Annotated in this window: 48 protein-coding genes and 1 pseudogene (2 of these 49 running past the window's edge); 27 read left to right on the forward strand and 22 right to left on the reverse strand. The window is 71.3% G+C overall.

Annotation, left to right across the window (positions count from 1 at the left end):
• The 5 genes and pseudogenes from ACFP2V_RS38135 to ACFP2V_RS38155 form a co-directional block, all read right to left on the reverse strand.
• A protein-coding gene (locus tag ACFP2V_RS38135) for a GNAT family N-acetyltransferase (RefSeq protein WP_381221166.1) crosses the window boundary here: on the reverse strand, nt 1-96 show its beginning. It extends 477 nt beyond the left edge of the window; only the first 96 of its 573 coding nucleotides appear in the window; the start codon lies at nt 94-96; its stop codon lies beyond the left edge, outside the window.
• Complete coding sequence (locus tag ACFP2V_RS38140; RefSeq protein ID WP_381221169.1) at nt 93-1,388, reverse strand: lysine N(6)-hydroxylase/L-ornithine N(5)-oxygenase family protein; 1,296 nt, start codon at nt 1,386-1,388, stop codon at nt 93-95. The genes ACFP2V_RS38135 and ACFP2V_RS38140 overlap by 4 nt, the downstream gene beginning before the upstream one ends.
• Entirely contained in the window at nt 1,369-2,814 is a 1,446-nt protein-coding gene (gene desA / locus ACFP2V_RS38145; RefSeq protein WP_381221172.1) for a lysine decarboxylase DesA, read from the reverse strand. The genes ACFP2V_RS38140 and desA overlap by 20 nt, the downstream gene beginning before the upstream one ends.
• 171 nt (nt 2,815-2,985) lie before the next feature.
• Nucleotides 2,986-3,767: pseudogene (locus tag ACFP2V_RS38150) on the reverse strand (siderophore-interacting protein); the annotation flags it as partial.
• Nucleotides 3,768-3,779: 12 nt separating this feature from the next.
• Complete coding sequence (locus ACFP2V_RS38155; RefSeq protein WP_381221175.1) at nt 3,780-4,826, reverse strand: ABC transporter substrate-binding protein; 1,047 nt, start codon at nt 4,824-4,826, stop codon at nt 3,780-3,782.
• 186 nt (nt 4,827-5,012) lie between these two features.
• Between ACFP2V_RS38155 and ACFP2V_RS38160 the strand changes: the two genes are divergently transcribed.
• Nucleotides 5,013-5,354: a hypothetical protein gene (locus tag ACFP2V_RS38160; protein ID WP_381221179.1), complete on the forward strand. Its 342-nt coding sequence runs from the start codon at nt 5,013-5,015 to the stop codon at nt 5,352-5,354.
• Nucleotides 5,355-5,504: 150 nt separating this feature from the next.
• Here the strand turns inward: ACFP2V_RS38160 and ACFP2V_RS38165 are convergent, their stop codons facing one another.
• From ACFP2V_RS38165 to ACFP2V_RS38180, 4 genes are read right to left on the reverse strand one after another with little or no spacing between them, the layout of a single operon-like run.
• Nucleotides 5,505-6,668 carry an acyl-CoA dehydrogenase family protein gene (locus tag ACFP2V_RS38165; RefSeq protein ID WP_381221182.1) on the reverse strand — a complete coding sequence of 388 codons (1,164 nt, stop codon included), beginning with the start codon at nt 6,666-6,668 and terminating at the stop codon, nt 5,505-5,507.
• 6 nt (nt 6,669-6,674) lie between these two features.
• Nucleotides 6,675-7,622, reverse strand: a complete 948-nt coding sequence (locus ACFP2V_RS38170) for a hydroxymethylglutaryl-CoA lyase (protein ID WP_381221185.1) — start codon at nt 7,620-7,622, stop codon at nt 6,675-6,677.
• Nucleotides 7,619-9,661, reverse strand: coding sequence for an acetyl/propionyl/methylcrotonyl-CoA carboxylase subunit alpha (locus ACFP2V_RS38175; RefSeq protein WP_381221188.1), 2,043 nt, complete (start codon nt 9,659-9,661; stop codon nt 7,619-7,621). The genes ACFP2V_RS38170 and ACFP2V_RS38175 overlap by 4 nt, the downstream gene beginning before the upstream one ends.
• Before the next feature lie 41 nt (nt 9,662-9,702).
• The gene (locus tag ACFP2V_RS38180) at nt 9,703-11,319 is read right to left on the reverse strand and encodes a carboxyl transferase domain-containing protein (RefSeq protein WP_381221191.1); all 1,617 of its coding nucleotides are present in this window, start codon (nt 11,317-11,319) and stop codon (nt 9,703-9,705) included.
• A gap of 85 nt (nt 11,320-11,404) precedes the next feature.
• Between ACFP2V_RS38180 and ACFP2V_RS38185 the strand changes: the two genes are divergently transcribed.
• From ACFP2V_RS38185 to ACFP2V_RS38195, 3 genes are all read left to right on the forward strand, one after another.
• Nucleotides 11,405-12,001, forward strand: a complete 597-nt coding sequence (locus tag ACFP2V_RS38185) for an SACE_7040 family transcriptional regulator (RefSeq protein WP_381221194.1) — start codon at nt 11,405-11,407, stop codon at nt 11,999-12,001.
• A gap of 261 nt (nt 12,002-12,262) precedes the next feature.
• Nucleotides 12,263-13,420: an acyl-CoA dehydrogenase family protein gene (locus ACFP2V_RS38190; protein ID WP_381221196.1), complete on the forward strand. Its 1,158-nt coding sequence runs from the start codon at nt 12,263-12,265 to the stop codon at nt 13,418-13,420.
• A gap of 47 nt (nt 13,421-13,467) precedes the next feature.
• Nucleotides 13,468-14,337: an acyl-CoA thioesterase gene (locus tag ACFP2V_RS38195; protein ID WP_381221199.1), complete on the forward strand. Its 870-nt coding sequence runs from the start codon at nt 13,468-13,470 to the stop codon at nt 14,335-14,337.
• Here ACFP2V_RS38195 and ACFP2V_RS38200 read toward each other — a convergent pair whose 3' ends face one another.
• Both ACFP2V_RS38200 and ACFP2V_RS38205 read right to left on the reverse strand, forming a co-directional pair.
• Entirely contained in the window at nt 14,338-15,147 is an 810-nt protein-coding gene (locus tag ACFP2V_RS38200) for a phosphatase (RefSeq protein ID WP_381221202.1), read from the reverse strand.
• A 116-nt stretch (nt 15,148-15,263) separates the two neighbouring features.
• Complete coding sequence (locus tag ACFP2V_RS38205; protein ID WP_381221205.1) at nt 15,264-16,835, reverse strand: PucR family transcriptional regulator ligand-binding domain-containing protein; 1,572 nt, start codon at nt 16,833-16,835, stop codon at nt 15,264-15,266.
• 173 nt (nt 16,836-17,008) lie between these two features.
• Between ACFP2V_RS38205 and speB the strand changes: the two genes are divergently transcribed.
• The 12 genes from speB (at nt 17,009) to ACFP2V_RS38265 (ending at nt 30,546) form a co-directional block, all read left to right on the forward strand.
• The gene (gene speB / locus ACFP2V_RS38210; protein WP_381221208.1) at nt 17,009-17,989 is read left to right on the forward strand and encodes an agmatinase; all 981 of its coding nucleotides are present in this window, start codon (nt 17,009-17,011) and stop codon (nt 17,987-17,989) included.
• Nucleotides 17,986-19,671, forward strand: coding sequence for a thiamine pyrophosphate-binding protein (locus ACFP2V_RS38215; protein WP_381221211.1), 1,686 nt, complete (start codon nt 17,986-17,988; stop codon nt 19,669-19,671). Before speB ends, ACFP2V_RS38215 begins: the two co-directional genes overlap by 4 nt.
• Before the next feature lie 73 nt (nt 19,672-19,744).
• Entirely contained in the window at nt 19,745-20,164 is a 420-nt protein-coding gene (locus ACFP2V_RS38220) for a hypothetical protein (protein ID WP_381221214.1), read from the forward strand.
• On the forward strand, nt 20,161-22,404 hold the full coding sequence (locus tag ACFP2V_RS38225) for a tetratricopeptide repeat protein (RefSeq protein ID WP_381221217.1): 2,244 nt from the start codon (nt 20,161-20,163) through the stop codon (nt 22,402-22,404). The genes ACFP2V_RS38220 and ACFP2V_RS38225 overlap by 4 nt, the downstream gene beginning before the upstream one ends.
• A gap of 90 nt (nt 22,405-22,494) precedes the next feature.
• Entirely contained in the window at nt 22,495-23,775 is a 1,281-nt protein-coding gene (locus ACFP2V_RS38230; protein WP_381221220.1) for an MFS transporter, read from the forward strand.
• A gap of 120 nt (nt 23,776-23,895) precedes the next feature.
• Nucleotides 23,896-24,288 (forward strand): helix-turn-helix domain-containing protein, encoded by a 393-nt coding sequence (locus ACFP2V_RS38235; RefSeq protein ID WP_381221224.1) that lies wholly within the window; start codon nt 23,896-23,898, stop codon nt 24,286-24,288.
• A 95-nt stretch (nt 24,289-24,383) separates the two neighbouring features.
• On the forward strand, nt 24,384-24,794 hold the full coding sequence (locus ACFP2V_RS38240) for a VOC family protein (RefSeq protein ID WP_381221227.1): 411 nt from the start codon (nt 24,384-24,386) through the stop codon (nt 24,792-24,794).
• A 152-nt stretch (nt 24,795-24,946) separates the two neighbouring features.
• Entirely contained in the window at nt 24,947-25,501 is a 555-nt protein-coding gene (locus ACFP2V_RS38245; RefSeq protein WP_381221230.1) for a GNAT family N-acetyltransferase, read from the forward strand.
• A gap of 169 nt (nt 25,502-25,670) precedes the next feature.
• Nucleotides 25,671-26,501, forward strand: coding sequence for a phosphotransferase enzyme family protein (locus ACFP2V_RS38250; RefSeq protein ID WP_381221233.1), 831 nt, complete (start codon nt 25,671-25,673; stop codon nt 26,499-26,501).
• 255 nt (nt 26,502-26,756) lie between these two features.
• The gene (locus ACFP2V_RS38255; RefSeq protein ID WP_381221236.1) at nt 26,757-28,010 is read left to right on the forward strand and encodes an AAA family ATPase; all 1,254 of its coding nucleotides are present in this window, start codon (nt 26,757-26,759) and stop codon (nt 28,008-28,010) included.
• Nucleotides 28,010-28,687: an RloB family protein gene (locus tag ACFP2V_RS38260; RefSeq protein ID WP_381221239.1), complete on the forward strand. Its 678-nt coding sequence runs from the start codon at nt 28,010-28,012 to the stop codon at nt 28,685-28,687. Before ACFP2V_RS38255 ends, ACFP2V_RS38260 begins: the two co-directional genes overlap by 1 nt.
• 125 nt (nt 28,688-28,812) lie before the next feature.
• Complete coding sequence (locus ACFP2V_RS38265; RefSeq protein ID WP_381221243.1) at nt 28,813-30,546, forward strand: type I restriction-modification system subunit M; 1,734 nt, start codon at nt 28,813-28,815, stop codon at nt 30,544-30,546.
• Between the two features lie 10 nt (nt 30,547-30,556).
• On the opposite strand, the gene ACFP2V_RS38270 is transcribed toward ACFP2V_RS38265, so the two are convergent.
• Entirely contained in the window at nt 30,557-31,792 is a 1,236-nt protein-coding gene (locus ACFP2V_RS38270) for an IS701 family transposase (protein ID WP_381221364.1), read from the reverse strand.
• A gap of 213 nt (nt 31,793-32,005) precedes the next feature.
• Here ACFP2V_RS38270 and ACFP2V_RS38275 point away from each other — a divergent pair, with 213 nt between their 5' ends.
• Nucleotides 32,006-32,755 (forward strand): maleylpyruvate isomerase family mycothiol-dependent enzyme, encoded by a 750-nt coding sequence (locus ACFP2V_RS38275; RefSeq protein ID WP_381221246.1) that lies wholly within the window; start codon nt 32,006-32,008, stop codon nt 32,753-32,755.
• Between the two features lie 136 nt (nt 32,756-32,891).
• Nucleotides 32,892-34,472, forward strand: a complete 1,581-nt coding sequence (locus tag ACFP2V_RS38280) for a restriction endonuclease subunit S domain-containing protein (protein WP_381221249.1) — start codon at nt 32,892-32,894, stop codon at nt 34,470-34,472.
• A gap of 16 nt (nt 34,473-34,488) precedes the next feature.
• On the opposite strand, the gene ACFP2V_RS38285 is transcribed toward ACFP2V_RS38280, so the two are convergent.
• Together ACFP2V_RS38285 and ACFP2V_RS38290 are read right to left on the reverse strand one after the other, a co-directional pair.
• Complete coding sequence (locus ACFP2V_RS38285) at nt 34,489-34,776, reverse strand: DUF397 domain-containing protein (protein ID WP_381221252.1); 288 nt, start codon at nt 34,774-34,776, stop codon at nt 34,489-34,491.
• Nucleotides 34,703-35,500: a helix-turn-helix domain-containing protein gene (locus ACFP2V_RS38290; RefSeq protein ID WP_381221256.1), complete on the reverse strand. Its 798-nt coding sequence runs from the start codon at nt 35,498-35,500 to the stop codon at nt 34,703-34,705. The genes ACFP2V_RS38285 and ACFP2V_RS38290 overlap by 74 nt, the downstream gene beginning before the upstream one ends.
• Before the next feature lie 161 nt (nt 35,501-35,661).
• Here ACFP2V_RS38290 and ACFP2V_RS38295 point away from each other — a divergent pair, with 161 nt between their 5' ends.
• Nucleotides 35,662-35,985 carry a hypothetical protein gene (locus ACFP2V_RS38295; protein WP_381221259.1) on the forward strand — a complete coding sequence of 108 codons (324 nt, stop codon included), beginning with the start codon at nt 35,662-35,664 and terminating at the stop codon, nt 35,983-35,985.
• A gap of 20 nt (nt 35,986-36,005) precedes the next feature.
• Complete coding sequence (locus ACFP2V_RS38300) at nt 36,006-36,326, forward strand: hypothetical protein (RefSeq protein ID WP_381221367.1); 321 nt, start codon at nt 36,006-36,008, stop codon at nt 36,324-36,326.
• A gap of 333 nt (nt 36,327-36,659) precedes the next feature.
• On the opposite strand, the gene ACFP2V_RS38305 is transcribed toward ACFP2V_RS38300, so the two are convergent.
• Nucleotides 36,660-37,523 (reverse strand): endonuclease I family protein, encoded by an 864-nt coding sequence (locus ACFP2V_RS38305; protein ID WP_381221370.1) that lies wholly within the window; start codon nt 37,521-37,523, stop codon nt 36,660-36,662.
• Nucleotides 37,524-37,764: 241 nt separating this feature from the next.
• Here ACFP2V_RS38305 and ACFP2V_RS38310 point away from each other — a divergent pair, with 241 nt between their 5' ends.
• From ACFP2V_RS38310 to ACFP2V_RS38320, 3 genes are all read left to right on the forward strand, one after another.
• Nucleotides 37,765-41,496: an ABC transporter ATP-binding protein gene (locus ACFP2V_RS38310; RefSeq protein WP_381221262.1), complete on the forward strand. Its 3,732-nt coding sequence runs from the start codon at nt 37,765-37,767 to the stop codon at nt 41,494-41,496.
• A gap of 225 nt (nt 41,497-41,721) precedes the next feature.
• Nucleotides 41,722-42,108 carry a hypothetical protein gene (locus tag ACFP2V_RS38315; protein WP_381221265.1) on the forward strand — a complete coding sequence of 129 codons (387 nt, stop codon included), beginning with the start codon at nt 41,722-41,724 and terminating at the stop codon, nt 42,106-42,108.
• A 146-nt stretch (nt 42,109-42,254) separates the two neighbouring features.
• A complete protein-coding gene (locus ACFP2V_RS38320; RefSeq protein WP_381221268.1) occupies nt 42,255-43,724 on the forward strand; it encodes a S28 family serine protease in 1,470 nt (489 codons plus the stop codon).
• Nucleotides 43,725-43,797: 73 nt separating this feature from the next.
• Here ACFP2V_RS38320 and ACFP2V_RS38325 read toward each other — a convergent pair whose 3' ends face one another.
• The 3 genes from ACFP2V_RS38325 to ACFP2V_RS38335 all read right to left on the reverse strand — a co-directional run bounded on the left by ACFP2V_RS38325 (nt 43,798) and on the right by ACFP2V_RS38335 (nt 47,920).
• Nucleotides 43,798-44,457: a hypothetical protein gene (locus ACFP2V_RS38325; RefSeq protein ID WP_381221373.1), complete on the reverse strand. Its 660-nt coding sequence runs from the start codon at nt 44,455-44,457 to the stop codon at nt 43,798-43,800.
• Between the two features lie 152 nt (nt 44,458-44,609).
• Nucleotides 44,610-46,550, reverse strand: coding sequence for a glycoside hydrolase family 3 protein (locus ACFP2V_RS38330; RefSeq protein ID WP_381221272.1), 1,941 nt, complete (start codon nt 46,548-46,550; stop codon nt 44,610-44,612).
• Between the two features lie 413 nt (nt 46,551-46,963).
• Entirely contained in the window at nt 46,964-47,920 is a 957-nt protein-coding gene (locus ACFP2V_RS38335; protein ID WP_381221275.1) for a LysR family transcriptional regulator, read from the reverse strand.
• Between the two features lie 89 nt (nt 47,921-48,009).
• On the opposite strand from ACFP2V_RS38335, the gene ACFP2V_RS38340 reads away from it, so the two are divergent.
• Entirely contained in the window at nt 48,010-49,047 is a 1,038-nt protein-coding gene (locus tag ACFP2V_RS38340; RefSeq protein WP_381221278.1) for an EamA family transporter, read from the forward strand.
• A 144-nt stretch (nt 49,048-49,191) separates the two neighbouring features.
• Here the strand turns inward: ACFP2V_RS38340 and ACFP2V_RS38345 are convergent, their stop codons facing one another.
• The 3 genes from ACFP2V_RS38345 to ACFP2V_RS38355 form a co-directional block, all read right to left on the reverse strand.
• Nucleotides 49,192-49,992 carry a sugar phosphate isomerase/epimerase family protein gene (locus ACFP2V_RS38345; RefSeq protein WP_381221281.1) on the reverse strand — a complete coding sequence of 267 codons (801 nt, stop codon included), beginning with the start codon at nt 49,990-49,992 and terminating at the stop codon, nt 49,192-49,194.
• A gap of 140 nt (nt 49,993-50,132) precedes the next feature.
• Nucleotides 50,133-50,765 carry a dihydrofolate reductase family protein gene (locus ACFP2V_RS38350; RefSeq protein ID WP_381221284.1) on the reverse strand — a complete coding sequence of 211 codons (633 nt, stop codon included), beginning with the start codon at nt 50,763-50,765 and terminating at the stop codon, nt 50,133-50,135.
• Nucleotides 50,766-51,314: 549 nt separating this feature from the next.
• Nucleotides 51,315-52,361, reverse strand: coding sequence for a LacI family DNA-binding transcriptional regulator (locus ACFP2V_RS38355; protein ID WP_381221287.1), 1,047 nt, complete (start codon nt 52,359-52,361; stop codon nt 51,315-51,317).
• Between the two features lie 345 nt (nt 52,362-52,706).
• On the opposite strand from ACFP2V_RS38355, the gene ACFP2V_RS38360 reads away from it, so the two are divergent.
• From ACFP2V_RS38360 to ACFP2V_RS38370, 3 genes are read left to right on the forward strand one after another with little or no spacing between them, the layout of a single operon-like run.
• Nucleotides 52,707-53,858 (forward strand): Gfo/Idh/MocA family protein, encoded by a 1,152-nt coding sequence (locus ACFP2V_RS38360; RefSeq protein WP_381221290.1) that lies wholly within the window; start codon nt 52,707-52,709, stop codon nt 53,856-53,858.
• On the forward strand, nt 53,855-55,006 hold the full coding sequence (locus tag ACFP2V_RS38365; protein ID WP_381221293.1) for a dihydrodipicolinate synthase family protein: 1,152 nt from the start codon (nt 53,855-53,857) through the stop codon (nt 55,004-55,006). The genes ACFP2V_RS38360 and ACFP2V_RS38365 overlap by 4 nt, the downstream gene beginning before the upstream one ends.
• Nucleotides 55,003-55,836 (forward strand): sugar phosphate isomerase/epimerase family protein, encoded by an 834-nt coding sequence (locus ACFP2V_RS38370; protein WP_381221296.1) that lies wholly within the window; start codon nt 55,003-55,005, stop codon nt 55,834-55,836. The genes ACFP2V_RS38365 and ACFP2V_RS38370 overlap by 4 nt, the downstream gene beginning before the upstream one ends.
• A gap of 352 nt (nt 55,837-56,188) precedes the next feature.
• Here ACFP2V_RS38370 and ACFP2V_RS38375 read toward each other — a convergent pair whose 3' ends face one another.
• A protein-coding gene (locus ACFP2V_RS38375) for a DUF6177 family protein (protein WP_381221299.1) crosses the window boundary here: on the reverse strand, nt 56,189-57,231 show its 3' portion. Its footprint extends 367 nt past the window's final position; the window shows 1,043 of its 1,410 coding nt (coding positions 368-1,410); its start codon lies beyond the right edge, outside the window; it ends in the stop codon at nt 56,189-56,191.

Genomic DNA, 57,231 nt, shown 5'->3' on the forward strand with positions numbered 1-57,231 from the left:
GTGCAGCAGTCCGGCGTCCTTCGGCGGGTCGAGCGGGCGGACACCGAAGGTGCCCAGCGCGGTCCGCAGGCCGGTGCCGCTACCGGTGGCGCTCATACGGTGAACTCCTGGAAGGCGATGGACTTCTCGACGGGGTAGTACTCGGTGCCGAGCAGTTCCCGGATGATGCAGCTGTTGCGGTACGGGCCCATGCCCAGGTCGGGGCTGGTGACGCTGTGCGTGTGGACGCCCGCGTTCTGCAGGAAAACGCCCCGGCCGGTCACGTCGATGGCGTAGTTGCGGGCCACGTCGAACCGGCCGTGGCCGTCGAAGCGGATGCGGCCCCGGACCGGGTCGAGGAAGGCCGGCGGCTCGTAGTGGTAACCGGTGGCCAGCACCAGGCCCTCGGTGCGGATCTCGTAGTCCTTGCCCTGCTCGTCCTGGTGGAAGCCGAGCGTGTACGCGCCGTCCTCGTGACGCGCCCCGGTCAGCGTGGAGTTGCCGATCAGCCGGGTGGGGACGGGGCGGCCGCCGCCGCTGACGTTCTTCTGGTACAGCAGGTCGAAGATCGCGTCGATGAGGTCCGAGTTGATGCCCTTGAACAGGCCCTTCTGCTGCTTCTCCAGCCGGTAGCGGGTCTCCTCGGGCAGCGCCCGGAAATAGTCGATGTAGTCCGGGGACGTCATCTCCAGGGTCAGCTTGGTGTACTCCAGCGGGAAGAACCGCGGGGAGCGCGTGACCCAGTTGAGCTGGTAGCCGTGGGCGTCGATCTCGGAGAGCAGTTCGTAGTAGATCTCGGCGGCGCTCTGCCCGCTGCCGACGATCGTGACCGACTTCTTCCCCTGCAGCTCCGCCTTGCGGTGCATGTACTGCGAGGTGTGGAACAGGCCGCCGTCCAGGCCCCGGCACACCTCGGGCACGAACGGCACGGTCCCGGTCCCGAGCACCAGCCGCCGGGCGCGGTAGGTGCCGCCTGCCTCGGTCCGTACGGCGTACAGTTCCGCCGCCTCGTCGTACGTCACCTCGGTGACGGTGGTGGAGAAGCGGATGCTGCTCAGCCGCGCGGCGGCCCAGCGGCAGTAGTCGTCGTACTCGACGCGCAGCGGGTAGAAGTTCTCCCGGATGTAGAACGGGTACAGCCGACCCTTCTCCTTCAGGTAGTTGAGGAAGGAGTACGGGGACGTCGGGTCGGCGAGGGTGACCAGGTCCGACATGAACGGCGTCTGGAGGTGGGCGCCGTCGAGGAACATCCCGGCGTGCCACTCGAAGTCCGGCTTGGACTCCAGGAAGACGCCGCTGAGTTCGTCGATGGGCTCGGTGAGGCAGGCGAGGCCGAGGTTGAAGGGACCCAGCCCGATACCGACGAAGTCGTAGGTGGTGTCAGGGGCTTCAGGATGCGACGCGGTCAAGGGACTCTCCCAGGTACTGCTCGGCGTGGCCGGCGATCAGGTCGAGGACGGCGGTGATGTCGGCCGTCGTGGTCTCGGGGTTCAGCAGGGTGAACTTCAGGTAGTGGCGCCCCGCGACCTTGGTGCCCGCGACGACCGCGTCACCGGAGGCGAACAGGGCCTTGCGGGCGTAGAGGTTGGCGCGGTCGATGCTCGTGGGGTCGGTGACCGCGGCCGGGACGTACCGGAAGACGAGCGTGGACAGCGACGGCTCGACGACCACGTCGAAGCGCGGATCGGCGGCCAGCAGCCGCCAGCCGTCCCGGGCCAGGTCGCAGACCTCGTCGAAGAGCCGGCCGATGCCGTCGGCGCCCATCACGCGCAGCGTCATCCACAGCTTCAGCGCGTCGAAACGGCGGGTGGTCTGCAGGGACTTGTCGACCTGGTTGGGGATGCGCTCGGTCACCATGCGGCGCGGGTTGAGGTACTCCGCGTGGTAGGTGGCGTGCCGCAGCGTGGCCGCGTCCCGGACCAGTACGGCGGACGAACTCACGGGCTGGAAGAAGGACTTGTGGTAGTCGACGGTGACCGAGTCCGCGTGCTCGATGCCGTCGATGCGGTCCCGGTGCTTCAGCGAGGCGAGGAGTCCGCAGCCGTAGGCGGCGTCCACGTGCATCCAGACGCCGTACTGCGCGCACAGTTCGGCGATCTCGGGCAGCGGGTCGATGGAGCCGAAGTCGGTGCTGCCGGCGGTGGCGACGACGGCCATGGGAACCCGGCCGTCCTCGGCGCAGCGCGCCAGTTCGCGGGCGAGGGCCACGGTCTGCATCCGCTTGTCGTGGTCGACGGGGATCGACACCACGGCGTCCGGTCCGAGGCCGAGCAGCTTCGCGGACTTCTGCACGCTGAAGTGGCTGACCTCGGAGGTGAGGACGCGCAGTGTCGCGAGATCGCGGGTCTTCGCCTCCTCGCGGGCCAGCAGCAGCGCCTGGAGGTTGGACTGGGTACCGCCGGAGGTGAACACCCCGTCGGCGGCGGCGCCGAGACCGATCCGGGCGGCGGTCCAGTCGATCAGTTTGCGCTCGATGAGGGTGCCGCCGGCCGACTGGTCCCAGGTGTCCAGGGAGGAGTTGACGGCGGAGAGCACGGCCTCGCCGAGCACGGCCGGGATGACGACCGGGCAGTTGAGGTGGGCTAGGTAGCGGGGGTGGTGGAAGTAGACCGCGTCCCGGAGGTAGACGTCCTCCAGTTCGTCCAGCGCCGCGGTGGTGTCGTGCAGCGGCCGGTCGAGATCGATCCGCTCGATGACGGGGGCGAGGGCGTCGACCGTGACGCCGGTGAACGGACGTTGTGTGGTGGCGAGTTTGGCTGCCACCCGCTCGACTCCTTCGGTCACGGAACGGCGATAGTGCTCCGCGGTGGTGTCGTTGAGCAGGTGCGAGCGCATGTGGGGGCCTCCGGTGGGGACGGTCCGGTGCGGGGAGGGAGCGGGCACGCCGCGGTGCGGCCCGTTTTACTTAGGGGAGCCTAACCTAAGCCGCTGCGTTTTATTCCCGTCGCCATCGTGACCGTCCTCACTCCGTCGCGAGGTGTGAAGCGGGCTCAAGTGGGTTCGCTGCTACCGCTGTTCGCTCAGCCGCTCCTCCGTCAAGCCGCGGCGCCAGTGGCCCACGAAGGTGACGCGGCGGCGGTCGGGATCGCACTCGCCGACGAAGTACCGCCGCAGATGCTTCACACAGTCGGACTCGCCCGAGAGCCGCGCGGGCGGCCGCTCGGCGGGAGGGAGTCGGGCGCCGGGGCGCGGAGGCTGCCGTCGCGCAGGCCGCCCAGGGCCATGGGGGAGTCCTGGGCGGCGCCGGTGCCGTCCCCGTCCCGTACGAACCAGGTGATCTCGGCCTCGGCGTCGGTCGCCAGGTCCTGGACGTCGCCGGCGTGCGGCACCGCCGGTCAGGCCCGTGCCCGTAGGCCGGTGGGGAGGGGCGCGAGGACGGCGGCGGCCGTCGGCAGCGCGGTCTCGTCGGCCCGGAGCGGGACGAGGTCCTCGTCCCCGGGCGGCAGCACCCGGTCGCCGGCGGCGGCGCGGGCGGCCCAGTGGGAGGCGGGGCCGGCCGCCTCGCCGGCCCCCGGAGCGACGCCGTGCTGCACGAAGTCGACGCCGGCTTCGGCGGTGCGGCCCTCGGCGTCCGTACGCGGGTCCCGCAGGGCGTACGACCGCGTCACCGCGCGTACGTCGTCGGGGAGTTCACGCCGGTCCTGCCGCCACATGTCACCCGGCTCGACCGGTACGACCGGCTCGTGCTGTCCCGGGTGCGGCGGGAAAAGCGTCAGGGACTGGTCCAGCCCGTCGGACCGGAACACGTGCGGGGCGGCCCCGGCGAAGGCGACCCGGACCGGCGGGGGAGGCGGAAACGGTCAGCTGACCTTCTTGGCCTTCTCGATGGCCTCGGCGAGGGCCTCGAGCTGCGGCACGCACTTGTCGTACGACAGGATCGGCTCGGCGGAACGCCCGATGACCTGACCGGCCTTGACCGCCGGCAGCTTCTCCCAGGTCGCCTCGGTGATGTCGGCGGGCTGCATGGCCGAGGAGCGGTCGTCCATGATGATGACGTCGGCCTGATGCTTGTCGACGTTCTCCCAGCTCAGGCTCTCGAACCAGCCGCCGGTGGGCTCCTTGGCCTTCTCCGTCGGCTCGACGAAGTTCACCCCGAGGGCCTTGTAGTACTCCAGGTCGACCGAGAGGTTCGTGCCGGAGACGTAGAACAGCTCCGCGCTCGCGGAACCGGCCATCACCTTGATGTCGGGGTTGGCCTTCGCGGCCTTGCGCAGCCGCTCGGAGGCCTCCTCGAAGCGCTTCTTCGCGTCGGTGACCTTGGCGGCCTTCATGTCGCCGCCCAGCGACTCGGCCAGCTCCCACATGCGCTCCAGCGACGCGGTCAGCTGGCGGTCGTAGACGGAGACGGCGACGCTCGGTGCGAGCTTGGCGATCTTGTCCTTGGACGTCTCGGGGACGTACCAGAGGGTGCCGGCGTCGTCGAACGTGGTGGAGATGAGGAGCTCGGGGGCGAGGGTCGCGTACTTCTCGACGTTGAACTGGTCCCAGGCGTTGCCGAGGACGGTCACCTTGCTGATGTCCATGTCGCCGGCCTGGACGTCGGCTTTGCCGTCCTTGGTCTTCGTCGGGCCGAAGACGCCCTTGACCTGGACGCCGTAGTCGTGGAGCGCGGCGGCGACCCCGGTGAACGCGACGATGTTCGCGGGGACCTTGTCCAGCTTCACCGTCGTGCCGCGGTCGTCCTTGAAGGACCAGGGACCGGACTCCTCGGCGGCCGCCGACGCGTCCGAGCCGCCGCTCTTGGCGTCGCCGTCCCCGCAGGCCGCGAGCACGGCACCGAGTCCGAGGGCGCCACCGGCGGCGAGGATGCCGCGACGGGAGAAGCGGGCGGTTCTGGCGTTCGACATGGGCGGGTCTGCTTTCGTGCGTACGGAGCCGTGGGTGCAGGCTTGCGGCGCCTCGGATCCGAGGCAGAAATTAGGGTAGCCTAACCTCACAGAATGTCCAGAGGGAGCCCGGTGTTCCTCCCCGCCCGGAACAGCGGCGACGCCCGTTCCGTACAGTGATCCCCCTCACGGACAAGGGGGTTGGACGTGCAACCGCTCAGGCGATGGGGCGCTCCGCTGGCCGTCAACCTGATCCTCGGGGTCGTGGCCGTAGTGCCGCTGTGGCTGTCGATGATGTTCGTGGCGGATTACCCCCTGGCGGAGCTGGGCCTCACCTCCAGGGAGCCCACGGACAACGACGGCGTGCTCCCCTGGGTGATGCTCCTGGTTCCGGTGTGGGCGGTCTTCCTCGCCCTGTGGATCCCGCTGAACCTGCTGGTCCGCCCGGCGTCGTGCACCCGGCGACGGCACTACTGGGCGGCGAGCGCGGGACTCGTCCCGGTGCCGATGGTGCTGGTGGTGGTCCTGTCCGTCCTGTTCGACGGGTGAACCGACGGGGAATCGGCTGTTGAACCGACGGAGGAATCGGCGGGCGAGGTGAGCCGGCGGGCGGGCCGGGGGCGCCGGTCCGCCCGCTTCTCGGTCCGCCCGCCTCTCGGTCCGGCCGCCTCTCGGTCCGGCCGTCGAGCCGACGGGCCGTCAGCCCGTCGGCAGCCCCAGCTCCCGGGCGATCAGCATCCGCTGGACCTCGCTCGTGCCCTCGCCGATCTCCAGGATCTTGGAGTCGCGCCACATGCGGGCCACCGGATACTCGTTCATGAAGCCGTAGCCGCCGTGGATCTGGGTGGCGTCACGGGCGTTGTCCACCGCGACCGTGGACGAGTACAGCTTGGCCAGCGCCGCCTCCTTCTTGAACGGCTCCCCGGCGACCAGCCGGCAGGCCGCGTCCCGCCACGCCAGGCGCGAGGTGTGGGCCTTCATCTCCATGTCCGCGATCTTGAACTGGATCGCCTGGTTGGCGCCGATCGGGCGGCCGAAGGCGTGCCGTTCCTTCGCGTACTTCACCGACTCGTCCACACAGCCCTGCGCCAGACCCGTGCCCAGCGCCGCGATGGCGATCCGTCCCTCGTCGAGGATGCGCAGGAACTGGGCGTAGCCCCGGCCCTTTTCGCCCAGCAGGTTCGCCGCCGGAACCCGGACGTCCGCGAAGGACAGCTCCCGCGTGTCCGACGCGTTCCAGCCGACCTTCGAGTACGGGGCTGCCACCGTGAAGCCCGGGGTGCCCGACGGGACGATGATCGACGAGATCAGCGGCCCGCCGTCGGGCTTCCGCCCGGTGACCGCCGTCACCGTGACCAGGCCCGTGATGTCCGTGCCCGAGTTGGTGATGAAGCACTTCGTGCCGTTGATCACCCACTCGCCGGTCGCCTCGTCCAGCCGGGCCGTGGTGCGGGTCGCGCCCGCGTCACTGCCGCCGTCCGGCTCGGTCAGCCCGAACGCGCCCAGGATCTCGCCCGCGCACAGCCGGGGCAGCCACTCGCGCTTCTGCTCCTCCGTGCCGAAGAGATGGACCGGCATCGCGCCCAGCGAGACCCCGGCCTCCAGGGTGATCGCCACCGACGAATCGACCCGGGCCAGTTCCTCCAGGGCCACGCCCAGCGCGAAGTAGTCGCCGCCCATCCCGCCGTACTCCTCCGGGAACGGCAGGCCGAACAGGCCCATGCGGCCCATCTCCCGGACGATCTCGTACGGGAACTCGTGCCGCTCGTAGAAGTCGCCGATCTTCGGTGCCACGACGTCGTGCGCGAACTCCTCGACGGTACGGCGGAGTTCTTCCAGTTCGGGGGAGAGCCTGTGGTCCATGGTCGTTCACTGCTCCTGGTGGGAGAGGGCTCGGACGGTGCGGGACGGGCTGGGCCGGCCCAGATGGGCGGCCATCCAGACGCTTGTGGCGACGAGACGGCCGAGGTCGACTCCGGTGTCGATGCCGAGTCCGCGCAGCATCCACACGAGGTCTTCGGTGGCGAGGTTGCCGGTGGCGGACTTCGCGTACGGGCAGCCGCCCAGTCCGCCGGCGGAGGCGTCGACGGTGGTGACGCCCTGCTGGAGCGCGGCCAGTGTGTTGGACAGGGCCTGGCCGTAGGTGTCGTGGAAGTGCACGCCCAGGGCGTTCACGGGTACGCCCGCCTCGGTGAGAGCGGTGAGCAGGGCCGTCACATGGCCCGGGGTCGCCACCCCGATGGTGTCGCCCAGGCTCAGTTCGTCGCAGCCCATGTCGAGCAGGGCCCTGCAGACCTTCACCACCTGGGGGAGAGGGACCGCGCCCTCCCAGGGGTCGCCGAAGCACATCGACAGGTAGCCCCGGACGTGGACCTCCTGCGCCTTCGCCCGGCTCACCACCGGCTCGAACATCGCCAGTGCCTCGTCCACCGTGCGGTTGAGGTTGGCCTTGGCGAAGGACTCCGTGGCGCTGGCGAAGACGGCGACCCGGCGGGCGCCGAGCGTCAGCGCGCGGTCCAGGCCCCGTGCGTTGGGCACCAGGACCGGCAGCGACACCGGCAGATCGGCGACCGCCGGGTACAGCTCCTCCGCGTCCGCCAGCTGGGGCACCCACTTGGGGTGGACGAAGCTCGTTGCCTCGATCGTAGTCAGGCCGGTGCCGGCCAGGCGGCGGATGAACTCCGCCTTGACGACCGTCGGGACGGTCGTCTTCTCGTTCTGCAGGCCGTCGCGCGCCCCCACCTCGTGGATCCGCACGCGCGCGGGCAGCCCCTCGGCCGGTACGGCCATGGGCAGGCCCGGTTCCGAGGCGTTCATTCCGTCTCCTCCTCGGCGGGCGTCTCCGCGGGCGTCCCCGCGGGCGCGATGACCGCCAGTACCTGGTCCATCGCGACCGTCGTGCCCGGGGCCACGTCCAGCTCGGTGACCGTGCCGGCGTGCGGGGCGGAGATGACGTGCTCCATCTTCATCGCCTCCACCACCAGCAGGCTCTGGCCCGCGCTCACCTCGTCGCCGACGGCGACCTTCACCACCGTCACCGTGCCGGGCATCGGCGCGGTCAGCGAGTCGGCGCCGGAACGCGCCGCGCGGTTCAGGGACGCGGCCACCGGATCGTGGTCGCGCACGTGCCAGGCGTCGCCGTCCCGGCCGAGCCAGGTGCCGTCCGGCAGGGCGGCGAAGGTGTGGGCGACGCCGTCGAGCAGGAACGTGAACCGGTGCTCGCCCCCCGGTCGCGGGGGCACGCCCCCGGACCCCCGCAGAGGCGTGTCCGTCCCCGGCAGCAGCAGTTCCGTGCCTCCGTCCGGGGTGCTGCGCACGCGCACGGTCACCGGGTCGTGGCCCGGCGTGCGCAGGTGATGCGCCGTCCACGCCCGCTCGCCGCCCATGCGCCAGCCGTCGGCGGCGGCGAACGGATCGGCCCAGCCGGAGCCGTCGGCGGGCGCGAGGGAGGCCTGGCGCAGCAGCGCCGCCGCCGCGTACGTCTCCGGGGGCACCTCGTCCGGTACGAGACCGTCCACCTCGCGTTCGACCAGTCCCGTGTCCAACTCGCCCGACATCACCGCCGGGTGCGCGAGCAGCCGCCGCAGGAACCCGGCGTTGGTCGGCACACCCAGCGTGACCGTCTCCGCGAGCGCCGCCCGGAGCTTGCGGAGCGCGGTCGCGCGGTCGGGGCCGTACGCGATCACCTTGGACAGCATCGGGTCGTAGAGGCTGCCGACCTCCGTGCCCTCGGTGAGGCCGGAGTCGGTGCGGACTCCCTCGCCCCGGGGTTCGCGCAGCTTCAGTACCGTGCCGCCGGAGGGGAGGAAGCCGCGGGAGGGGTCTTCGGCGCAGATGCGGGCCTCCACCGCGTGGCCGGTGAGCCGGACGTCCTCCTGCGCGAAGCCGAGCCGCTCGCCGGCCGCGACCCGCAGCTGCCACTCCACCAGGTCGAGACCCGTGATCAGTTCGGTGACCGGGTGCTCCACCTGGAGGCGGGTGTTCATCTCCATGAAGTAGTACGAGGCGGGGTCGTTGCCCGGCACGATGAACTCCACCGTGCCCGCGCCCCGGTAACCGCACGAGCGGGCCGCCTGCACGGCCGCCTCGCCCATCGCCGCGCGCGTGGCCTCGTCCAGCAGGACGCTGGGCGCCTCCTCGATGATCTTCTGGTGGCGGCGCTGGAGGGAGCACTCGCGCTCGCCGAGGTGGACGACGCCCCCGTGGCCGTCGGCCAGCACCTGGATCTCGATGTGCCGGGGGCGGTCGATCCACCGCTCGACGAGCAGCGTGTCGTCGCCGAAGGAGGCGCGGGCCTCGCGGCGGGCGGCGGCGATCTCCTCGGCCAGCCGGTCCGCTTCCCGCACCAGGCGCATGCCCTTGCCGCCGCCGCCCGCGGACGGCTTCAGCAGCACCGGCATGCCGATCCCGCGGGCCGCGTCGGCGAGCTGTTCGTCGGTGAGCCCGCTGCCGCTGGAGCCGGGCACGACCGGGACCCCGGCCGCCTCCACCGTCTCCTTCGCACGGATCTTGTCGCCCATCAGGGAGATCGCGTCGGCGCCCGGCCCGATGAAGACCAGCCCCGCCTCCTCGCAGGCGCGGGCGAACCCGGCGTTCTCGGCGAGGAACCCGTATCCGGGGTGGACCGCCTGCGCGCCGGTGCGGGCGGCGGCCTCCAGCAGCCGCTCCACCGACAGATAGCTCTCGGACGCGGGCGCCGGCCCGATCCGCACCGCGGTGTCGGCCTCGCGGACGTGCCGGGCGTCGGCGTCCGCGTCGGAGAAGACGGCCACCGAGCGCACGCCCATCGACCGCAGGGTGCGGATGACGCGGACGGCGATCTCACCCCGGTTGGCCACCAGCACTGTCTCGAACATCTGACCTGGCATCGTCTGACCTGACATCGTCTGAGGTCCCCTCACATCCGGAAGACGCCGAACTGGGGGTCGCCCAGTGGCGCGTTGGCGCACGCGGTCAGGGCCAGGCCCAGGACCTGCCGGGTCTCCAGCGGGTCGATCACTCCGTCGTCCCACAGGCGGGCCGTCGCGTAGTAGGCGTTGCCCTGCCGCTCGTACTGCGCGCGGACCGGCGCCTTGAAGGCGTCCTCGTCCTCGGCCGGCCAGCTCTCTCCGCGCGCCTCCAACTGGTCGCGTTTGACCGTCGCCAGCACCGAGGCGGCCTGTTCGCCGCCCATGACCGAGATCTTGGCGCCCGGCCACATCCACAGGAAGCGGGGCGAGTACGCCCTGCCGCACATCGAGTAGTTGCCCGCGCCGTACGAACCGCCGACCACCACCGTCAGCTTCGGCACCCGCGTGCACGCCACCGCCGTCACCATCTTGGCGCCGTGCTTGGCGATGCCGCCGGCCTCGTAGTCCTTGCCGACCATGAAGCCGGAGATGTTCTGCAGGAACACCAGCGGGATCCCGCGCTGGTCGCACAGCTCGATGAAGTGGGCGCCCTTCTGGGCCGACTCGGAGAACAGGATGCCGTTGTTGGCGACGATCCCCACCGGATGGCCGTGGATCCGGGCGAAACCGGTGACCAGGGTCTGCCCGAACTCCGCCTTGAACTCGGCGAAACGCGACCCGTCCACCACGCGCGCGATGACCTCCCGCACGTCGTACGGCGTACGGGGGTCGACCGGGACCGCGCCGTACAGCGACAGCGGGTCGACCTTGGGCTCCACGGCCTGCTCGACCCCCCAGGGGAGCGGACCGCGCGCCGGGAGGGTCGAGACGATGTTCCGCACGATCCTGAGCGCGTGCGCGTCGTCCTCGGCGAGATGGTCGGTGACGCCGGAGACCCGCGCGTGCACCTCGCCGCCGCCCAGCTCCTCCGCCGTGACCACCTCGCCGGTGGCCGCCTTCACCAGGGGCGGGCCGCCGAGGAAGATCGTGCCCTGGCCGCGGACGATCACCGCCTCGTCGCTCATCGCCGGGACGTACGCCCCGCCCGCCGTGCACGAACCCAGCACGGCCGCGATCTGCGGGATGCCGGCGCCGGACATCCGGGCCTGGTTGTAGAAGATCCTCCCGAAGTGGTCCCGGTCGGGGAACACCTCGTCCTGCATCGGCAGGAAGGCGCCGCCGGAGTCCACCAGGTAGACACAGGGCAGCCGGTTGTCCAGGGCCACCTCCTGCGCGCGCAGGTGCTTCTTCACCGTCATCGGGTAGTACGTGCCGCCCTTGACGGTCGCGTCGTTGGCGACCACCACGCACTCGCGCCCGGAGACCCGCCCGATCCCGGCGATCACCCCGGCCGCCGGGGCCTGACCCTCGTACATTCCGTCGGCCGCCAGCGGGGCCAGCTCCAGGAAGGGCGAACCGGGGTCGAGGAGGGTGTCCACGCGCTCGCGCGGCAGCAGCTTCCCCCGCGCGGTGTGCCGGGCCCGCGCCCGTTCGCCGCCGCCGAGCGCGGCCGCCGCCAGCTTGGCGCGCAGCTCCTCGACGAGCGCGCGGTGCGCCTCCTCGTTGGCCCGAAAGAACTCCGACGCGGGATCGGCCGCGCTGTGAAGTTCCGGTGCCTCGTGCATCCTGCGGTCCCCTCACTGGTTAATGAGCGTTAACGCGTTCCCTCCAGGTTAACGATCGCTAACCCCGCTGTCTAGAATCGATCCCATGGCCACCAGAACCGATGCCCCGACCCGCCGCGAGCAGATCCTCAAGGAGGCCGCGCGGCTGTTCGCCGAGCGCGGTTTCCACGGAGTCGGGGTCGACGAGATAGGCGCCGCGGTCGGCATCAGCGGACCCGGCCTGTACCGGCACTTCCCGGGCAAGGACGCGATGCTCTCGGAGCTGCTGGTGGGGATCAGCGGCCAGCTGCTCACCGGCGCGAAACAACGCCTGAAGGAGGTCGACGGGGCGGCTCCCGAGGTGGTCCTGGACTCGCTGCTCGAGGGCCACATCGACTTCGCGCTCGACGACCGGCCCCTCATCACCCTGCACGACCGTGAGCTGGACCGCCTCCGGGACAGCGACCGCAAGCTGGTGCGGCAGTTGCAGCGGCAGTACGTCGAACTGTGGGTCGGGGTGGTGCGCGCGCTGTATCCGGACCTGGCCGAACCCGCCGCCCGCTCGGCCGTGCACTCCGTGTTCGGGCTGCTCAACTCCACCCCGCACCTCGCCCGGCCCGGCTCCCTGCCCGGCCGCGCCACGACGGCGGCACTCCTGCACCGGATGGCCCGCGGCGCCTTCGCCGCGGCGAGCTCGGCCTGAACCGGGGGCCCGGCCGGGCCGGGGCCGGGCAGGGGGCTCGGTCCGGCCTCGGGTTCACCCTCTCGGGCCCCTCCCGGGCCCGGCGCACGTGACGAGCGTTACGGGGGGCGTGGTCTGGACGGCTCTGGCTACTCGCCGGTACGGTTGCGGTACTGAGCAAGCGCTTAGGTGCGTGGGGCGGCCAGGTTGTGGGGCACCCCGGCGTCGGGCGACCAGGAACGCGACAGCGGCGCCGGACCAGGCGCGAAGGAGGGTGGCGGCGTGCGCCGTACGGTGTTCAACGAGGACCACGAGGCTTTCCGGGAGACCATCCGCGACTTCATCGAGGCCGAGGTCGTCCCGGTCTACGACGAGTGGTTCGCGGCGGGCCAGGCGCCCCGCGACTTCTACTACAAGCTCGGTGAGCTGGGCATCTTCGGGATCAGCGTGCCCGAGGAGTTCGGCGGCGCGGGCATGGACACCCACAAGTTCGAGGCCGTCCTCTACGAGGAGACCGCTCGCGCCGGCGTGCAGTTCGGCGGCTCCGGCGTGCACGTGCTGCTCGCCCTGCCGTACCTCAAGATGCTCGCCACCGACGAGCAGAAGAAGCGCTACCTGCCCAAGTTCGCCACCGGCGAGGAGATGTGGGCCATCGCGATGACGGAGCCGGGCACCGGCTCCGACCTCGCGGGCATGAAGACCACCGCCAAGCTGAGCGAGGACGGCACCCACTACGTCCTCAACGGCGCCAAGACCTTCATCACCGGCGGCGTCCACGCCGACAAGGTGATCGTCTGCGCCCGCACCGCCGCCCCGACCGCGGAGGACCGCCGGCACGGCATCTCCCTGTTCGCCGTCGACACCACGTCCGAGGGCTACTCCGTCGGCCGCAAGCTCGACAAGCTCGGCCTGAAGACCTCCGACACCGCCGAGCTGGCGTTCGTCGACGTCAAGGTCCCCGTCGAGGACCTCCTCGGTGAGGAGAACATGGGCTTCTCCTACCTCGGCCACAACCTGGCCTCCGAGCGCTGGGGCATCGCCTTCGGCGCCTACGCGCAGGCCAAGGCCGCCGTCCGGTTCGCCAAACAGTACGTGCAGGAGCGCACCGTCTTCGGCAAGCCGGTCGCCCACTTCCAGAACACCAAGTTCGAGCTGGCCGCCTGCCAGGCCGAGGTGGACGCCGCCGAGGCCGTCGCCGACCGCGCCACGGAGGCCCTGGACGCGGGCGAACTCACCCCCGCCGAGGCCGCCTCCGCCAAGCTGTTCTGCACCGAGGTCGCGCACCGCGTCATCGACCGCTGCCTCCAGCTGCACGGCGGCTACGGCTACATGAACGAGTACCCGATCGCCCGCCTGTACGCGGACAACCGGGTCAACCGCATCTACGGCGGCACCAGCGAGATCATGAAGACGATCATCGCCAAGGACATGGGCCTGTAAGGCCGCCGACATCCCTGGCCTCTACACGTACCGGTACAACTGACCCCATGATCCAGGCACTACAGGAACTCCTCGATCTGCTCGACCTCGAGCAGATCGAGGAGAACATCTTCCGCGGCCGGTCCCACCTTGCCGTCGTCCCCCGTGTCTTCGGCGGGCAGGTCGCCGCGCAGGCGTTGGTCGCCGCCGGGCGGACCGTCCCCGCGGACCGGCCCGCCCACTCCCTGCACGCGTACTTCCTGCGCCCCGGCGACGCCGGCGCGCCCATCGTCTACACCGTCGACCGGATCCGTGACGGCCGCTCCTTCACCACCCGCCGGGTCGTCGCGGTCCAGCACGGCAAGCCGATCTTCCACCTCTCGGCGTCCTTCCAGACGTACGAGGAGGGCCTGGAGCACCAGGAGCCGATGCCGTCCGCGCCCGACCCGGACACGCTGCCCACCTCCCCGGCGCGACTGCGCGACTACGGGCATCTCGCCCCCGACGTCGTCGAGCGCTTCCTGGAGGCCCGCGGGGCCGTGGACCTGCGCTACGTCGACGAGCCGCCCTACGGCCGCTTCGGCGAGCCCCGCGAACCCCACTCCCAGGTGTGGTTCCGCACCAACGGCAAACTCGCCGACGATCCCCTGCTGCACGTCGTCCTCGCCACCTACGTCTCCGACATGACGCTGCTGGACTCGGTGCTGCTCGCCCACGGCCGCGGCGGTTGGGCGGTGGGGGACGTGGTCGGGGCCTCCCTCGACCACGCCATGTGGTTCCACCGCCCGTTCCGTGCCGACGCATGGCTGCTGTACGACCAGCACTCCCCGTCCACGCACGGCGGCCGGGGCCTCGGCCAGGCCCGCATCTACACCCAGGACGGCCGCCTCGCGGTCTCGGTCATCCAGGAGGGCCTGGTCCGCGTCCCGCGGGACTGACTACCCGACCGGCTGGGTCGACTGGACCAGCCCCGCCTCCGCCAGCAGGTACGCCGTCATCGGGTCGTAGTGGCGGGGGCTGACCACGTGGTCGTCGAGGGGGACCGTCACCTGGACGGTGCCCTCCGCCTCGGCCAGGAACAGTGCCGGGTCGTTGCAGTCCGCGTAGCCGACGGAGTCGACGCCGTGCTGCCCCGCACAGCCCGCCCAGCCGTGGTCGGCGACGACCAGGTCGGGCAGCGGGCGACCCTCCCGCTCCAGGGCGGTGAGAATGGCCTTCATCGGCTCACCGGAGTGGGTGTGCCACAGCGTGGCACCGTGCTCCAGCACCGCCACGTCCGCGAACTGCATCACGTACCCCTCCTCCGTGGCCAGCCCGTCCGGGATCACCACGATCTCGCAGCCGGCGGCCCGCAGCGCGGCGGCCGTGGCGCGGTGCACGTCGAGCAGGCCGCCGGGGTGGCCGGTGGCCAGCAGCACCCGCTGCCGGCCGTCCGCCGCCTTGCGCAGCCGCCCCGCCATCCGCTCCAGGGCGGCCACGGTCAGCTCCGGGTCGATGGTGTCCTGGCCGTACCGGTGCTCGGCGTCGTCGCTGACCCCGGCCCGCTCCGCCATCACCGCGAGCACGTCCTGCTCGTCGCTCCAGCGGTCGCCGAGCTCCAGGCCGAGCCAGTAGTGGCGGTCGCCGTTCGCCAGCTTGCGGTAGTGGGAGAGGTTGTTCTCGCGTGGGGTGGCGACATCACCCGCGATGCGCGTGGCGGCGAGGTGGGCGAGGAGTTCGGCGCGGCTGGGCGTCCCGGATATCGGCATGCCCCCCATTGTGGAGCAGCCCGGGGCGGGCGTCCCTGGGGTATCGCCCCCTGGGACGTGCGTCACGTACTCGGACGGCCTCCGTACGCGTACTCGGAGTGGCCGTGGTCCGGGGGTCAGGTGCGGCGCAGGGCGAACCACAGGTTCATGCGTACGTCCGGGTCGTCCAGGTCGGCGTCCAGCAGGGCCGCGCACCGTGCGATCCGCTGTCGCACGGTGTTGCGGTGCACGGACAGGGCCACCGCGGTGCGGTCCCAACTGCCGTGCAGGGACAGCCAGGTGCGCAGGGTGTCGGTGAGCGCGGGCGTGTCAGCGATCGGGGCGAGCAGCATGCGGGCGTGGGCCTGGGCATCCGCCGGGGGGACCAGGTCGTCCAGCGCGGGACGGGCGCCGTGCACGACGAGCGGGGCCCGGGTGGCACGGGCGCGGGCCAGCGCGCGGGCCGCCTGGGTGTCGGCCGCCGGCCAGTCGTGCGGGGCGACGGCGGCGCTGACCCCCAGGGTCCAGCCGGGCTGCGCCTCCGGTTCCCGGCCGGCCGGGACGAGCACCCGTACGATCCCGTCCGCCGGATCCACCAGCGCCGACCCGAGCGCGGCACCGAGCGCGGAGGCCGCCAGGGCGTCCGGGGCCTGTACCTCGGAAGGCCGTACGGTCTGGCGCGCGTGCACGACCCGCCACCGTTCACCGCCGAGCAACGGCGCCACGTCCTGGGGCTCGCTCCCCAGCAGCAGCCGTACGAGCGCGGCGGAGCGGGCCGCGCCGGTACCGCTCTGCTGCTCACCGGTCAGCAGGGCGAGCAGCACCGCGGCCACGGACGCGATGGTGTGGTCCCCGGAGTCCCGGGACGGGGCCGCGACGCCCAGGACGAACCCGTGCCCGGCCCCGAGCGCGTAGGCGGCCAGCCGGACCCCGGCGACCGTGTCCGTGGCGGAGGCGGGCGAGGGACGGGGCCGCGTCCGCCCGGCCGGGGACACCGGACCACCGGCCCCGGGTACTGTCCCGGGCCCCGTTCCGCCCGTCGGGGCCGGCCGGTCCTCGTCCGGGCCCGCCGGGCGTACCACCTCGGCCAGTTTCGCCAGGGCCGTATCGGTCTCCTCGCCCAGGGCGCGGCCCGCGGCGGCGATCTCCGTGCCCTCCGGCCCGAAGAGGACCGCCCGGCCGTCCAGGTGCCGGGAGAGGCGGTGCAGGACCGAGGGGACCGGGTTCGGGCGGGCGGCGGCGGAGGCGAGACTGCGGTGGGCCTCCGTCACGCGGCGCAGTTCCGCCAGCCGGGCCTGCGCCATCAGCTGCCACACCGCGCGCGCCACCCCGGAGAACGTGGTCCGCGGCGGCACCTCCAGGAGCGGCAGCCCCTGGAGCTCGCAGGCCGCGACCAGCGCCTGAGGCATGGTGTCGTGCACCGGAGCCAGGCCGAAACCGAGCGCCGCGCCGCCCGCCGCCACGATCCGGGACACATAGGCGTCGAAGTACCCGGGGCCCGCCCCGTCCGGGATGTGCACGCCCGCCGACAGCAGCAGCTCACCGCCGAGCAGATACGGGTACGGGTCGGCCATCTCCGAGGTGTGCGCCCAGCGCACGACGATGCCGGGGTCCGAGGGCCCGGCGACCCGGCGCAGGCCCAGATCCTCCCGTGCCAGGAGCGCGTCCAGGGGAACCGGAGGCGTGGGGGGAACCGTGGGGTCCGGCATGGTGGACGTTTCCTCCATGTCCATTGTTCGACGTGGATGAAACGTACACTTTGCAGCCGCTTTCCGGCCACCTAACGTCGCCGACAGTACGGCCGGGCCAGGTCCCCGGCGCCAGTAAAGTCATGCGGCAGGCAGTGCATACGCGACGAAGCGTAGGAAAGAAGGCAGTACCCATGAGCAGCGACCAGACGCCCCGCGGGCCCGTCGACTCGTCCCGCGTCCCCCGGTACGCGGGCCCCGCGACCTTCGCCCGGCTGCCCCGGCTCGACGAGGTCGGCCGCGCCGACATCGCCGTGGTGGGCGTGCCGTTCGACTCGGGCGTCTCCTACCGGCCGGGCGCCCGCTTCGGCGGCAACGCCATCCGTGAGGCGTCCCGGCTGCTGCGCCCCTACAACCCCGCGCAGGACGCCTCCCCCTTCGCCCTCGCCCAGGTCGCGGACGGCGGCGACATCGCCGTCAACCCGTTCAACATCAACGAGGCCGTCGAGACCGTCGAGGCCGCCGCCGACGACCTGCTCGGCACCGGCGCCCGCCTGATGACCCTCGGCGGCGACCACACCATCGCCCTGCCGCTGCTCCGCTCGGTCGCCAGGAAGCACGGCCCGGTCGCGCTGCTCCACTTCGACGCCCACCTGGACACCTGGGACACCTACTTCGGCGCCGAGTACACGCACGGCACCCCGTTCCGCCGGGCCGTGGAGGAAGGCATCCTCGACACCTCCGCCCTCTCCCACGTCGGCATCCGCGGCCCGCTCTACGGCAGGCAGGACCTCACCGACGACGAGAAGCTGGGCTTCGGCATCGTCACCTCGGCGGACGTCTACCGCCGGGGCGCCGACGAGGTCGCCGACCAGCTGCGGCAGCGCATCGGCGACCGCCCGCTGTACATCTCCATCGACATCGACTGCCTGGACCCGGCGCACGCCCCCGGCACCGGAACCCCCGAGGCCGGCGGCCTGACCTCCCGCGAACTCCTCGAGATCCTGCGCGGGCTGGCCTCCTGCAACCTGGTCTCGGCGGACCTCGTCGAGGTGGCCCCCGCATACGATCACGCGGAGATCACCTCGGTCGCCGCCTCCCACACGGCGTACGAGCTGACCACGATCATGTCCCGCCAGATCGCAGAGGCCCGTAAGGAGAACGAGGGCAAGTGACCCACGACCACGACCTGGTGCTCCGCCCGACCCCGGCCCAGACCGAGGCCGCGCTGAACCCGCCTCCCGGCCGCACGGGCGGCGACCTGGTCGTGGAAACCCTGGCCGGCCTCGGCGCGACCACCGTCTTCGGGCTGCCCGGCCAGCACGCGCTCGGCGTGTTCGACGCCCTGCGACGCTCGGACCTCAGGTACGTCGGCCTGCGGGTGGAGAACAACGCCGGGTTCGCGGCGGACGCGTACGGCCGCGTCACCGGTGAGGCGGCCCCGCTGCTGCTGTCGACCGGGCCGGGCGCGCTGACCTCGCTGCCCGCGCTCCAGGAGGCCGCCGCCGCCTCCGCCCCCGTGCTGGCGATCGGCAGCCAGGTGCCGACCGCCGGGCTGGGCGGCGGCCGGCACGGCTATCTGCACGAACTGCCCGACCAGGCGGCCTCGTTCCGGGGCGTGGTCAAGTCCGTCCACACCGTGCGCACCGCGTCCCAGATCCCGTCGGCGATCACGGCGGCCTGGAAGTCGGCGCTGACGGTGCCGCACGGCCCCGTGTGGGTGGAGATCCCGCAGGACGTGCTGCTCGCGGAGACGACCCTTCCCGTGGTGACGGCCATGGACGCCACCCCCGACGAACTGCCCCCGCGCCCCGAACTGACCGCTCTCGCCGCCCACTGGCTGACGCACGCGGAGCGCCCCGCGGTCATCGCGGGCGGGGGAGTGATCCGTTCCGACGCCTCGGGCAAGCTCCGCAAGCTCGCCGAACGCCTCCGGGCGCCGGTCGTCACCACGCCCGGCGGTAAGGGGGCCTTCCCCTGGACGCATCCACTGTCGTTGCAGTCCTGGCTGGAGGACCGCCACACGACGGACTTCCTGGAGGACGCCGACGTGCTCCTGGTCGTGGGCTCAGGACTGGGCGAACTCTCCTCGAACTACCACACGTTCACGCCGCGCGGCCGGATCGTCCAGATCGAGGCCGACCTCGGCAAGCTGGAGTCCAACCACCCGGCACTCGGCATCCACGCGGACGCGCGCCTCGCACTCCAGGCCCTGCTGGAGACGGTGGAGCCGCGCGAGGACAGAGCGGCGCCGGAACGCGTCCGCACGCTGCTGTCGAAGGTCGCCGAACGCATCGCCGCCCAGGACCTCACCCTGGAACAGGAGGTGCTGGCGTCCGTCCGCCGGGCCCTGCCCGCCGACGCGCCGTCCTTCTGGGACATGACGATCCTGGCCTACTGGGCCTGGTCCGCCTTCGACGCCAAGGGCCCCAACCACCTGCACTCCGCCCAGGGCGCCGGCGGCCTCGGCTACGGCCTCCCGGCGGCCCTGGGCGCGGCGGTCGCCGATCCCACCCGCCCGGTCCTCGCGGTCTCGGGGGACGGCGGTGCCCTGTACTCCGTCGCCGAGCTGGCCACGGCCCGCCAGTACGACCTCGACGTCACCTGGCTGATCGTCGACGACGGCGGCTACGGCATCCTGCGCGAGTACATGACCGACGCCTACGGCGAGGCCACGGCAACCGAGCTGACCCGCCCGGACTACGTGGCCCTGGCCGAGTCCTTCGGCGCCCCCGGGGTGCGCACCACCCCCGAGGCGCTGGAACGCGACCTGGCGGCGGCCCTGGCCACACCGGGCCCGTCCGTGGTCGTCCTCCCCGCCGTCCTGCGGATGTTCGCACCCACGCACGGACAGTGAGCCCGATCGAACGAGTTCCCGCACCGCGAGCGGCCCGGGGGCCTAGGATCGGAGACCGGCCGTAGGGGGGACCATGGATCCGGAGATCGCCGCACTGGCGGGAACGGCGGGCACGACCGTCGTCACGCTGATGGTGACGAACGCCTGGGAATCGGCGAGGGACGGCATGGTCGCCCTGTGGCGTCGTTTCCAGCCCGACAGGGCCGAGAGCATCGGTGAGGAACTGGAAGCCGGTCGCGAGGATCTGCTCCTCGCCCGCCGGGCCGGTGACGCCGCATCCGAGGCCGAGCTGACCGCCGAATGGCAGGGCCGCGTACGCCGGTTCCTCCTCGCCCGGCCGGAGGCCGCCGACGCCCTGCGCCGCATCCTGGAGGAGCTGAACCCGTCGCCTCCGGGGGAGCCGGGCGCGGAGCGGATCCGGTTGCAGGCCCGGGCGTCGGGCAGCGCCCGGGTCTACCAGGCCGGACGCGATCAGCACATCACCGAACGATGAGCGTGCCGCAGCCGATGGAGGGACGCGCGTCGGACAGCGCCCGGGTCTTCCAGACCGGCGGCGACCAGTACATCGAAGAACACGTCCACCACTACGCTCCGGGCTCGGCCCCGCTGTTCGGACGCCCCTGGGAGGGCCCGGCCGAACCCCGGCGGACCGCCCCCGACTCCGTCCGCCTGCCCCTGGTCGGCCGCGCGCCCGGCGTCCTGCGGGACCGCACCGACCTCATGGAGCGCCTGCGGGCCGCCGTGGCCGGCCCCGGCGGCGACATCCAGGTCCTGCACGGAATGGGCGGCTGCGGCAAGACGGCCGTCGCCCAGGCCCTGTTCACCGAGGCCGTACGGGACCACGGCCGCGTCGGCCTGTGGGTCAACGCCTCCGAACGCGTGTCCCTGCGCGCCGGAATGCTCGCCGTCGCCGGCGATCGCGGTGCCACCGGCGGCGAACTGGCCGCCGCGGCCGGCGGCCGGCGCGCCGCGGCCGACCTGGTCTGGCACCACCTGGACCACTCGGTGAAGCCCTGGCTGCTGGTTCTCGACAACGCCGACGACCCCGGCGTCCTGGAGGAAGGCGCCTGGCTGCGCACGAGCCCCTCGGGGACGGTGCTGGTGACCACCCGCCACGCGACCTCTCCGCTGTGGCGCGCCCCGGGGGCGAGCAGCCATCGGCTCGGCGTGCTCCCCCTGGAGGACGCGACCTCGGTCCTGTGCGATCTGGCCCCGGAGGCGGGTACGCGGGAGTCCGCACGGAAGGTCGCCCGGCGGCTGGGCTGCCTGCCCCTGGCACTGACCCTGGCCGGAGCACATCTGGCCCACCAGTTGTTGGAGTCGTGGTCCATGGACGAGTACGACCGGAGGCTGGGCGAGGAATCGACGGCCCTGGTCGACCGGGGAGCGTCGGCAACCGGCGGGGACCGGTCCCGTCGCCTCGTGGGCCGCACGTGGCAGCTGTCGCTGGACACCCTGGCGCAAGGCGGTCTGCCGGAGGCGACGACCCTGCTGCGGCTGCTGTCCTTCTGGGCGGCGGATCCCGTGCCCCTGTCGCTGCTGATGCCGGCGGCGCGGGGCGGGATCACCCTCGGGCACCTCGATCCGCCGCTGACCGCCGAACGGGTCGAACCGGCCCTGCGCGCGCTCCTCGACCACTCGCTGACCGACCTGGTCGAGGCGGACGGGCACCGCTGCGTGAAAGCCCACGGAGTACTGCTGGACAGTGTCGCGGCGGGCGTGCCCGGTGCCGAACGCGCGCCTCTGGCCGCGGCGGCGGGCCTGCTGCTGCGAGCTGCACTGCCGCGGGAGGGCGCCGCGTCGCCCCAGGCGCGTTCCTCGGCGCGGCTCCTGGCACCGCACGCGGCCGGTCTGCTGCACCGGTCCCACCGCCAGGGGCTGGTGACGGCGGAATCCGTACGGATCGCGGTGCGTGTCGCGCGACTGGTGTACGAGGCGGGGGACTGGACCGCCGCGCTGAACCTCGCCTCCACCGCCGCGAGGACGGCCACGGAGCACCTGGGGGACGAGGACCCGGCGGCCATCGAGGCCCGGTCGGGCCAGGGCCCCATCCTGTTCAGACTCGGCCGGTACGCCGAGGCCGCCGACCTCCTGCGGCCGGTCCACCGGGACGCGTTGCGCGCGCTCGGCCCCCACGACACGCGCACCCTGGACACGGCCTACGAACTGCAGCGGGTGCTGCACCGCCTGGGCGACCTGGAACAAGCCCGTACGCTGCTGGAAGCGGTCCTGGACGGTCGTCGCCACGTGCTCGGGGACGACCACGTCGCCACCCTCAAGACCCGTTGCGAGATGCTGGAACTCCGCTTGTCGCAGAACGAGTTCGTCCACTACGTGGCAGCGGCCGAGGAACTGGCGGGCGACTGCGAACGCCGTCTCGGCCCCGCGCACCTGGTGACCGTGTGGGCGCGTGACGCACTGGCGCGAGGGCTCCTGCGCTCCGGCCGGGGCGCCGAGGCCGAGGACCTCTTCCGCCGGGTGCTCACCGGGCAGAGAGCCGGGTACGGGGACGGCCATCCGCTGGTCCTCGGGGTACTCATCCAGCTCAGCCGCGCCCAGTACGCGCAGGGCAAGCGGGAGCAGGCCGCCGAGAGCGCGCGCGAGGTGGCCGAGCAGCGGGCCGTGATCCTGGGCGAGGACCATCCCGAGACCGCCGCGGCACGCGCCTGGCACGCCGAGATCCAGGCGGAGCCGCCCGCGGGGGAGGGGGCCGGTCCCGGAGAGGGGCGGTGAACGCCGTTCAAGCGGCCGCGGGCCGAACCCCCTGTTAAACTGTGCGAGTTGGCCTCCGGCGCCCAGCGGGCGCATCCGGAGGTTTTTTTCATGCCTTCCGACGACGCCTCCGCAGACGCTTCCGCGTCCCCTCCCGTCCCCGCTCCTCCGCCGGCCGCGATCGGCGCCACCGGCTACCGCGCCCTGCTCCGCAACCGTGAGTTCGCCGGCCTGTACGCCGGCTTCACGCTGACGGTCGCCGCGAGCACCCTGTCGGGCTTCGCACTCGGCACGCTGGTCGACGACCGGACCGGGTCCCCGTTCCTGACGGCCGTGAGCATGTACGGCGCCACGTTCGCGACAGTGCTCGGCGCACTGACACTGATGTCGGTCGCGGACGGGAAGCGTCCTCGCCGGACCCTGGTCACGCTCCAGTGCGTCTCCCTGGCGGGTGTTGCCGCGCAGGCGATTCCGGGGCTGCCCCTGGCCGCCCGGTTCGGTCTCCTCCTGGTCCTGGGGTTCTTCCAGTCCCTCGGCACCGGAGCGCGGATGGGGCTGCTCGCCGAAGTCGTGCCGGCCTCCGCGTACGCGCTCGCCCGGTCGCTGATGAACATCACCTCGGGCGGCACGGCCGTCCTCGGCTACGCCGTCGGCGCCCTCCTGCTGCGCCACCTGAGCCCGCACGGCGTCTTCGCAGTCGCCGCCGTCCTGACCGGACTCGGGCTGGTCGCCGTGGCGACGACCGTCCGGGAACACTCGACCCGTCCGGCCGGTCCGGGCCATCCCGGCCCCCGCCCCGGACTGCGCCGGACCTGGGCGGTCAACGCCGAGCTCCTCTCCCACCCCGGCAGGCATGCGCTGCTGCTGAACCTGTGGGTTCCCAACGGCCTGATCGTCGGCTGCGAGGCACTGTTCATCTCCTACGACTCTGAGCACGCCGGCCTCCTCCTGGCCGCCGGCTCGGCCGGCATGCTCCTCGGAGACCTGACCGTCGGGCGACTGCTCACCGCCGACCGGCGGCGCCGCTGCGCGTTCGCCCTGCGGTTGCTGCTGGCTGTGCCGTACCTGCTGTTCGCCGCCGGCCCGCCCACCTCGGTTGCAGCGGTCGCGGTGTTCGTGGCCGGTGCCGGGTTCGCCGCCACCCTGCCGCTCCAGGAACAGCTTCTCGCGCTGACCCCCGACCCGGTCCGCGGCCAGGTCCAGGGCGTGGAGTCCGCCGGCCGGATGACCTGGCAGGGCATCGGAGCCGCACTCGCCGGCGGCGTCGCCCTGTACCTCGGCCCCGGCCCCACGATCACCGCCCTGGCCGCCCTCTCCATCACCGTCACCGTCCTCTCCCGGCCCTTCGTGGTCCGCGCCAGTTCGACCCGGGGCGAGGCGCCGATCGGGTAGAGCCGGTCAGGGACGATCAGGGGACGTTCCCTGCCGGCACGTTGACGCACGTCGGTGGCGTGCCGGCCGTGAGCGGTCCGCGCATGGTGCGGGGCGAGTGGACCGTGATGGGATGGCACCGTGAGCCGCGCCGCCGAAGAGACCAACCGCCGTATGCTCCGGGCGCGGGACGCGATGGACCGCGACTACGCGCAGCCGATGGACGTCCCTGCCCTGGCTCGCATCGCGCATGGGTCATCGGCGCATTTCACGCCGACCTTCCGGGCCCCGTTCGGTGAGACACCGCACCGCTACCTCCAGCGCCGCCGGGTGGAACGGGCGACGTTCCTGCTGCGGGAGACCGACCACAGCGTGACGACCATCGGCTTCGAGGTCGGCTTCAACAGCCCGGGAACCTTCAGCCGCACGTTCCGCGACATCGTCGGCCGGTCACCGCGCACGTACCGCAAGGAGGCGACGGCCGTGGGCGTGCCGACGTGCTTCACGATGACGTGGACCCGGCCGAGTACCTGACCTTCCGGCAGGCGGCAGGCGGCAGGCGGCAGACGCCCGGCAACCGAGCAGTTTCGGATAAGTTTTCCTCCCGCCGACTCGTTAGCGTGAGCGTCATGTTCAACGCCATCACGCACTCACAGAAATACGTCCTCGACCAGGACGAGGCCCTCGACTTCTACGTCGGCAAGCTCGGTCTGGAGGTCACCGCGGACATCGACATGGGCTTCATGCGCTGGCTGACCGTCAGCGTCCCCGATCACCCCGAGCGGCAGATCCTCCTGGAGAAGCCGGGCGCTCCGGCGATGTCGGAGGAGACGGCGGAGCAGGTGCGCGAGCTGGTGACCAAGGGGGCCATGGGCGGTTGGTTCAACCTCACCACGGACGATTGCCGCAAGACCTACGAGAGGCTGCTGGAGAAGGGCGTGGAGTTCACCCAGGAACCCACCGAGCGCCCGTACGGAATCGACTGCGGCCTGCGTGATCCCTTCGGCAACCGCATCCGCTTCACCCAGCTGAAGGTCTGAGACGTTCCGAACAGATGCCGGGCGGGCCGGGACCGGCCCGTACGCTCCGCGACGCACCTGCGCGGAGCCGGCATGGGCGGTTCTCGGAGACCAACCAGGGCATGATGAGAACTCGCTGGTCGCGGGCCTTTGGACCGTGTTTCCATGCTGAGGTGAAGAGCGAGAGCGTGTCCGGCGCGGACGTATCCCCGAGTACCCGCCACCCGAGTACCCGACAGCGGACCGATCGCGACCTCGGTGACTGTGTGCGGGTGCTGACAGAGGTCCATGAGCACGACGGCTATCCGGTGAACTGGCCCGACCTCCCAGGGGTATGGCTCACGCCACCCTCGCTCATCGCCTCGTGGGTGGCGGAACTGCACGGCCGCATCGTCGGTCATATCGGCCTGTCCCGGAGCGACGTGGGGGACGCGGCACCCGGGCTGTGGAGCGCTCGTGCGGGGGCGAGTACCGACGCGACCGCCGTGGTCAACCGGCTGTTCGTCGCCCCGTGGGCCCGTGGCCACGGGATCGGTGCGCTGCTGATGGCGCGGGCCGTCACGGAATCGAAGGCCCGCGGCCTGCATCCGGTGCTCGACGTGGTGGCTTCCGACACCGCGGCGGCAGCTTTGTACGAGCGGCTCGGCTGGCAGTTCCTGGCCACGGTCGAACAGCAGTGGAGCCCGGAGCAGAAGGTGGCCGTCCGGTGCTATGCGGCGGCAACCTGACAGTGGTGCCCCGGCCACGGCCGCTCGTGACTCGCCGGGTACCGACGTACGGTTCCGGCTGTGTGCGGAAAACGGTCGGCGTGGCTCTCCATCGACAAATTGGTAGGGTGCGCGGGTTGCACCGCTGGGAGAGTCATGGCAGCGCTCAAGGGAGAGGGGCCGGGCGACGATGCAGGCGTCGGAGGTCCCGCGTGCGGTGGCCGCGGCCATGTCGACCGCCTCGTCGCTTGGCCTGAGAGCCGACGACGCGATCGTTCTTCATGACTCGAACAAGCTCACGCTGCGTCTGCTGCCTTGTGACGTCCTGGCCCGGGTTGCACCCGCAGCGCATCAGGTCGCACAGTTCGAAGTCGAGCTTGCTCAGCGGCTCGCCGAATCCGGGTGCCCTGTGGCTGCTCTCGAGCCCCGGGTGGAGCCACGCGTCCATGAGCGTGATGGCTTCGTGGTCACGCTGTGGACCTACCACGAACCCGTGACATCCCGAGAGGTCTCACCAGCCGACTACGCCCATGCGCTCAAGCGGCTGCACGCCGGCATGCGCAAGCTCGACGTCCCGACGCCGCACTTCACGGATCGCGTCGAGCAGGCTCAACAACTCGTGGCGAACCGCGACCGCACTCCGGCGCTCGCCGACGCGGACCGGGAGCTGCTCGGCGACACGTTACGAAGCCTGAGACGAGTGATCGGCGAGCGCGGCGGCGCCGAGCAGCTGCTGCACGGCGAGCCGCACCCGGGCAACGTGCTCACCACGGAGAACGGGCTGCTGTTCATCGACCTTGAGACGTGTTGCCGTGGGCCCGTCGAATTCGACCTCGCCCATGCGCCCGAAGAAGTCGGCGAGCACTATCCGGGCGTCGATCAAGACGTGCTGCGCGAGTGCCGGATCCTCGTGCTGGCGATGGTCACGGCGTGGCGCTGGGATCGAGGCGACCAATTCCCCGACGGGCGCCGGCTGGGCACGGAGTGGCTCGGTCGGATCCGAGCAGCACTCGATCGCTGAAGACGACCGGGTCGGCGCGGACGTGGCGTGCCCGTGGCACCCGGGACGGTGTCGCCGAACACCACGGGGGTCACCGGGCTACCAGATCGCCTCGACCCACTCCGGGTGGTCGACCTTCCGATGCCTGCAGAATGTTGATCACTCGATCGGCTGCGGAGGCGATCCGGTGAACGATATGTTCCCTGAGGTCACAGGTTTCCCGGTCAGGCCATGGCCGGAGGCGGCGACTACCCTGAGCGCGGAGAGGAGGACGGCTTGCTACTGAGATTCCGCGTCGCGAACGTGCGGTCCCTGCGTGACGAGCAGGAGCTGTCGTTCGTCGAGCCTCAGGACGAGACCGACTCCATCGCCCGTTCCGTGGAGCTGGCCGGCGGCCGGTCGATCGGTGTCCTCCCGTTGGTCGGCATCTTCGGCGCCAACGCGTCCGGGAAGTCGAACGTGCTCACGGCGCTCGTCGACATGCGGAATGCCGTCCTCAACTCCTACGCGCGGTGGGCTTCGTACGAGGGTGTTCCGCGCACCGTCTTCGCGCTCGATCCCAAGGGGAAGGACGAGCCGAGCTTCTTCGAAGTGGACCTCGTCGTCGAAGGAGTCCGCTGGACGTACGGGTTCGAGCTGGGTGAGAGCCGCGTCGAGGCCGAATGGCTGCACAGCTACCCGCGCGGTCACCGCCAGGTGTGGCTGGACCGGGACGCTTCCCGGGCGGAGGTGTACGACTGGCCGGGAAGCCGCGTCAAGGACCGCGCGCAGCTGGCCCGGCGGACCCGCCCCAACGCGCTGCTGCTCTCCACGGCGGGGACGGACAACCACCCGCAGCTCTCGCCCCTCTTCCACTGGTTCCGCCGCAACCTGTGGCTGATCGACCCGGAGACCGACCGGGCACAGCGCGAGGCGTTCACCCGGCAGGCGCTCTCCGGAGACCGCGCGCGCCGTATCGAGGAACTGCTGCGCGTGGCGGACCTCGGCATCACCGGAACCGAGGTCGCCGACGACGGCAAGGGCAGGCCGACGGTGAAGCTCGTCCACCGCTCGGCCACCGGGGAAGTCGCCTTCGACTGGCAGACGGAGTCCCTGGGCACCCGTGCCTGGTTCGCCCTCCTCGGCCCGCTGCTGCTCGCCCTCGACGAGGGCGCGGTGCTACTCGTCGACGAACTGGACGCCAGCCTGCACCCGCGGTTCGCCGCCGAAGTCGTCCGGCTCTTCCACGACCCGCACGCCAATCCGAACGGCGCGCAGCTGATCTTCACCTCGCACGATCCGACCGTGCTCACCACCCCGAGCGGTGGGCGACTGCTGCAACCCGGCCAGGTGTGGCTGACGGAGAAGGACAAGGACGGGGCGACCGAGCTGTATCCGCTGACTGCGGCATCCCCGGGGGAGGACGAGGACCTGATGAAGTCGTACCTGGCTGGAGCCTTCGGCGCGGTGCCCTCCCTCATGGAGGGGCAGATCGCCCGGCGTCTGCTGGCCGAGCGCGAGCTCTCGGGACGCGGAGCGGAGCAGGGCTGATGGCAAGAACGCGAGGGAAGGACTCGCTGGGACCCGCGCAGCGCCGGGGGCGGCGCAAGAGAGTCGTCCACGTCTTCACCGAGGGGCTGGTCACCGAGCCCTCGTACATCGAGATTATCAAACAGCACGGCGTGCCGGCCGACCCGACGACGACCGTGGAGGTGCGGATCGCCAACGCCTCCGCCCCCGGCTCCCAGCGCAAGCCGCTCAAGCTGGTCGAGGCGGCGGTCCGGCTGATGCGGGACGAGCAGCGGCAGGCCAAGCGCAGCGGCCTGGAGAAGAAGTACCTGCCGCAGGTCTGGTGCCTCTTCGACCGGGACGAGCACGAGGGCATCGAGACGGCGCTGAAGCAGGCCCGCGAAGGGGACGTCCGGGTCGCCTTCTCCCACCCCTGCTTCGAGGTCTGGCGGCTACTGCACCACAAACCGGTCACCAACACGTTTGGCGGGGGCTACGGCCATGTGACGAACAGACTGCCGTTCGCGAGGACTCCGAAAGACGCGGCCAACATCAAACTGGTACTGCCGCACCAGGTCACCGGCAGTTACGGGGACGCCCGAAAGCGCGCCCTCCAGATGAACGCGCAGCACGGGGACCATGTGGCGCTCGTCAACCGGGACCCCTATACCGACGTGCACGATTTCGTGGAGAAGGGGTTGGGGATCGCCTCGTACTGAGCTGGTACGGCCTCTTTGCCGTTCCTTGTCGTCCGGTATGCAGGGGGCACCGGCCGGTGGATTTCGATGTCGGCACGCGCCGCCCGTAAGGCTCCCACGTCACTTCAGGTCGTAGGGAGTCGTACGTGGCCAAGCTCACGCTCGCGCAGTTGGAGCGGCATCTCTTCGCCGCCGCGGACATCCTCCGCGGGACGATGGACGCCTCCGAGTACAAGGACTACATCTTCGGTCTGCTCTTCCTGAAGCGCGCCAACGACGAGTTCGAGGCGGCGCGTGAGGAGATCAGGGAGTACGCGGTCAGGGACCTTGGCCTGACCGAGGAGATGCTGCCCGGGTTCCTCGAGCAGGAGTCCGAGTACAGCGAGCGCGACGTGCTGTTCGTCCCGAGGAACGCCCGCTGGAAGTGGATCTCGTCGGCCACCCACAACATCACCGAGGACCGGCTGCGCCCGGCCCTTCATGCCTTGGAGGGCCAGAACTCCAAGCTCAAGGGCCTCTTCGACCACCTCGACTTCAACCGCATCGGCGGTTCCGGCGCGGCGGCGGGCGCGACCAAGCTCGCCGACCAGCGGCTCAAGCTGCTCATCGCCCACTTCGGCCGGATCCGGCTGCGCACGGACGACTTCGAGTTCCCCGACCTGATCGGTGCCGCCTACGAGTACCTGATCAAGGAGTTCGCGGACTCGGCCGGCCGCAAGGGTGGCGAGTTCTACACTCCACGCGCGGTGGTCCGCATGATGGTCGAGTTGTTGGGCCCCCGGCAGGGCATGCGGATCTACGACCCCTGCGTCGGCTCGGGCGGCATGCTCATTCACGCCAAGGAGTATGTGGAGGAGCACGGCGGCGACACCTCGGACATGTTCTTCGCGGGCCAGGACGCCAACAGCAGCTCGTGGATCATGTCGACGATGAACATGGTCCTGCACGGCGTGCGCCGCTTCGACCTGCGCACGGGGGACACGCTCGCCGAGTCGGCGCACGTGCCCAAGTCGGACGCGGACCGGTTCGACGGGGTGCTCAGTAACCCGCCGTTCTCCATGGACTACGCGCTCGGCGACATGGCACACAGCGCGCAGCGCACGACGTACGGGGCGACGAGCGAGCGCAGCAAGGCCGACCTGATGTTCCTCCAGCACATGCTGTGGGAGACCAAGCGGGAGGGCCGCGGCGGCATGGTCATCACGGTCATGCCGCACGGTGTGCTGTTCCGCGGGGGCGGCGAGCTGGAGATCCGTAGGAACCTCCTCGGCGAGGACGCGATCGAGGCGGTCATCGGCCTCGCCCCGAACATCTTCTACGGCACGGGCATCCCTGCCTGCATCCTGGTGCTGCGCCCGCCAGGAAAGAAGGACCCGGCGCGAGCGGGCAAGGTCTTGTTCATCAACGCGGACCGCGAGTTCCACGCGGAGCGGGCGCAGAACATCCTGCTGCCCGAGCACGCCGAGAAGATCGTCTCCACCTTCCACGAGTACGCGGAAGTGCCCGGGTTCTCCCGTGTAGTCAGTCGCGAGGAGCTGCGGGACAACGACGACAACCTCAACATCCGCCGCTATGTGGACAACACGCCGCCGCCGGAGCCGCAGGATCTGTGGGCGTACCTGGTTGGCGGCGTGCCACGGACGGAGATCGAGGCGAAGAAAGAACTGCTCGACTCTTACGGGATCGTGCTGACTGATTTCTTTGACGAGCGCCTTCCTGCGGACCCTGGGTATGTGGACTTCCTACCTGAGGGGCAGCAGCGGAACACGGTTTGGATCGGTGACTTGGCCCGTCGGCGAGAGGAGGAACTGAGGGCTGCCTTCGCGGAATGGTGGAACGTGGAAATCCAGCGGCTGGAGACACTAGTACTCCAGCCGTAGATCGTGATCTTCATGTCTGAGCGGCTTGTCGCCTGTAGTGGCTGGTCTGGGATCGGGCCTGGTGGCGGCGTCGCCAGTCGGACCAGCCGAGCCGAAGGGCGGCATCGTGGACGGGCCGGACGACGAGAGTGATGAACAGGCGCTGGATCTCGTTGCAGGTGAGCGGTATGAGGCCGTTCGGTGCCGGTTGGCGGGCGTGTTCGTCGGCTCGGACGACGGCGAGGAAGGCATGCGCGAGCATGGCGAGGGTGACCCAGCGACACCAGGACGCGTAGCGGCGGACCTGGTGCTCGTCCAGTGCAGCCAGGCCCTTGCCGGACTGGAAGAACTCCTCGACCCGCCACCTTGATCCAGCTACTCGCACCAGCTCGGCCAGCGGCACTGGTGTGGGCGAGTAGCAGCGGTAGTAAGCGAGTTCGCCGGTGCTGCGGTTGCGGCGAATCAGAAGTTGACGGCTGCCGGGGGCGGGGTCGGCGAGGTCGATGACCGCCCAGTCGTAGAATCGGTGCCCCTTCGCCCCTGCTCCGGCGGAGAGTTTCTGCCAGGCCCGCTTGGGCACCCTCTTGGCCAGGACGTCTGCGCGGAACTTCCCCGCGCCGGTGGGGGCTTCGTGCGAGCAGGCCACCGCGAGGACGTAGCCGGTGCCGCGCTCCTCCAGCGCGCCTCGCAGTTTGGGGTTGCCGCCGTAGGCCTCGTCGCCCGCGACCCACGCGGCCTGGTGGCCGGCGTCCAAGAACCGGGCGACCATGCGCGCGGCCAGCTCCGGCTTGGTAGCGAAGGATGCCCGCTCGCCGAGACCGGCATCGCGGCAGCGGTCGGGGTCGGAGGTCCAGGAGCGCGGAACATACAGTTCCCGGTCCACAGCGGCGTGCCCGCGCTCTCCCGCGTAGACCAGGTAGACAGCGACTTGGGCGTTCTCGATTCTGCCCGCCGTGCCGGTGTACTGGCGCTGGACACCGACCGTGCCGGTGCCCTTCTTCACATCGCCGGTCTCGTCGACCACCAGCACCGCCTGGTCGTCGTGCAGGTGATCCACCACGTAACCGCGCACGTCGTCGCGGACTTGGTCGGCGTCCCACCTGGCCCGCTCCAGCAGGTGCTGCATTCCACCCGGGGTCGATTCCCCGACCCATTCGGCGATGGTCCAGCAGTTCTTGCGCGGCAGGTCCGACAAGAGCCCGAGCACCAACTGTCGGGCCCGACGCCGGGGTTCGACGCGCGCGAAGCGGCCCGCGATCCGGCCCATCAGGCCCTCGAATGCCTCCTGCCATCGGGCAGGGTCTACGCTGTGACCTGCGGCCACCGCATGATCTTCAGTCTTCACACACCGATGATCAACGGTGGCCGTACCTGTTCCCGCACCGGCGCCCCCCAGCACGACCGCGAACCGCTGCTGGAGTAGTAACGGGTCGGTGGAAACCGGAGGGCCGCTGTCAGTGCCGGGTGATAGGAAGCGGGGATGACCCAGACACCTGCCTTCGAAGACCTGCTGGCCCTGGTCCAGGACCGTTCCGCCGCCCTGCGCAGCAGCGTCGCGGGCTCCCCCGATCTGGATGTCCGCGTCCCCAGCTGCCCCGACTGGTCACTCCGCGACCTCGTCGAGCACCTTATCGAGGTGCACCGGTTCTGGGCGGCGGCAGTCGTGGCCGGCCCCAGCGAGAAGCCCCCGACCGTGACACCGGCCGATGACACGCTGTCAGCCGACCTACTGGCCCGTTCGGCCGCAGCCACCGAGGAGCTGATCGCCGCCCTGCGAGCCGCTGGTCCTGCGGTGGGCTGCTGGACCTGGTGGGGCAACTCCGACGTGCCGACGACGAGCGGTGCCGTGGCGCGCCATCAGGTCCAGGAGGCCGCTGTTCACGCCTTCGACGCCCAGCTGGCCGCCGGGACTCCCCGGCCCGTCCCGGCGGTTGTCGCACTCGACGGCATCGCCGAGTTCATCGGTGTCAGCCACGGCACCGCCGGCCCCTGGCCGCACGAGCCTGCCCGGATCGGCCTGCACGCCGCCGAAGGCGAGTCGTGGCTGGTCAACCTGACGGCATCGGGCTCACACGTCATCGACGGCCAACACGAGACGGCCGCCGACCTGCACGGATCGGCGAGCAACCTGTTGCTCACCCTGCACGGCCGCCTCCCCCTGGACAGCCTGCGAAGCGAGGGCGACCACGCCACCCTGGAGAACCTCCTGAGCTGGCCCGACCTGGACTGACCTCCCAGCCCGGGCCCTACGCTCTGACCTGCGGCCCCCACCAGCAAGATCACGATCTACGGCTGGAGTACTAGCCACATCTTCAGATCAGCTTGCCAGGTTGACAGCGTCACAACGCAAGGCCGCACTCTTGAGTGTGAGAGGGACGCTGGTCGAATCGTTCGTGGAACAGCTTGGTGGGGTCGGGTTGTTCGACCGGCACGTGCTCGCGGGCGCCGTGGTCGGCTGGTGGCATGAGACCAAGTTCGACCTGCTGGCGCTCTCTGAGAGAGGGTTCGCGGGCGTGATCGACGGTTGGGTCGAGAACGTGGAGATGCTGCTTGCGCCAGAGTCCGACTCAAGGACGAACAACGAGCGGAAGCGGACCGCCGCCGAGCGGCGCGAGGCGTACGCCCACAAGGTGGTCGCGGCCATCGCTCCGGACTTCCTGGAGGAGCTGGCAGCGGCGGACGCCTTGAAGGTGGACCTCGACGCGCGCTGGAAGGAGCTCAATGCCGAACCGGATGACGACGGCGGGCGCGACGAGGAGGGGGACGGTGACGCTCTCACAGGCGAGGAGAATTACCCGGATATGGAGAAGCGAGCGGCACTGGCTCATGTGAGGAAGGAGCGCACGAAAGCTAGCGCCTTGATCAAGCGTCTTGAGGCGGACTTCTGGTTCCGGAGCAAGAATCAGATGGCGAATGTGGAAGAGAAGTTAGCGTCACGCCTTACGCGTGCTCGTAATGGGCTGGTCGCTAGGCAGGGAGAGCGTCAGGCAGTCTTGGAGATCCTGCGAAATGGGCTGTGGGGCAGACTCGACAATCTTTTGCAGAAACGGCGCCAGGAACTCGTCGGATCCTATGAGAATTGGCGGGAGAAGTATGGATTGTCTTTCCGGGAGATCGAGCAGCAGTTGAAAGGGGCAGCAGAAGACGCTATCCCAAGCTATCCCTGGTCTCAGCGGAGTGCATGGGAGGCGATGGCGAACAGCGTAAGCCTTCTGGCTGACCGGGGCGCCATCTCCGAACTCCTCTACTCTCTGATCGATGCTGAGAAGAATGTTGAGGGATTGATTGCCAAGCTGAGCGTCGACGAACTGCTGATTCTGCTACCGATGGTTAACTCTCGCGGGGCGAGCGCGGTGCAGCGTCGTCCGTTGCGTGAGGTGGTCACATCAGTACGCAAGGGAGTCGCCTACGGAGGGAGGGTGCGGCCCGGAGTGCCCGTCGTCCGGTCGGCCGACCTGTCCAATCGCGAACTCGTGTTGTCAGGGCTCCGGTCGGCCGAAGCTAGATTCTCACCGCGTTCAAGGCGCTACGAGGAAACGCTGATCCCGGAAGACGTGCTGTTTGCTGCGGCAGATGGGGAGGGGCGGACATTCCGTGCTGCCGTATGGCGGGGAGGGCGAGAGCAGGCGACATACGGCGACAACGTCATCTGCATCAGACCCGATGCCAAGCACCTGACTGCCGATTACCTTGCGGCCTGGTTGACGCTTCCCGAAGTGCAGCATCGAATTTATGTGACAGCGCGATCTGTTGGCGGCATACGCTTCGTAAATCCGGCCCAACTGCTGGACGTTGATGTGGAAGTTCCGAGCATGGGGGAACAGGGAAACTTCGTTCAGCACCTTGCCGCACTGACCCGGGAGAGGCAAGTGCGTCGCGCTCAGCTCTCGAAACTACGCCGTGTCAGAGAAATTTTGGTGGGTAACCTCGCGCGGTCAGGGGGTTAAGCGTTGGAGTGGCTGATCAGCCCTGAAATTTTCCTTCCTTGAGGGCCGAGACAAATGGTGACCAAGCGGCCGATTCGAAGATCAGTGCCGGGCCGTTTGGAAGCTTGGAATCCCGGACGGGTACCCCGGACAGGTGGCTGTCCACGATTTCCACGCAGCTTCCCCCTTCACTGTTGCTGTAGGACGACCTTCGCCATCCCTGCAGTGTCTCGGCATTGGAAACTATCGGGTCAGTCATGACGGTGTCCGTATTCTTTGGCTGTAGCCCGCAATAGGGCCATCGACTCCTGGAGTGGCAGCGCATCGCTCATCGCGAGATCGTAGCGGCCCTGCAACTCCATGACCACGGATGGGGAGTCGTGCAGCTTCCCCATGCGAAGGCCCTCGCTGTATGCCACGGGTGGCTGGTCGTCGAACCACATGAGGCTGAGCATGTTCTCCATCAGTGGGTGGAAACCCAGGCTGAACGGCAGGACGTGGATGCGCAGCCGACCGCTCTCTGCCAGGCGGGCCATGTGCATGACCTGCTCCGCCATCGCCTCCCGCCCGCCCACAGCCCGCCGCAGCACCGCCTCATCGAGCAGTGCCCAAACTACCGGCGTCACCGGATCGTCCAGGATCCTCGCGCGCTCAAGGCGTGTGACAACGAGCCTGTCACATTCCTCTTCGCTCACCGGAGGGAGCGACGTGCCCAGAACCGCACGGGCGTACGCCCTCGTCTGGAGGATGCCGGGGACGAAAGACAGGGCGAACTCGCGGATCATCACCGCCTGTTGTTCGAGCTGCCGGGCTGCCTCGAAGTAATCGGCGACCGCCACGTCCTCCGCCGGCAGGAAGCTGCTCAGCACATCGCCCGTGTTCAGGGCCTTGTCCAGGCGCCGCGCGTCCTCCTTGGAGGGGATGCGGCGGCCCGCCTCGATGTGGGCGATGTGCGAACGCGTCATCACCGTCATGTCGGCCAGCCGCTGCTGAGTCAGTCCTGCCGCTTCCCGCTGCTGCTTCAGCCAGTCACCGTACGTACTGGTCATGGCCACTCCCTTGTGACAAATGACTGGTCACACTCGACCCCCTGGCGAGCCTAGACCGCACCGTCTCACTCTGTGAGTGGATCGCTACAGAACGCGAGATCCCCGCGACCGGGCGACCGGTCCGGGGCGTGGCCATCAACGAACCCAACGGAGTTGACGACATGCGTCACCGTATCGCCCGCCTCTTCGAACCGCTGCTACAACTTCTGCTTCCGGGAAGCGGACGCCGTCGCCGCGCGGCCACCGCCCCGGCGGGCGTGTGCTCCTGCCCCACCTGCTCGTGCGCCGAGGAACGCCCCGCTTCCCCGGCCGGCCCGCAACTCCTGCGCGGCGAGGACAACGCGATGGTCCGCCCTTATCTCGTCGCCCACGAGCGATGGGGAGAAGTCCGGCGGCAACGGGCCCGGCGGAGGGCCCTGTGGCTCGCCCTGCACGGCATCGGCATCGGTCCGCGCGTCATCCACGGCATGGAGGTGACCGCGTGATCGGGAACCAGGACGGAGCGATGCGGCTGTTGCCGTGGGCCAGTCCGGAGGGCAAGCCGTGTTACCTCATCGGTGACGGGACCGGACGCCTCTCCCGGCTCGCCGACACCGTCGAGTCCGTACAGCTTGGCATGGCGGATGAACTCCTCGGCCACGTTGCCGACATGCTCGCCGACCGCAAGGCCACATCCGTGCAGCTCCGGTTCCTGGCGTCTCGCATGGCCGAGGCGCTGCGCGACGTCCACCGCATCGCGGAGAGCCGGGGCGCTCGTCTGTCCGCGCCTGAATACGACGATTCCGACGAGACCGACGGCGACAAAATCCCCGTGCCAGAAGCCTGAAGACGCAAGGTCCAGAGTGCGGTGAGCAGCCGTCCCGACAGGATGTGATCACTCGGTTTCGCGTCAGGCACGAGTAGGTTTTCCCGGGCTTCGGCAAGACGCACGACGTGCGTGATCTGCTCCGCCCCTCGGATCGCCTCCTCTCCGGGGTTACGAGGCGCTGACGGACGTCCGGCGGAGCGCCGAGAGCCGGGGCGCTCGCTTTCACGCCCCGGCTGCGACGGGTTGTCCCGACGGCGGCACGGTCGAACATGGATGACGACCAGGCCGGCCCGGACCCGGCGCACCCGTGGCGCCGGGACGGTGTCGCCGAGCACCACGGGGGTCACCGGGCTACCAGATCGCCTCGACCCACTCCGGGTGGTCGATGAACGGGTTGCGGTTGTGCTGGTAGGAGTCGTGGATGACCTGGTTGCGGCGCTGCTCGAAGGCGTCCGGCGGGTCCTGCTCGTTCCACTGCTTCAGGACGGAGAGCCGGCCCATGAAGGGCTTGCTGCCGTTGTTGACGCTGTTGTTGGGCTCGAGGTCGGCCCAGCCGTCGCCGCCCTCGTAGCGGACCGCCATGTAGAGGATCATGCGGGCCACGTCGCCCTTGACGGCGTTGCGGGGCTCGAAGGAGTCGGAGTCGGTGAGGCTGCCGCCGCCGTTCGCGACCGCGCTGCCGCCGTTGTCGAAGTCCTTGTTGCCGCGGACGCTGTTGACCTGGACGTCCGTCGGGCGCAGGTGGTGGATGTCGGTGCCGGGGCCTGTGGCGGTGCCGAAGTCGCCGTGGGACTTGGCCCAGACATGCTCACGGTTCCAGTTGCCGGTGTTCCCGCCGTTGAGGGACTTGCTGCGGGAGACCCCCGAGTACAGCAGGATCACGTTGCCGCTGTTGTTCGGGTCCTGGTCGGTGGCCTTCAGCGCGTCCCAGACCGCCGAGTAGGAGAGCTTCGTCTGGCTGCTGATGATCGTGTGCAGGGAGGACTTGAGGGACGTCCCCGTCTTGCCGACCGCGTTCTTGTAGTACGTCGAGTCGTAAGCCGAGTTCGTGGCCGTCGCCGTGGTTGCGCCCGTGCTTGTGGCCGTGGCCGTGGCCGTGTCCGTGGCCGTGGCGGGGGTCGCGGTCAGAGCGGGAACGGCGAGGGCGGTGAGCGCGGCGGCGGTGGCGAACGCCAGCGCCTTTCGGCGCCCGGTGCGCATGCGTATCGCGAGCATGTGGGGGTGTCCCATCTACGCGAGTTGAATGAGGGTCTTCGCATCGTGACATGCCCATGAAGTTGTATGAATGTACATGCGGTGTCGATTGCGTGACGTCCTCGCGGAGGGCGCCTCCCCTGGGTGACCCCGACCTCTCCGAACGTTGCGGAGGGATGAAATCCGCTTCGGTGTGCGTTGGTGTCTTCCGGTAGATCAGGACCGGATCAGGACGACATCAGGACGACCGGAGGGCACCCGCGTGACACCGCAACAGGGATGGGCGCGACGACTGGCCGCGTACGCGTGGCGGCATCCCAAGGACGTCGTCCTGGCCCTGGGCTCCTCCCTCGGCGGCATGGCCGTGATGGCGCTGGTCCCGCTGGTCACCAAGGTGATCATCGACGACGTGATCGGCGATCACAGCCGCGCCATGGCCCCCTGGGCGGGTGCTCTGATCGGTGCCGCGGCCGTCGTCTACGCCCTCACCTACGTCCGCCGCTACTACGGCGGCCGGCTCGCCCTGCACGTCCAGTACGACCTGCGGACGGAGATGTACGGGACGATCACCCGGCTCGACGGCCGCCGTCAGGACGAGCTGTCCACCGGGCAGGTCGTCGGGCGGGCCACCAGCGACCTCCAGTTGATCCAGGGCCTGCTCTTCATGTTGCCGATGACCATCGGCAACATCCTGCTGTTCCTGCTCTCCCTCGTGATCATGGCGTCGCTGTCGCTGCCGCTCACGGCCGTCGCCCTCGCCGTCGCCCCCGCCCTGTGGTGGATCGCCAGGCGCAGCCGCACCCGGCTGCACCCGTCCACCTGGTACGCGCAGGCCCAGGCGGCCGCCGTCGCCGGCGTGGTCGACGGTGCCGTCAGCGGGGTGCGCGTGGTGAAGGGCTTCGGGCAGGAGGAGCAGGAGACGGGGAAGCTGCGCGAGGTCGGCCGGCGGCTGTTCGCCGGGCGGCTGCGCACCATCCGGCTGAACTCCCGGTACACCCCCGCCCTCCAGGCCGTCCCCGCCCTCGGCCAGGTGGCGATGCTCGCGCTCGGCGGCTGGCTCGCCGTGCAGGGCCACATCACGCTGGGCACGTTCGTCGCGTTCTCCACCTACCTCGCCCAGCTCGTCGGCCCGGTCAGGATGCTCGCCGTCGTGCTGACCGTCGGCCAGCAGGCACGGGCAAGCACCGAGCGCGTCCTGGAGCTGATCGACACCGAGCCGTCCCTGACCGACGGAACCAAGGAGCTTCCCGCCGACGCCCCCGCGACCGTCGAGTTCGACGACGCATCCTTCGGCTACGACCCCCGGCGCCCCGTCCTGAACGGCCTCTCCTTCGAGATCGGGGCCGGCGAGACCCTCGCCGTCGTCGGCGCCTCCGGCTCCGGCAAGTCCACCGTCTCGCTGCTCCTGCCCCGCTTCTACGACGTCACCGGCGGCGCCGTCCTCGTCGGCGGGCACGACGTGCGCGAGCTGACCACCGAGTCGCTGCGGGCCGCGATCGGGCTGGTCCCGGAGGACTCCTTCCTCTTCTCCGACACGGTGCGCGCCAACATCGCGTACGGCCGCCCGGACGCGACCGAGGAACAGATCGTGGCCGCCGCCCGCGCGGCCCAGGCCGACCGGTTCATCACCGAGCTGCCCGACGGCTACGACACCACCGTCGGCGAGCACGGAATGACCCTCTCCGGCGGCCAGCGCCAGCGCGTCGCGCTCGCCCGCGCCCTCCTCACCGACCCGCGCCTGCTGGTGCTCGACGACGCCACCTCCGCCGTGGACGCCCGCGTCGAGCACGAGATCCACGAGGCACTGGCCGAGGTCATGCGCGGGCGCACCACGCTGCTGATCGCCCACCGCCGCTCCACCCTCAACCTCGCCGACCGCATCGCCGTCCTCGACGGCGGCCGGCTCGCCGACCTCGGCACCCACGAGGAGCTCCAGCAGCGCTCCGCCCTCTACCGCCGGCTGCTCACCGACCCCGACGAGCTGGGCGGCGTCTCCCCGGGCCACACCCCGCCCGCCGCCCCCCACGAGGACGACACCGCCGACACCACGGTCCGTGCGGAGCTGGACGCCGAGTTCGACGCCGAACGCGGGGTCACCCCCCGCCTGTGGACCGGCGACCGCGAGCCCAAGGACACCGCCCTGGCCGACAGTCCGGCCACCCCCGAACTGCTCGCCCAGGTCGCGGCGCTGCCCCCGGCGGGCGACGTCCCCGACGTCGACGAGCGCCGGGCCGTGCAGCCGGAGGAGTCCTACGGGCTGCGCCGCCTCCTGCGCGGCTTCCGCCGGCCCCTTCTCCTCAGCCTCGCGCTCGTCGCCGTGGACGCGGGCGCGGGCCTGCTGCTGCCGGTGCTGATCCGGCACGGCATCGACGCCGGTGTCACCCGGGCCGTCCTCGGCGCCGTCTGGGCGGCGGCCCTCCTCGCGCTGCTCGCGGTGGTCGTCCAGTGGGCGGCGCAGACCGGCGAGATCCGGATGACCGGACGCACCGGCGAACGCGTGCTGTACTCGCTGCGGCTGAAGATCTTCGCCCAGCTCCAGCGGCTCGGCCTCGACTACTACGAGCGCGAGCTGACCGGCCGGATCATGACCCGGATGACCACCGACGTGGACGCGCTGTCGACGTTCCTGCAGACGGGCCTGGTCACCGCGTTCGTCTCGGTGGTCACCTTCTTCGGCATCATGGTCGCCCTGCTGGTGATCGACGTACAGCTCGCCCTGATCGTCTTCACCACACTGCCCCCGCTGATCCTCGCCACGTACTTCTTCCGCCGGGCCAGCGTGAAGGCGTACGAACTGGCCCGGGAGCGGGTGTCGGTGGTCAACGCCGACCTCCAGGAGTCGGTGTCCGGGCTGCGGATCGTGCAGGCCTTCGGGCGCGAGCTGCTGGGCAACCGGCGGTTCGCCGAGCACAGCGACAGCTACCGGGCCGCCCGTGTCCGGGGCCAGTGGCTGATCTCGGTGTACTTCCCGTTCGTGCAGTTCCTGGCGTCGTCGGCAGCGGCGGCGGTCCTCGTCGTGGGCGGGATCAGGGTCGACAACGGGACGTTGACGGCGGGCGCGCTGGTCGCGTACCTGCTCTACATCGACCTCTTCTTCGCCCCGGTGCAGCAGCTCTCCCAGGTCTTCGACGGCTATCAGCAGGCGTCCGTCTCCCTGGGCCGTATCCAGGAACTGCTGCGGGAACCGGCATCCACCGAGGAGGTCCCCGAACCCCTCGGCGTGCCCTCCCTGCGCGGCCAGGTCGCCTTCGAGGACGTGCGTTTCGCCTACGGGGACGAGGAGGAGGCGCTCGGCGGCATCGACCTGCGCATCCCCGCCGGGCAGACCGTCGCGTTCGTCGGCGAGACCGGTGCCGGGAAGTCCACCCTGGTCAAGCTGGTGGCCCGGTTCTACGACCCGACCGGGGGCAGGGTCACCGTCGACGGCACCGACCTCAGGGACCTCGACATCACCGCCTACCGGCACCGGCTCGGCGTGGTCCCGCAGGAGGCCTACCTCTTCCCCGGCACGGTCCGCGACGCCATCGCCTACGGCCGCCCGGACGCCACCGACGCCGAGGTCGAGGCGGCGGCCCGCGCGGTCGGGGCACACGAGATGATCGCCACGCTGGAGGGCGGCTACCTGCACGAGGTCGCCGAGCGCGGCCGGAACCTCTCCGCCGGACAGCGCCAGCTGATCGCGCTGGCCCGCGCCGAACTCGTCGACCCCGACATCCTGCTGCTCGACGAGGCCACGGCCGCGCTCGACCTGGCCACCGAGGCCCAGGTCAACCAGGCGACCGACCGGCTGGCGGGACGGCGTACGACACTGGTGGTCGCGCACCGGCTGACCACCGCCGCCCGCGCCGACCGGGTCGTCGTCATGGACCACGGCCGGGTCGCCGAGGACGGCACGCACGACGAACTGCTGGCCCGTGACGGGCGGTACGCCGCGTTGTGGCGGACCTTCGTCGGAGAGGCCGAACCGGAGGAGCCGGTCGGCGCGGGGCGGTGAGCCCGAGGGCGTGACGCCGGCGCGTGACCGCCGGCGCGTGACCGCCGGGTCGGGGTACGGGCGCGGGGCGGGGCGGGCGCGGGGCGTGTGTGGGGGGGAAGGCGGGTGGGCAACCATCCGGCGTACGCCGTGCGTCCGTACACCCGTACGCCGCCGGTCGCGGCAGGTGCGGCAGGGGTGGTGCGGGCTTCGATGCGGCACGGTTCGGTACGGGGAGGGACGGCAGTGGGAAGTGGAGCGATACACCGGCGACTCGCGCTCGGTCTGGCGGTGCTGACCGCGGCGGGGCTGCTGGTGGTCGCCGCGCCGGGCGACGCACAGGCCGCGGCGCACTGCCCCGGACGCAAGATGCGCACCCTGCCGTTCTCCACCGGCTCGGTCGTCGTCTACAAGCGCGGTGGCTACCGCTGCGCCGTCACCCTCGCCAAGAAGCCCGGCACCAAGCGGAAGATGTCGGTGAGCATCCGGGCACGCGGCGGCCGGCCGGTGGTCGACGAGGGCCACTACAAGCACCACGCCGGCCCCGTGACCGTGCACGCCGGGCGCCGCTGCGTGTGGGTGAAGGGCAGGGTGGCCGGCGGGTCGGTCAGCTCCGGCTGGATCCTGTGCTGAGCGCGTGCCCGGGACCGAGTCGAAATTTCCTTCCCGTGTAAGGCCTTTGCCCCTCTCTGTACCGAGGGGTATCCCCATGTCCCCTAGTGCTGGGGCGAGTTGGTCGGCTAGTTTCCCGGCCACATCTGTTTGACAGGGGAGTGTGCATGCGCAAGGCGCTCAGATGGCTGCTGACGCTCACGATGCTGATCGGCACGGTGAGCGCGGCGAGCGCGGCCACCGCCGCCACCGCCGCCGAGACCGACGTCACCGACGTCACCGCCGGCACCGTCGGCACCGTCGGCACCGACATCAAGGAGAGACTGCTCTCCCTCCCGGGCATGAGCCTGGTCGAGGAGAAGCCCTACACCGGGTACCGCTTCTTCGTCCTCAACTACACCCAGCCGGTCGATCACCGCAGGCCCTCCAAGGGCACCTTCCAGCAGCGGATCACCGTGCTGCACAAGGACGTCACGCGGCCGACCGTCTTCTTCACCGGCGGCTACAACGTCTCGACGACGCCCCGCCGCAGCGAGCCGACCCAGATCGTGGACGGCAACCAGGTCTCCATGGAGTACCGCTTCTTCACCCCGTCCCGCCCGGACCCGGCCGACTGGTCCGCACTGGACATCTGGCAGGCCGCGAGCGACCAGCACCGTATCCACGAGGCGCTGAAGGGGATCTACTCGAAGAACTGGATCTCCACCGGCGGCTCCAAGGGCGGCATGACCGCCACGTACTACGAGCGCTTCTACCCACGTGACATGGACGGCGTCGTCGCCTACGTCGCCCCCAACGACGTGGTGAACAAGGAGGACTCCGCCTACGACCGCTTCTTCGCGAAGGTCGGCACCAAGGAGTGCCGCGACCGGCTGAACGCGGTGCAGCGCGAGGCGCTGGTCCGCCGGGCGCCGCTGGAGAAGAAGTACGAGGCGTACGCCGCCGAAAACGGCTACACCTTCGACACCATCGGCGGCGTGGACCGGGCGTACGAGGCCGTCGTCCTCGACTACGTGTGGGGCTTCTGGCAGTACAGCACGGTGCGGGACTGCGAGCAGATCCCGGGCGACGCCAAGAACGCCACCGACGACGAGATCTGGACCTCGATCGACACGATCTCCGGCTTCTCGTTCTACACGGACCAGGGCCTCAGCCCGTACACGCCGTACTACTACCAGGCCGGCACGCAGCTCGGTGCGCCGACGATCCGCTTCCCGCACATCGAGAAGAAGTACATACGCTACGGTTACCAGCCGCCGCGCAACTTCGTGCCCCGCTCGATCCCGATGGCGTTCGAACCCCAGGCCATGCGCGACGTCGACACCTGGGTGCGCGGCAACGCCCGGCAGATGCTGTTCGTCTACGGCGAGAACGACCCGTGGGGTGCCGAGCCCTTCCGACTCGGCAAGGGCGCGCGCGACTCGTACGTGCTGACCGCCCCCGGCATGAACCACGGTGCCAACGTGGCCGGTCTGGTCGACAAGGAGAAGGCGCTCGCCACGGCCCGCATCCTCGATTGGGCGGGCGTCGCGCCGAGCGCGGTCAAGGAGAACCCGGCCGAGGCGAAGCCGCTGGCGAAGTTCGACCGCAAGCTGGACGTGCGGGACATCCAGCGGGAGCCGGCGCTGCACCGGTAGGAACAACGGTGGGAAAGCGGTGGGAGAGCGGTGGGAGCAGCGGTGGCGAACGTATGACGGGAGCCGCCGCCGCTCACACCGGACTGGCGCAACCCACCGGTGAGCTGCCGCCGAGCCGGACATAGAGGGTCGTGGACGCCGGGCACTGGGACCTGGCGTCCACGGCCTCGGTCACCCTGTACTCCGGCCGCTGCTCCCCCTCGCCGTCACAGGCCGTCTCGCGGACCTGACCGTCGTCCAGCCCGCGCACGCAGTCGCCGACGATGGTGCGAGGTCCGCCCCCGCCGCCGGGATCGCCCGGGTGCGGGGGCTGGAGGTTGCGCATGCAGGCGTAGCCACGCGGCACGGCCCCGTCGCCGTCCTCGTCGGACGCGGGGTGCTGCTCGCTGATGTGCAGGACGAAGTCCGTGGTGGCGGGGCAGCGCGGCCCGTCCCGGACGGTTCCGTCGTGACGGGCGACGACCCGGGCCGCCGCCCGTTCGCCGGTGCACGGCACCTCGGTGAAACTGGTCCGGCCGAACGAACTGCACTCGTCGATCGCGAGGAACACCGCTCCGTAGCCCGAGGTCGGCTCCGGCTCCGGATCCGATGGCACGGACGCCGTCCGCCGCTCGCCCGGGCGGTCGTTCTTCTCGGCGCCGCCGGGTGTGCTCTGGCAGCCGGTCGACAGGGCCGCGGCCAGCACGGCGAGCGCGCACACCGCTCCCAGGGAACTTCTCACGTGCGTCACCATCCCCCGAACACCCTCGTCCAGCGTGACCCGCCGCAGCGGGTCACGCTGGATATACGGCATGTTTTGCGCATGTTGGTGGGGTGTGTCGGGTGTGTGGCGTACGAGAGCTACGTCCAACGGCTACCCGGGTACGGGAAACCCGGATGCCGTGGTCAGTACCTCAGCCCGTGCCCGACCGGGTACAGCACCGCCGCCGGGTCGTCCGCCCGCTGCACCGGCACCGGCAGCGTCCCGCGCGGCTCCACCCGGCCCGCGATCACCCGGGCCGCCGCCCGCAGTTCGACATCGGTCCAGGAGTAGGTCGCCAGGTACGCCGGTACGGCGGGCAGGTGGGCCACGTCGTACGGGTTGCGGATCGCCACCGCGACCACCGGCCTGCCGGTCGCCAGGAGCCGTTCGACCAGGGTCCGCTGGCTGGAGGACGCCGTCACGTTGTACGTCCCGACGACCACGGTGTCCGCCTCCCGCGCGGCGGCCACGGCCCGGTCGATCGTCGCCGCCGACGGTGCCGTCCCGGTGGACAGGGCGGTGGCGGTGAAGCCCAGCTCGTTCAGCGCGCCCGCCAGCACCTCGGTCGGCGGTCCCGTCGTGCCGGACGGGGAGGCCGGGTCGGCACCCACGACCAGCAGCTTCGGCCGGCGGCGCCGGGACAGGGGCAGCACGCGGTCCTCGTTGACCAGCAGGGTGGTGGTCCGTTCGGCGATCCGGTCGGCCGCCGCCCGGTGCGCGCGCGTACCGACCCTGCGGTCCACGCCGTCCGGGGAGGCGTACGGGTCCTTGAACAGGCCCAGTCTCGCTTTCAGGCGCAGCACGCGCAGGATCGATTCGTCGAGCCGTGCCTCGGTCAGCTCGCCGTCCCGGACGGCCTTCAGGACGGCGTTCCACGCCACGTCCAGGGAGGGCGGGTTGAGCAGCTGGTCCACGCCCGCCTTCAGGGCCAGCACCGGCACCCGGTCGTCGCCGTACTTCGTCCGCACGCCCTCCATGCCGAGGGAGTCGGTGACCACGACCCCGTCGTAGCCCAGCTCCTCGCGGAGGATGCCGGTGAGGATCGGGCGCGAGAGGGTGGCCGGATCGTCGGAGTCGTCGAGTGCCGGGACCATCAGATGGGCCGTCATGATCGAGTCGATGCCCGCGGCGATCGCCGCCCGGAACGGGGGCGCGTCCAGCCGCTCCCACTGCTCCCGGCTGTGGGTGATCACCGGGAAGCCGGTGTGGCTGTCGACGGCGGTGTCGCCGTGCCCGGGGAAGTGCTTGGCGGTCGCCGCGACCCCCGACCGCTGGAACCCGGCGACCTCGGCGGCCACCAGCCGCGCCACCGCCTCCGGTTCGGACCCGAAGGACCGTACGCCGATGACCGGGTTGGCCGGGTTGACGTTCACGTCGGCCACCGGGGCGTAGTCCTGACGGATGCCCAGGGCGCGCAGCTCGCGCCCGGCGATCCTGCCGAGGTCGCGCGCGTCGGAGCGGGAACCGCCCGCGCCGACGGCCATCGCGCCGGGGAACAGGGTCGCCGGCTCGCCGACACGGGCGACGATGCCGTGCTCCTGGTCGGTGGAGATGAGCACCGGCAGCCCGCGCGGCAGGCCGAGGGACGCCTTCTGGATGCCGTTGGAGAGGCTCGCGATCTGGTGCGGGTCGCGGGTGTTGTGCGCCCAGGTGAAGTAGATGATGCCGCCGACCCGGTACTTCTCCAGCAGCTCGGCGGCCGTGCGCACGCCGATCTCCTGGAGGTTGGCGTCGATGTCCGCCTGGTCGGGTTCGGTGGCGGAGTGGCCGTAGACCCGCATCACGAACAGCTGGCCGACCTTCTCCTCCAGGCTCATCCGGGAGACGAGGGCGCGGAGTTTCCGGTCGTCCGGGGAGGCGGGAGCCGAGGGGCTGCCGGGGACGCCGGCAGCGTGCGCGGTGGCTCCGGCGGCGGCACCGGTGGTGGCTCCGGCGGCGAGGACGGTGGTGACCGCCGTCGTCGCGGCGAGGACCGTACGTCTGGACGGCCGCGCGGCGCTCCCCGCGTTCACCGGATCCACCGCGTTCTCCGCCGTCTCCGCGCTCTCTGGGTTTCCTGTGCTTCCCGTGCTGCTGTCGGGCACGTGCGCTCCTTTGGGAGGTGATCCGTGGGGGATCCGCTGAAGGAAACTTCCAAGGGGTCACCAATATCCGGGAAGTTTCTGCCAGTCAAGGGTGTGTGCGAGGGACGCGGTCGGCGGGGGAGAGGGGCGGGGCCGCCATCGGCGCTTTGGGAGGGGCGCGCCGATGGCGGCGGTGCTGCCGGCCGCGGCACGGCGGAGAGGGTGGGTCGGCGATCGCAGCCAGTGGCGAGTGGCCGACACCGCACCGCGGAGACTCCTCCGGCAGTCCGCGCATTGGACGGGAGGGCTCGGTCCGGGGTTCCCCGGTGCGGGCGGAAATCTCGGATTGGTGCGGACGCCCGGACCCGGGACGGCCCGGGCTACTGGGGTGAATGAGATGTCTGGGGTGTTTGGGAGGACTGGGGTGCCAGGGGCTATTGGGCCGACTGGGACGGCCCGGGTGACTGCGGTGCGTGGGGCCGGTGTGCCGAGACGGCGGGCCAGTGGGCGCGCAGGGTGCGCACCGTCTCCGCGATCGCCGGACGGCGGGCCGCACCGTCCCGCCACAGCGCGTACAGATGCCGTACGGGCATCGGGTCGAGCGGGACCTCCACCACCCCGTCGGGCAGCGGACCCCGGCCGAGCCGCGGGATCAGGGCGATGCCGAGTCCGGCCGCGACCAGGGCGACCAGGGTCGGGTTCTCGTCCGCCTGGTGCACGATGTCCGGCTCGTGCCCGGCGGTGCGCAGGGTGCGCACCAGCCACTCGTGGCAGACCCGCCCCGGCGGCTGGCAGATCCACCGTTCGCCGCCCAGCTCCTCGCGCCGTACCGCCGTGCCGCGCTCCGCGAACGGGTGCCCGCGCGGCACCAGCAGATCGCACAGGTCGTCCCCGACGGCCGCCTGCTCCACGCCCGTCGGGGCGGGCAGCGGCGCGATGTCCCAGTCGTGCGCGACGACGAGATCGACCGCGCCCTTGGCGACCAGACCCACGGACAGGTGCGGGTCGATCTCGGTCAGCCGGGTGTCGAGCGCGGGATGCCGCCGCGCCAGGTCGGCCAGTACGGGCGGCATCAGTCCGCGTGCCGCCGACGCGAAGGCGGCGATGGTCAGCCGCCCGGACGGTACCCCGCGTCGCTCCTCCAGTTCGGTCTCGGCCCGCTCCACGATCGCCAGCAACTCCTGCGCGGTGGCGACGAGGTGGTACGCCGCGTCGGTCAGGCGCACGCCCCGGCCCTCCCGTTCCAGCAGCACGGTCCTGGTCTCCCGCTCCAGCTTGGCGATCTGCTGGGAGACGGCGGAGGAGGTGTAGCCGAGTGCCGCGGCGGCGGCCCCGACGGTGCCGTGCACGGACACGGCGTGCAGGGCGCGCAGGCGCTGGAGGTCGAGCATGACGGCTCCCCGATCGGTAAGCGGTGCTTCATCCCACCATGCAGGAATCATCGCTGGTGCTGAAGGGTCGTGGCGGTGATCCTCGGTGTATGCGCCCTTCCCACGTCCTGCTCGCCGTTCTCGTCGCCGCCGTCTGGGGCGTGAACTTCGTCGTCATCGAGATCGGCCTCGGCCATTTCCCGCCGCTGCTGTTCTCCGCGCTGCGCTTCCTCGCGGCGGCGATTCCCGCGGTGTTCCTGGTGGGGCGCCCGAAGGTGGCGTGGAAGTGGATCGTGGGGGTGGGCCTCGCGCTCGGGGTGGCCAAGTTCGGGCTGCTGTTCGTCGGCATGGACGCGGGCATGCCGGCCGGACTGTCCTCCCTGGTGCTTCAGGTCCAGGCCGTGTTCACGGCCCTGTTCGCGTTCCTGCTCCTCGGCGAACGGCCCGCGCGCGTCCGGCTGGTGGGCATGGCGGTGGCCCTGGCAGGGATCGGCGTCGCCGCCGTCGACGAGGGCGCCTCGGGTCCCTTGGGAGCGTTCGCCCTGGTCGTCGCCGCGGCCGCCTGCTGGGGCGTGTCGAACGTGCTGACCCGCAGGGCCGCGCCCGCCGACGCCCTGAACTTCATGGTGTGGGTGAGCACGGTGCCGGTCCTGCCGCTGCTGGCGCTCTCGCTGCTCCTGGAGGGACCGGCACGGGACCTGGAGGCGCTGGGCGCGCTGGACATGGGAGGGGCGGGAGCGCTGCTGTACGTCGCCTGGGGCGCCACCGTGTTCGGCTTCGGGGCCTGGGGGTGGCTGCTGCGCCGTCACCCCGCGTCGACGGTGGCGCCGTTCTCCCTGTTGGTGCCGGTCTTCGGGATGTCGTCGGCCGCCCTCTTCCTGGGCGAGCCGGTGTCCCCGCTGCGGTGGTGTGCGGCGGCGCTGCTGGTGGGCGGGGTGGCCCTCGCGTCGTTCGGCGGGCGGGGTCGGCGGGCCGGCCGGGAGAAGGAGGCCGGGGCCGGGGCCGATGGGGCCGGCGGAGAGACGGACGGGGCCGGCGACGATACGCACAGGTTCGGCGCACCGGGGGCCGCGCCGGCGGGGCGGGGCCTCGGACCGGCCGGCGGGCGGGAGCCGGTTGTGCCGGGTCGTCGAGAGCCGGGTCGTTGAGGGGCGGGATCGACGGGCGGGCCGGGAGAGAGGGCCCGGCGGCCAGGCGGCCGGGAGCGGCGGGCCGTCTGCGGGGCGAACGGGCCCGCCGACGCGGGGGTCACGCCGACCGGGGCACCGGACCGGCCGGCGGGCGGGAGCCGGTCACGCCGAGTCGTTGAGGAGGCGGGAGAGGTGGGCGCGGCCCGGGGAGAGGAGGTCGGGGAGTGGGGCGGCCTTCTCGTACCAGCGCTTCTCGTACTCCCAGCAGAGCCAGCCGTCCCAGCCGTGGCGGGAGAGGATCTCCACGCAGTCGGCCAGCGGGAGGATGCCCTCGCCGAGGGAGAGCGGGGTGGTGTCCTCGGCGGAGGCGATGTCCTTGACCTGGACGTAGCCGAGGTGGGGGGAGAGGGCCGCGTAGCTCTCCGCGGGCTGCTCGCCGCCCAGCCAGGTGTGCATCACGTCCCAGAGGACGCCCACCTGGCGGTGTCCCACGAGGCCGAGGATCCGCATCGCGTCGGCGCCGGTGCGGTGGGAGTCGTGGGTCTCCAGCAGGATACGGACGCCGGCGTCGGCCGCGTGCTCGGCGGCCGTGCCCAGCCGCCGGGCGGCCGTCGCGTCGGCCTCCTCGGGAGTCTGGTCGGGGGAACCGCCCGGGAAGACCCTGATGTAGGGGGCGCCGAGGTCGCGGGCGAGAGTGAGAAGGGCGCGGATCTCGGCGATGACGGCCTCGTCCTCGCCCGGCGCGGCGACCTTGGGGTAACCCGCGACGGCCAGGATCTCGATACCGGCCGCCTTGAACTCGGCGGCGACATCGGTCCGTTCGGCGGGGGCGAGACCGGTGTGAACCGGTTCCTCGGGGTGGGCGCGCAGTTCGACGCCGTGATAGCCGTGCGCGGTCGCGAGGCGCAGTACGTCGGCCATCGGAAGGCCGGGGACACCGAGGGTGGAGAACGCCAGCTTCATGAGCACGGACCCTACCCGGCACCCGTGGCGCTGAATCCCCCTCGTCGCTCCGGTGTCGCGCACGGGTTCGGGACGGGTGGGCGGGGCCGAGGACGAGGGCGCCGGCCGTCCCGGCGGGCAGCGCCCTCGCGGGGGGGCCGTCAGGCCTCGGCGGGCGTCCCCGGGGATGCTTCGGCGGGTGCCTCCGCGGCGCGACGGTAGACGCACACCTGGGCGCCCGACTTCGCGGCGGTCGACGAGACCAGCTCGAACGGGCGCTTCGCGCCGTCCGTGGGGAAGATCGACTTGCCGCCCCCCAGGATCACCGGCATGACGAGAAGCTGGAGCTCGTCCACCAGGTCCTCGCCCAGCAGGGTGCGGGCGAGCGTGGGGCTGCCCATCATCGCGAGGTCGCCGCCCTCGGCCGCGCGCAGCTCCCGGATACGGGCGACGGCCTCCCCGGCGGGAATGAGCCGGCTGTTGTTCCAGGTCAGGTCGGACTCGCCGAGGGTGCCGGAGACGACGTACTTCGGCAGGCCGTTGATCCGGTCGGCGAAGGGGTCCCCGGCCTGCTGGGGCCACGCCTGGGCCATGGTCTGCCAGGTGCGGCGCCCGTACAGCAGCGCCTCGGCCCGGCCCAGCGCCGCGTCGAAGGCGCCGCCGAGGACCTCCGGGTCGAAGTACGCGTGCGACCAGCCGCCGTGGGCGAAACCGCCGTCGGTGTCCTCCTGGGGACCACCGGGGGCCTGCACGACACCGTCGAGGCTGATGAATTCGGTGATCACGATACGCATGGCTGCTGCTCCTGTGGTCCTGAGGTGATGACGGAAGTGCAGACCGACGGTAGCGCCGGAACTCATCGGCGCCGCCGAGAACCGCGCACGAGAACCGCGTACGAGAACCGCGTACGAGAACCGCGTACGAGAACCGCGTACGAGAACCGCGTACGGAACACCGCGGCCTTTGACCGGGCAGAACGGTCGCCGCCCCGGGGACAGGGATGGGCCCGGATACAGGTGCGGGTGCCGGCACCCGCGCGGGGTGGCACGCACGCGAGAACCGCATGCGGAACACCGCGGCCTTTGACCGGGCGGAACAGTCGCCGCCCCGGGGACAGGGATGGGCCCGGATACAGGTGCGGGTGCCGGCACCCGCACGGGGTGGCACGCACGCGAGAACCGCATGCGGAACACCGCGGCCTTTGACCGGGCAGAACGGTCGCCGCCCCGGGGACAGGGATGGGCCCGGATACAGGTGCGGGTGCCGGCACCCGCACGGGGCGGCCCGCACGGGTGGATGCCCCGGCCATCCGCTCACCCCCGCGGAGCTGCCGGAGGCCCCGCTCACACCCGCGGTGCCCCCGAGGACCCCCGCACCATCAACTCGCCCCGCACGGAGGCGATCCCCCCGGGCGGCGGCTCCTCGCGGCCCATCGCGATGCGGCCGGCCCGTGCCCCCGCCCCGGCGAGCGGCAGCCGTACCGTCGTCAGGGCGGGCACCGCGTCGATGCTGAACGGGAGGTCGTCGAAACCGGCGACCGACACGTCGTCGGGGATCTTCCGGCCGGAGTCCCGCAGCGCCGCGCACGCGCCCAGCGCGACGGAGTCGTTCGCGGCGACCACGGCGGTCAGCGCGGGGTCCCTGCGCAGGAGTTCGAGGGCGGCCTCATAGCCGGAGCGGCGGTCGTAGCGGCCGTGGACGGTCCAGCGGGGGTCCTCCTCGATGCCGTGCGCGGCCAGCGCGGCCCGGTGCCCCTCGAGGCGGTGGCGGGTGGTGGTGCGCTCCTGCGGGCCCGCGACGTAGCCGAGGCGGCGGTGACCGAGCCCGATCAGATGCTCGGTGAGCTCCCGGCCGCCACCGCGGTTGTCGAAGGTCAGCGCGATCGCCCCGGTGTCCGGTGCCGGCGGCCGGCCGCACAGCACCACCCGGGTCCCGGCGTCCGCCAGCTTGCGCAGCTTCGCGTCCATCGCCGCCTTGTGCGGGGCGTCCTCGATGGCGCCGCCGGTCAGCACCACCGCCGCGGCCCGCTGCCGCTGGAGCAGCGTGAGGTACGTCAGTTCGCGTTCCGGGGAGCCGCCCGTGTTGCACACCACCGCGAGTCTCTCCCCGCCGGCCCGCCCGCCCGGACCCCCGATCTCGCCCTGGATCGCGCTCGCCATGATCCCGAAGAACGGGTCGGCGATGTCGTTCACCAGGATGCCCACCAGGTCGGAGGTGGCGGCGGCCAGGGCGCTCGCGGGGCCGTTGAGCACGTAGTCGAGTTCGTCCACCGCCCTCAGCACCCGCTCGCGGGTGGAAGCGGCCACGGGATAGTTCCCGTTCAGCACGCGCGACACCGTCGCGGGGGAGACCTGCGCGCGGGCCGCCACGTCCGCCAGGGTCACCGTCATCTCTCGTCCTCCGGTCGCGCATCTCGTCGTAGCGGCGCCGTACGGCGCCGTACCGATCGACGCCGTACCGACGCCGGCCGCCTGTCCGGGCGTGTCCGGGCACAGAACCCGATGCCCCGCCCGACCAGACCCTATGGCCCCGCGTCCACTTGTTCGCCCCCTCGAACAAGTCGGGTTCTCCATGGTCTTGTCCGGACCGCCGTTCAGAGGCTAGCTTCTAGATACATAGAAAGCGCTTGCTGTGGCGTTCACCAGTCACCGGGCCACCGGCCGTCAGTCGCCGGCCGCGGTGCGTGACGGGTGGGGCGTACGCGGCGCGCGGGGACCGCGTACGAAGGGAACGACGTGACACGCAAGACGGTGCGTATCGCCATGAACGGTGTGACCGGGCGGATGGGCTACCGGCAACACCTCGTCCGCTCCATCCTGGCGCTGCGCGAGCAGGGCGGCCTCGACCTCGGTGACGGCACCGTGCTGTGGCCGGAGCCGGTGCTGGTCGGCCGCCGGGAGCACGCGCTGCGGGCGCTGGCCGAGCGGCACGGCCTGGAGCACATCTCCACCGACGTGGACGCGGTGCTCGCCGACGACAGCGTCGACATCTACTTCGACGCCCAGGTCACCTCAGCCCGTGAGGAGGCCCTCACCAAGGCGATCGCGGCCGGCAAGCACATCTACACCGAGAAGCCGACCGCCACCGGCCTCGACGGCGCCCTGGAGCTGGCCCGGCTGGCGAACGCCGCCGGGATCAAGCACGGCGTGGTGCAGGACAAGCTGTTCCTGCCGGGCCTGCTCAAGCTGAAGCGGCTCATCGACGGCGGCTTCTTCGGCCGGATCCTGTCGGTGCGCGGTGAGTTCGGCTACTGGGTCTTCGAGGGCGACTGGCAGTCCGCGCAGCGCCCGTCCTGGAACTACCGCGCCGAGGACGGCGGCGGCATCGTCGTCGACATGTTCCCGCACTGGGAGTACGTGCTGCACGAGCTGTTCGGCCGGGTGCGCTCCGTCCAGGCGCTGGCCGCCACCCACGTCCCGCAGCGCTGGGACGAGAACGGCAAGCCCTACGACGCCACCGCCGACGACGCCGCCTACGGCGTCTTCGAACTCGAGGGCGGCGCCATCGCCCAGATCAACTCCTCCTGGGCGGTCCGCGTCAACCGCGACGAACTCGTCGAGTTCCAGGTCGACGGCACCGAGGGCTCCGCCGTCGCCGGCCTGCGCAACTGCCGCGTCCAGCACCGCTCGGCCACCCCCAAGCCCGTCTGGAACCCGGACATCCCCGCCACCGAGGTCTTCCGCGACCAGTGGCAGGAGGTCCCGGACAACGGCGAGTTCGACAACGGCTTCAAGGCCCAGTGGGAGCTGTTCCTCAAGCACGTCTACGCCGACGCCCCCTACCGCTGGGACCTGCTGGCCGGCGCCCGCGGCGTCCAGCTCGCCGAGCTGGGCCTGAGGTCGTCGGCCGAGGGCCGCCGCCTCGACGTACCGGAGATCGCGCTGTGACCATCGAACTGCCCGACGTGCGGGGCCGGTTGCGGACGTACGAGCCCCGCACCGAGCCCCTCGCGCTCGCCGCCGGGGCCCCCTTCAGCTCCCGTACGGTCTTCTCCGCCGCGCATGTCGTCGCCGACCCGTACGCCGACACGACACCCGACTCGCCCGCCGCCGTCGACTGGGACGCCACCCTCGCCTTCCGCCGCCACCTGTGGTCGCACGGTCTGGGTGTCGCCGAGGCGATGGACACCGCCCAGCGCGGCATGGGCCTGGACTGGGCGGGCGCGGCCGAGCTGATCCGCCGCTCCGCCGCCGAGGCGAAGGCCGTCGGCGGGCGCATCGCCTGCGGCGTCGGCACCGACCAGCTCGCCGCGGGCACCCTCGCCCAGGTGCGGGCGGCCTACGAGGAACAGCTCGCGCTCGTCGAGGAGTCGGGCGCGCAGGCCATCCTGATGGCGTCCCGCGCGCTGGCCTGTGCCGCCCGCTCACCCGAGGACTACCTGGAGGTGTACGGCCACCTGCTGCGCCAGTCCGCCGAGCCGGTGATCCTGCACTGGCTCGGCCCCATGTTCGACCCGGCGCTGGAGGGCTACTGGGGCTCGTCGGACCTGGACGCGGCCACCGACACCTTCCTGGAGGTCATCGCCGCGCACCCCGACAAGGTCGACGGCATCAAGGTCTCGCTGCTGGACGCCGGTCGCGAGGTCGCCCTGCGCCGCCGCCTGCCGCAGGGGGTGCGCTGCTACACCGGCGACGACTTCCACTACCCCGAGCTGATCGCGGGCGACGAGCAGGGCTTCAGTCACGCCCTGCTCGGCATCTTCGACCCGCTCGGCCCGCTGGCGGCGCAGGCGGTCCGCGTCCTGGACACGGGGGACACGGAGGGCTTCCGCGCCCTGCTCGACCCGACGGTGGAGCTGAGCCGGCACCTCTTCCGGGCGCCCACCCGCTTCTACAAGACGGGCGTGGTGTTCCTGGCCTGGCTGGCCGGCCACCAGAGCCACTTCGCCATGGTCGGCGGCCTGCAGTCGGCCCGTTCGCTGCCGCACCTCGCCCGCGCCTACGAACTCGCCGACGGCCTCGGCCTGTTCCCCGACCCGAAGCTCGCCGAGGACCGCATGCGGACCCTGCTGCACCTGTACGGAGTGACCCCGTGACCGACCTCGCGCGTTTCAGCATCAACCAGATGACGGTCAAGCAGCTGTCGTTGCCGGAACTCGTCGACGCCTGCCGTGACCTGGGCGTCCCCGGAGTGGGCCTGTGGCGCGAACCCGTCCAGGCCTACGGCGTGGAGGCGGCGGCGAAACTGGTCCGGGACGCCGGCCTGACGGTGACGACCCTGTGCCGGGGCGGCTTCCTCACCGCGATCGACCCCGCCGAGCGGGCCGCGGCCCTGGCCGACAACCGCCGCGCCGTCGACGAGGCCGCCACCCTGGGCACCGACACCCTGGTCCTGGTCTCCGGCGGCCTCCCGGCCGGCTCCAAGGACCTGCCCGGCGCCCGCGAACGCATCGCGGACGCCCTGGCGGAGCTGGGCCCGTACGCCGAGGAGCACGGGGTGCGCCTGGCCATCGAGCCGCTGCATCCCATGTACGCCTCCGACCGCTGCGTGGTCTCCACCCTCGCCCAGGCCCTGGACCTGGCCGAACGGTTCCCGGCCCGGCAGGTCGGCGTCACGGTCGACACGTACCACATCTGGTGGGACGACACCGCGCCCGCGCAGATCGCCCGCGCCGGCGCCCAGGACCGCATCCACACCTTCCAGCTCGCCGACTGGACCACCCCGCTGCCCGAGGGCGTCCTCAACGGCCGCGGTCAGATCGGCGACGGGTGCATCGACATGCGGGAGTGGCAGGGCCACGTGGAGGCGGCCGGCTACACCGGCGCCATCGAGGTCGAACTCTTCAACGACGTCCTGTGGGCCCGGGACGGGCGCGAGGTCCTGGCGGAGACGGCGCAGAGGTTCACGGAGAACGTCCGGCCGTGAGCCGTGAGCCGTGAGCCGTGAGCCGTGAGCGGCGACCCCACGCCTCTTTCCGGGCGCACCGCGCTGGCTCCGATCCGATTCCGGCCGACCGTCGCCGCCTGAGCCCACGGACGGCCACGGGGAGCCCGGAGACGCCCCGCCGGGCGGGCGAGTACCGGCGGGGCGTCCTCATTGTCCGGGGAGAGCGACGGAGACCCCACGACAGGCCCTCTACGGGCGCTCAGCCTCCCAGCGCCCCAGAGTCGGACCCGCTCGTCGGCAAGGGGCGGTTCACTGAGACGGCACCCGGAGAAACAGGTTGTGCCCCGTGCCCCGGGTCCCGCCCGAGGTGCTGCCGACGCGGACGACGACGTCAGGCCTCCACCCCCGCCCCCGGCACACCGGCCCGCAGGTGCGCCGCCAGGCGGTGCAGCTCGACGAGGGCGCCGGCGTCCGATCCGTCCCCCAGCGGGTAGTGCAGGGCCGGCTCGGAGGCGGGCCCCAGGACGACGGGCCGTACCCCGACGGGCGGGCGACGGGCATGGGTGAGTCCGATGCCCCGCACGTCGCGCGCACCCAGGGTGAAGGCGACCGGGACGGACGGCGCCTGGAGCACGGGCGCCGTCGTGAGGTCGCGGGAGGCCCGCCGCACCGAGGTCAGCATCGTCGTCAGGCCGTGTTCCACGACGAGGGTCTCGGCGAGGGGTGCGATCGCCTCCAGGGGCGGTTCCTCGCCCTGCCCGTACCCGAGGGTGAGCGTCACGTCCTGCTCGACCCCGGCGGTCGTCCGCGTCACCCGGATCCATGCCAGCGCGGGCCGGTCGGGGTGCCCCGTCACGAGCAGATGGGTGGGTTCGGGGGCCCGGTCACGGGCCAGGTCGGTCAGCCGGCGCGGCGACCAGGGCAGGTTGACGGGTTCCGCGGTGCCCCAGCCGGCCGGGGCCGAGCCGGTGAGCGCGCGCCAGGCCGTCTCGAGCGCTTCGCCCAGAACGGCGTCCTCGTGCGCGGGGAGCGTCGTACGGAACGCCACGACGAGCTGCCGGTCGCCCGACGGGGACGTCCGGCCGAACGCCTCGGCGACCGAGGCCGTGCCGTCCGCCCCGAGTGCGGGCGCGAACGTCCCTTGCCGCCAGCGCAGCACCGCCCCGGACAGCCCGTCATAGTAGCCCTGTGCCGGGTCCTGGACGACCCAGCGGTTGGGCACCTGGAGGAGGGTGGCGCGGGCCGGGGCACTGAGCCGGACGTGCGGCGGGGTGACGATCTGCAGGGCCCGGCCCGACTCGGAGGTGCCGCGCAGTACCTCGGAGAGCCAGGTGGTCAGGGCCAGGACGGGCCGGTCGGCCAGGACGACGGACGTGGTGTCGGTGAGGACGTCCACGACCGGCTGTCCGTCGTCCGGCGCGACGGCCGCGCGCA

The organism is Streptomyces incanus (genome assembly GCF_042656345.1).
Lineage (GTDB): Bacteria > Actinomycetota > Actinomycetes > Streptomycetales > Streptomycetaceae > Streptomyces > Streptomyces incanus.

Excerpts from the sequence above, each read along its gene's own strand:
- ACFP2V_RS38285 (WP_381221252.1), bottom strand. The coding sequence starts at position 34,776 with ATGCGCTGCCACTCCAGGAGTCGATGGCCCTATTGCGGGCTACAGCCA.
- ACFP2V_RS38270 (WP_381221364.1), bottom strand. The coding sequence starts at position 31,792 with ATGGGCCGGATCGCGGGCCGCTTCGCGCGCGTCGAACCCCGGCGTCGG.
- ACFP2V_RS38275 (WP_381221246.1), top strand. The coding sequence starts at position 32,006 with ATGACCCAGACACCTGCCTTCGAAGACCTGCTGGCCCTGGTCCAGGAC.
- ACFP2V_RS38355 (WP_381221287.1), bottom strand. The coding sequence starts at position 52,361 with ATGACGGTGACCCTGGCGGACGTGGCGGCCCGCGCGCAGGTCTCCCCC.
- ACFP2V_RS38305 (WP_381221370.1), bottom strand. The coding sequence starts at position 37,523 with ATGCTCGCGATACGCATGCGCACCGGGCGCCGAAAGGCGCTGGCGTTC.
- ACFP2V_RS38230 (WP_381221220.1), top strand. The coding sequence starts at position 22,495 with ATGCCTTCCGACGACGCCTCCGCAGACGCTTCCGCGTCCCCTCCCGTC.
- ACFP2V_RS38300 (WP_381221367.1), top strand. The coding sequence starts at position 36,006 with ATGCGGCTGTTGCCGTGGGCCAGTCCGGAGGGCAAGCCGTGTTACCTC.
- ACFP2V_RS38170 (WP_381221185.1), bottom strand. The coding sequence starts at position 7,622 with ATGAACGCCTCGGAACCGGGCCTGCCCATGGCCGTACCGGCCGAGGGG.
- ACFP2V_RS38290 (WP_381221256.1), bottom strand. The coding sequence starts at position 35,500 with ATGACCAGTACGTACGGTGACTGGCTGAAGCAGCAGCGGGAAGCGGCA.
- ACFP2V_RS38175 (WP_381221188.1), bottom strand. The coding sequence starts at position 9,661 with ATGTTCGAGACAGTGCTGGTGGCCAACCGGGGTGAGATCGCCGTCCGC.
- ACFP2V_RS38325 (WP_381221373.1), bottom strand. The coding sequence starts at position 44,457 with ATGGTGACGCACGTGAGAAGTTCCCTGGGAGCGGTGTGCGCGCTCGCC.
- ACFP2V_RS38195 (WP_381221199.1), top strand. The coding sequence starts at position 13,468 with ATGATCCAGGCACTACAGGAACTCCTCGATCTGCTCGACCTCGAGCAG.
- ACFP2V_RS38295 (WP_381221259.1), top strand. The coding sequence starts at position 35,662 with ATGCGTCACCGTATCGCCCGCCTCTTCGAACCGCTGCTACAACTTCTG.
- ACFP2V_RS38155 (WP_381221175.1), bottom strand. The coding sequence starts at position 4,826 with ATGTCGAACGCCAGAACCGCCCGCTTCTCCCGTCGCGGCATCCTCGCC.
- ACFP2V_RS38200 (WP_381221202.1), bottom strand. The coding sequence starts at position 15,147 with ATGCCGATATCCGGGACGCCCAGCCGCGCCGAACTCCTCGCCCACCTC.
- ACFP2V_RS38260 (WP_381221239.1), top strand. The coding sequence starts at position 28,010 with ATGGCAAGAACGCGAGGGAAGGACTCGCTGGGACCCGCGCAGCGCCGG.
- ACFP2V_RS38320 (WP_381221268.1), top strand. The coding sequence starts at position 42,255 with ATGCGCAAGGCGCTCAGATGGCTGCTGACGCTCACGATGCTGATCGGC.
- ACFP2V_RS38205 (WP_381221205.1), bottom strand. The coding sequence starts at position 16,835 with ATGCCGGACCCCACGGTTCCCCCCACGCCTCCGGTTCCCCTGGACGCG.
- ACFP2V_RS38220 (WP_381221214.1), top strand. The coding sequence starts at position 19,745 with ATGGATCCGGAGATCGCCGCACTGGCGGGAACGGCGGGCACGACCGTC.
- ACFP2V_RS38350 (WP_381221284.1), bottom strand. The coding sequence starts at position 50,765 with ATGCGTATCGTGATCACCGAATTCATCAGCCTCGACGGTGTCGTGCAG.
- ACFP2V_RS38185 (WP_381221194.1), top strand. The coding sequence starts at position 11,405 with ATGGCCACCAGAACCGATGCCCCGACCCGCCGCGAGCAGATCCTCAAG.
- speB (WP_381221208.1), top strand. The coding sequence starts at position 17,009 with ATGAGCAGCGACCAGACGCCCCGCGGGCCCGTCGACTCGTCCCGCGTC.
- ACFP2V_RS38345 (WP_381221281.1), bottom strand. The coding sequence starts at position 49,992 with ATGAAGCTGGCGTTCTCCACCCTCGGTGTCCCCGGCCTTCCGATGGCC.
- ACFP2V_RS38165 (WP_381221182.1), bottom strand. The coding sequence starts at position 6,668 with ATGGACCACAGGCTCTCCCCCGAACTGGAAGAACTCCGCCGTACCGTC.
- ACFP2V_RS38335 (WP_381221275.1), bottom strand. The coding sequence starts at position 47,920 with ATGCTCGACCTCCAGCGCCTGCGCGCCCTGCACGCCGTGTCCGTGCAC.
- ACFP2V_RS38240 (WP_381221227.1), top strand. The coding sequence starts at position 24,384 with ATGTTCAACGCCATCACGCACTCACAGAAATACGTCCTCGACCAGGAC.
- ACFP2V_RS38250 (WP_381221233.1), top strand. The coding sequence starts at position 25,671 with ATGCAGGCGTCGGAGGTCCCGCGTGCGGTGGCCGCGGCCATGTCGACC.
- ACFP2V_RS38225 (WP_381221217.1), top strand. The coding sequence starts at position 20,161 with ATGAGCGTGCCGCAGCCGATGGAGGGACGCGCGTCGGACAGCGCCCGG.
- desA (WP_381221172.1), bottom strand. The coding sequence starts at position 2,814 with ATGCGCTCGCACCTGCTCAACGACACCACCGCGGAGCACTATCGCCGT.
- ACFP2V_RS38180 (WP_381221191.1), bottom strand. The coding sequence starts at position 11,319 with ATGCACGAGGCACCGGAACTTCACAGCGCGGCCGATCCCGCGTCGGAG.
- ACFP2V_RS38340 (WP_381221278.1), top strand. The coding sequence starts at position 48,010 with ATGCGCCCTTCCCACGTCCTGCTCGCCGTTCTCGTCGCCGCCGTCTGG.